Source organism: Hyunsoonleella flava (assembly GCF_004310325.1).
GTDB classification, from domain to species: Bacteria; Bacteroidota; Bacteroidia; order Flavobacteriales; family Flavobacteriaceae; genus Jejuia; species Jejuia flava.
The window spans coordinates 57,672-115,342 of record NZ_SIRT01000013.1 but is presented as its reverse complement, the minus strand read 5'-3'; the positions used below and the strand labels follow the sequence as shown (position 1 = coordinate 115,342).

The following is a 57,671-nucleotide window of genomic DNA, read 5'->3' as shown; positions in this document are numbered from 1 at the left end:
TTTGATACTAAATTCTTTTTCTAAAAATGTGTTCATTTATTTAAAAGTTTCGCTAGGATTAGAAAATGATTTAAATTCCAGAGGGTTACCACTAAAATCAAATACAAACATTGTAAGCTGTTCACCAACTTTTCCTTCGTATCGCTTTTGTGGTTTAACAACAAATTCAATTTTTTCGGATTCTAATTTCTTTTGTAATCTTTTGAATGTTTCTGTGTTTAATAAACATCCAAAATGAGGAATTGGAACGCTAATTCCATCCACTTTTCCACAGTAGTCTAATTCGGGAAAATTTTCACTGATGTTTGCAGAAAGTTGATTGTCAAAAAAATCAAAATCGATCCAAGTTTCTGCAGACCTGCCTTCTTTACACCCCAAAATATCTACGTAGAATTTTCTTGTTGATTCTATATCTTTTACTTTAAACGCATAGTGAAATGATGGCATACTATATATTTTTATTTGTTTTCAAATGCATTACAACGTGTTTGTGTATGGCTCGTTGCGGAAAATCAGTATGATTTTCCGATTAAGGAAACAAGATAGCAAATTGCGCAAGAATTTCCGAGTAGGAAATTCAGAAGCAATGAGCTATACACGTTGTTACCTACAGTTATTTTTTTCCAAATTTTACTAATTCAGGTTTTATTATTATTAATTCTCTTTTTTTCGGAAATTTTCCGTGTTCAAAAGTCAGTTCGACACTATTTTCTTTCTTTTCAAGCGTTTTTATGTCAACATCATAAAAGTCCGAAATCACGAACGTTTTATTTTCATAACCCAATTCAGTCGGTTGAATCAAAATATGAATATCAGTTTTAGAATTTTCGATTTCCAGAGGTAAACTTTGTCCATTATAAAATGTCATTACTCTCACAAAAAAGTCATTTCCATATTCCGATTTAACTTGGTCAAAATCACGAAGGATTGATTCAAATTCCGATTCAGACGTTTGAGTGATTTCAGAAGTATGTTTGTAAACGAAAAAATTGTCTGATATATCTAAAGTGTCTATAAAATCCTTTTTGTCAATTAATTTCCGTTCTCCGCTTTTTAATTTTTCCGCAACATTTATTTCAGAGTCCGAAGTTTCCACGAAGCGATAATAATCCGAAGTTTGTTTGTTTTCTAAATTCTCAATTTGTGTCTGTAAATCCGAAATCTGCTTTTCTTTTTCGGTCAGTTTTTCAGTCAGCTTTTCCAATTCCGATGAAGTTTGTTTTGAACTACAACTTGCAATTAAAATCAATGTTAAAATCAGTAGCGGAATGTTTTTCATAATTGTAGGTAACGGTATTGTATATGGTTTGTTGCGTGGTTTAAGTACATAATTTAGCAAATAAAAACCAAATAGAAAATCCGCGAGGATTTTCGTAAGTAGGCTAGAACAAGCAATAAATTATATACGGTGTTAGCAATAGTTATTTAATTATAGGGTAATCGAATATTTCATAAGATTCTTTTTTATTATTAAAGTTGATCATTCTAACAGAATATTTTAATGGAATAAAAAAATGTTTTTTAAGCTTCATTGTAATGTTAATTCTTTTAATGTATTCTTCTGATTTCAAAAGAGAAGTATATTCTGGATTTATAGTGTCGCCAACATGATTAAAATTAGAATCTAAATTCAATTCAAAATAATTCCCTTTTCTCTTATTATCCGATAAGGCTTCAAAAATGACCATAGACATTGCGCCAGGATTGAAACCTACAGAGGTGTTGCCATTAGATAAATTATAATTAAACCCAAAAGCTGGATAATTCCACCAATAATTATTCCCAGATCTGTTATGATAAGTATTCTTGTCTACATGGCCAATTTGAACTATGTAATCACCGTTAGTTGATTTGTTAACACCTAAATAAAGTTCTGCGTTATAAGTAGAACCAATGGCTTGAGGGAAAAAACTCTTAAAAAATTTTTTAGTGTTAAAAGAATTATTAGATACTTTACCATTTATTATAACTTTATTATATAATCCAAAAGAGTTAATGTCATACTTAAATTCCGAAACTAATTTTTCTGTTTTAACATCATGTATTAAAAGATAAGCAAGTTCTTTATTCATGTAAAAAGTAAATAAAAAGTTGTCCTTAATAAAAGAATTCATTTTTTTTATTTTTTTACTTTCTTCTATTGCTATTTTTTGATTTCTTATATCACCAGATTCATTGAAATAAACCAAATTTATTTCACCTACTTTCTTGTTATCTATCACAAAAACTAAATTTCCGTTACTATAAAATGCTTTATAGGTCTTAATAGAACCTTTCTCAACAAATTGTAAATCATTTACAAATTCCGTTTTATCAGTGCTAATAGCATTAAGTAGATTTAACTGAAAAAAATTTTTAGCTTTATATGAAGTGATTTTAATGTCCTCAACAGATTTAATCTGTATAATCTTACGAGTACGATCCTTAATCTCATCAATTAAGAACGTCCTGTTTTTATGAGAAAAAATATTTTCTGGTTTTAAATAGATAGGCTTTGAACTTGTAACTTCAGTTAGATAGTTAACATCTTGTATTATAGATAAATTTTGAGACTCCTTAATTAATGTTAAGTTATTATCATTTACATGAAATGTTACATAAATAGGTTTTTCAGGTCCTTTATAGAGTTTTATTAATTTGGTTTGTTCGCTCTTATTGTAAAAATAAATTTCAGATTTATATTCTTTTTTTACCTTATTAATAATAATATGAAAAGATATAGAATCGTTTAGCGCACCAGAAAGGTTAGATACATTTTTTTGTTTTTCTTCTATTTTAATTTCGCCAATTGACTTTTGTCCTTGCACGTTTAAATATGATAAAAGAATAATGAAAATTGATATTATTTTAGATAATTTGGTTTCTGTTCTCAATGGTATTTTGTTTTAATTATTGCTAACGGTCTCGTATAACCGTCAGTTACGGGATTAAAGTTAATAATTTTCGGTTAAGAACTGGCGTTAGCAATTCCGAGTGGATTCGGACGTAGTCGAATCCGCCGTAATTGCGGTTATACATTGTTGTGCGTAGGCTTTTATTGTTTCATTCATTACTTCTTTCGGATATTTCCATTTCAATATTTGGTTTGGTGAGCTGTTCAGTCCACTATTTATTTTTCTGAAAGGTAAGTTTTCAAAGCTTCCGTATTCCATTTTCCAGTGGTCAATATTAAACATACAATTATTTAATGAACCATTTGCACTTCTGTCATTATTCGTTTCGCAGAGCTTTATTTCTCCAATTAATTCACTCAATTTTTGGTAATCAATTAAAATTCCGTCGTTGTTGAGTTGAGAATGAAGGTTTTTTGTGAAAATCTCCGTTATATTTTTTAAATCAGATGTTTTTATGTCTGAAAGAATGAGTAAATATTTAGTCAGTTTATTTACTATTAACCAGCATTTTTTTCTGTCAACATAAAAAATAGTCGCAACCCATTCGCCTAAGATTTTATTTTCGGATTCACTTTTATCAACGATTGATTTTTTTATCGTTTTTTCAAGTTTGCGTGTTGTATAAATTTGGGTTTGATTCATTAAATTTCTCGTTATTCAGAGTTTTTTTTCAGCTTACGCACAACGGTCGAGGCTATGAGTAGTTGCGTGGTTTAGCACTAAACTTTGCAAGTACACACCAAGCTGAAAATCCGCTAGGATTTTCAGAAGTAGGCGAGAACAAGCAATTACTTATAGCCATTGTTGTAATGCGTTTTTATTATTCATCATCTTTCATTGAATCCCAAAAATCGGCATCCAATTTTTTAATTTCTATTGTTTGCTCAACTTGCATTCCAAGTCCATAGTCATAAATATATTCCGCAAGTTGTTTTCCGTCTATCAGCACTAAAGTTGTCGAGCCATTTAAATTGTTCGCATATTCAATTGCTCCTTTTGAATAATAAGAAGTCGTAATAAATACTCCTTTATTCGATTGAGCAACAGCTAAAGCTCCAACAAATTTTTGTATTTCTTCACGTCCGATTGAACTGTCTATTTTATAGCGTTTTGCTTGAATATGAATTCGTCCAAGTCCAAGAACGTCCTCTTTAATTATTCCATCAATTCCGCCATCATTCGAAACTTTTGTCACAAGTCCAGAATTTTCAATTTCTCCACCATAACCCATTTTTTGAAGAAGTAAAACCACTAATTTCTCAAAAGCAGTTGGTGTTTTGGTCAAAATTGTATTTAGAATTTCTGTATAAACAGATTTTCTTATGTTCGAAAATGAAGAGTAAAGTTTTTCTTGAGGCGTAAGTTCTGAAGAAGATTCGTCAATTGTTAATTGTTCTTCTGTTGTTTTTTTCTTTTGTCGTGTTGGCTCTCTTTTTTCAAGTTGTTCCTCAATGTATTTATCAACCTTTTCAGGTGTTTTTAATAATTGAATTCCTGAATCATTGATTTTATACATTCCTCGCTTTGGCTTGTCCAAAAGTCCTGCCATATTCAAATAACTCAATGCCCAAGAAACTCGGTCATAAAAAATGTGTCCATTTCCAGAAGGATACATTTCGTTAACTTCTTCATCTGTCAGTCCGAAATGTTCAGATAAAGGTTCAATGAAATCTCGAAGTTTCATTGTTCCGTTTTTATTCAACAATTCCATTACTGGAACTCTTATTTTATCGTGTTTTGGTATCGCCATTTAGTTTGGTCTTAAATGCATTACAACGGTCCGGGCTATGATTAGTAAGGGAGTAGAAGAGCGCTAACTTTCCAACTTGCACTAAGCCAAAACTTTTTATTTTGTTTTATTTTTCTATTTAAAAGCCAAATCCAAAAGATTTGGCGGACATTCTAAAATTACACAGACCTTTGCTAAAAGCCAAAATCCCTTATTAATTATAGCCGTTGTTAGCAAACGGTTTTTATTTTATTTGGGTCCACTGCCCAATAAAAATTAGAAATTCAGATAGCTCATAAAACGTTAGAACTGTCAAAATAGAAAGTCCATTTTCCGTATTCCATTTTGTTATTAGTGTCCAGATATAAAGTCCTATCGGAAGAAGCATCAAAAATCTCAATTCCCCGATAAAGGGATATTGAAACAGTCCCCAAATAAATGATAGAAATGCAAAAAGTCCAATCGCAAAATTTGTCCATTTTCGGTTTGCGGCTTGGTGAACGGAAAACCCTATGGTTAGAATTCCGAAGCTGAAAAATGACAAGTCTGTCAATAATTGGTTCTTAAAAAAAGTCAGCCCAAAACTGATGGAAAGTCCAATTAAGATTACTTTTAGAAAAGTCGGTTTGGTTTTAGCATAAAGCAAAAGTCCAGCCAAGATTCCAATTCCGATTATAACTTTTTGCTGCGTCATCGAACTGTTTGCTAACGGTCTTGTATATGGCTCGTAGCGTGCAAATTAGCGATAACTTTTCGGTTAAGCACGAGCCGAATTTTTTAATTTTCTTATTACTTTTTTTCTCAATAAGCCAAATTAAAAAATTTGGCGGACTTGCAAATATGCCATAACTTTGAATTAAGCAACTAACTAGCTATGAGCTATATACGTTGTTGTAAGTAGTGCTTTTTCACATTCACTTACTTAATTTTAATATCCGAAATGCACCTTGAATTACCAACGCAAAAACGATTGTTCCGATAATCAAATCAGGTTTACTCGAACTCAACCAATTTACCAAAATTCCTGCGATAATTACCCCTAAATTTATAATCACGTCATTCGAGGTGAAAATCATACTCGCTTTCATATGAGCCTCTTCTTTGCTTTTTGACTTTTGCAAAATATAAAGACAAATTCCGTTTGCGATAAGTGCAAAAATCGAAACGATAATCATTGTCGAAAAATCGGGAAGTTTCTCGTCTCCAAAAAATCTTCTTAAAACTTCCACAAATCCAATAATCGCAAGTGTTATTTGAAAATATCCAGCAAGTTTTGCAATCCGCTTTTTCTTAACTATAGTTCCTCCAACCGCAAACAAACTAATTCCGTACACGAAACTGTCGGCAAGCATATCCAAACTGTCTGCAACAAGTCCCATTGATTTTGAGACAATTCCTGTTGTCATTTCGATAATGAAAAAAGCAAAATTGATTGCAAGTACAGACCAAAGTAGCTTTTTTTGGTTTGTGTTTTCTTTAAATTCCGTTTGGTCGGTTTGTTCCGTTGAGATTTTTTTTCCGCCTAAATTCAGTTCGATAACTGACTTTTCGATTTGGTCAATTTCTCCGCTGTGAAAAACGGTCAGTTTTCGGTTCGGAATATCAAAGTCCAAATTCGCAATACTTGAAATTCCGTCCAATTTCATTCGGATTAGATTTTCCTCTGAAGGACAATCCATTTTGGTAATTTCAAATATTGTCTTTTTCACTCGGTTTGTTGGTTTTTTTGCATTACTTACAACGTCTCGGCTATGGCAAGTAGGGCAGGCAAGGAAACTTTTCGTTTCCGTCTGGTCTGCTAGCCAGAGCTTTTTGTTTTGTAATTATTTTTCTTTTTTAATTGCCAAATCCAAAAGATTTGGCGGACTTAGCAAATACGCCCAAGCCTTTAAATATAGTACTTTTCGCCCTATTTGCTATAGCCATTGTTGTGCGCAGGCTTATTTCAGAACGTTTTTACATTTCCATTTTCAATCCAGTCTGGAATTTCAATATCCTTTGCCAATGGATGTTGTTGGAATATATGTCTTAATCCTTTAATTGAATGGTAGGCTTTGTTAATTAACTGTTTTTGAAGTTCAATATATTTTTTATCATATTCATTTTCACTAATCTTATGAGCAGGATTTTGTCGTTCTCTTCTAATCTCTTTGAGTTGTTTAAATAACTTCTTTAATTCATTATTTTGCTCTGCTTTGAAAATGCCTCCAAGCCAATCTTCCATCAGTCGTAATGTCCCTTTCGATTTGCGTTCTACCATACCATTCTTTAATTCGACAATATCATAAAACTCAACTTTATCTTTAAAAAAATCTTTATTAATATTATCAGATATCATTTTGTCCAAAAGGAGTACAAAGTCTTCATAGTTTTTCAAAGTTGGAGTAAAGAAAAATGTAAATTCTTTTGGGCGATTATGTTCATCATAGTCTTTTCTAAAAAGTTGCTTAGAAAATATTGTTTGGGCTAAATTATTTAAACAAGTTAATTCTCCGATAAAAGCACTAAAAATGGAATAAGATGAAGTCCAATTACCTTTAATAGTATTCTCGTAATATTCCTCAAGAACCTTACATTCGCCAAATCGCTCTTTGTTTTTCCAATAAATTTGATGTTCAGGAGTGAGGTCGCTTAAATATCTTAGGTAAACTACGGCTAATCTATTCTCATTTTCGTCAAAACCTAATCCAAAAGTTTTTAAAAAAACATCATCTTCATCTCGAACAAGTGGTTTTTCATTTTCATCATATTTCGCCGAAATTCGTCCAGAGTAATCTTGAAATTTGAAGTTAAATCTTGGGTCATTTACATATCTTTCTAAGACTTCAATTTCAAAAAATCTAGGTGATAGTTGTGGCTCGGCAAGTGCTAAAGCTTTACTATATATTGCTTCTCCAAATTCGTCCAAATTTCTATCTGACGTAAGCATTTTAGGAGAAGGGTATAGGCAGATTGGAAAATCCGAGCTTTCAATTGAATACGATATTTCTCCAAACTTTTTGGTGGTAACTGTCCAACTTTTGGCATCTTCAAGGATTTTTAATTGAATGTCTATTGGATAAAGACGTGAATAAATAATGTGGGGATTAGAACTTGATTGAATGGTAATCCTATCATTTTGGACTAAGTTTTTAATCAAATCAATTGATTTCTCGTATTCAATATTTAAATCATCTGAGATTTGCCTTAATGGAATACCGTTAAAATCATTTGACTTTACAAAGAAGTCATATACTTTTTTCTCAATCTCTTTCTTCAAATGATTCTGTTTTTTTCAGCTTGCGCACAACGTTGTTGTATAAGATTAGTTGCGTGATTTAAGCACTAAAGTTAGCAAATAAATCACAGATAGAAAGTCCGCGAGGACTTTCGTAAACTGGCTAAAACCAGCAATTAATTTTATACGGTGTTACCTGCCGTATTTTTTCCATATTTTCTTAAATCGTTTTTCAGATGTCAATAGAAGTATAACTCCATTTATCGCTCTCGAACCATAAATACTTGCAGATTCTTCTTTGGTCAAATATTTAATTGCATTAGTTTCAGCCAATAATAATTCTTTTAAAGGTTCTCTGTTTTGTAAAGGTCTTCCATTCACAACAATAAGCGGTTCTGGATTTCCAATTCCGCCATCTCGTATTTTTATTTTCACATTTGGATTTGAATCCGAAATTTTTACTCCATAAGTATTTTCTGTTTTATCTGGATTGTATTTCAGAACTTTGAAAACTAAAGAGTCAACATATTTATATACTTTTTGTTCAGACAGTTTGTCAAAACGCATTAATTTTAATTCTTGAGAATCAGTTTTTTTCAGTTCTATTATTCTGAATTTATCACTAATAATTCCGTTTTGATAGTATTCAATTATTTGTCCGAAATCTCTTTTTCTCAATTTGATTTTTTCTTTTCCGACAATTCCGCTTATTCTAGGTGGTTCTGTGCAAATGTTTAATTCATTAGTCTTGAATTTTCTTTTTTCGATAGTCCATTTAATTTGATAACAATCTTTAATATTTGGATAAAATTTAATCGTGTCGGTTTTGGAATATAGTTCGCTATTTGTTTTCCAAATTCCATTCAATTCCTTTTTCTTAATTTGAGAGAAAGAGAAGTTAGTAAAAAGTAAAAAGCCTAATGTTAAAGCAGTAATTTTCATTTGTGGTTATATGGCAGGTAACGTTGTGTGTATGGTGCGTGCTTTGCATGCACTATAAACCTTGTTGTGTTGTCGTTTTTATTTTTAATTCAATTCCAATTTCAGGTTTTACTTTCTGTTTTTTGTTTTCAGGTTTAAGTAAATACCAATAAATTCCATTTTTTCGTTTTTCCAATTCTTTTTGAACCGCAACTTCTCTATCTTCTAATGTCTTAAATACACTGCTGACGTGCGTATATTCAGTTTCACAGTCAAAGTATATCTCAGAATCATTTGCGACTAATAACGTTCCTGAAAGGACTCTTTTTTTAACAATCCAAGATTCCTCCGTATTCAAATCAATAATTTGGGTTCCTGGCGGAATACCATTTTCAAAATGTTGTAGTTCCGTCATTAGACCTACTCTTGAAATATTAAAACACTCAATGATTTTTATGAAACCTGATTCCATTGATTTATAAATAAATTTTCACTTCTAAACCTTGCTCTATCGACTCTTTAAAGAAAGATATTAAATTATCTATATCATTGTTTATGTCCTTCAAATCATAATCATCCGTCGTCCAAAACTTTAAAATCTTTTCCGAGTCGACTTTAGTAACAAACTCTTCTTTATTCAGTATTCTGCGGACTCTTTCAATTTCGTTTCTTAGTTCAGATATTTTGTCGTGTTCATACGTTTGTAATTCGTCTATCCATTTGTCCGAATTGAGATCTAAACTCAAGAGTATTGGGAACTCATCTATTATGTGTTTAGGTAAATGTCTAGAACAATAAATTAGAAAATTAGGAGCCATCTCAGAAATAACTTCTTCTTTTTTATTTAAAGCTCTCATCCATCTTCCCATAATTTTTGTTTTAATGACACACAACGTCTCGGCTAAGCGTAGTGCGGAGGCAAGGAAACTTTTCGTTTCCGTCTGCGCACGAAGCTAAAGCTTATTGTTTTGCTTTTTCTTTTTTTGTCCAAAGCTAAATCCATAAGATTTAGCGACTTCATAAATATACACAGACCTTTCGGTTTTGCCCTAAAGTCCGCATTACGTTTAGGCATTGTTGTGCGTTCGTTTTTTTGCGTACTACTCCGAAATATTGGTCCATTTGTCAACTAAATCTGAGTAGCGGCTTGATTTCGGCTCATAATTTTCGTCTAAAGCACTAACCTCTAAATCTGAAAAGAAATCAATTATTTTTTCGATACTCTCACTATCCAAGTCAATCCGATATTGGTTTGTTTCGAGTTCATTTTTCTTGTTATGCAATTTGGGTTTTTCAATAGGAATGCCATTTAAAATCCGCTCAATTTTTTTTAGAAGTTCAACTTTGCCAAAATCCGCGAGCTTTTGTCTAGTGATGTTTAAAGTTGAATAGTCCAAAATGGGAAGTCCTTGAGGTTTTATTCTGTCGTGCTTGCAATCTTGTTCTGGATTTGGTATATCAGTCCATTTATCCGCTCCGATTCCGTATTCTATTTCGCAACTTTCGATTGCATCTTTTTCGGATTCATACCACTCGTCCCATTCAGAATTGCAATCTTCCAATTTTTTAAACCCAAAGAGATAAGTTCCAAATTCGTCATTGTAAATCATCAAGCGAATAATTCCATCTTTTGGTTCGTTAAGACTTACAATTTTTCTCAATTAGTTACTTTTTTCAAAATGACGCACAACGGTCTAGTATAAGAAAAGTAGGGCAGTTGTAAGCGATACTTTTCGGATTAAGCTAAAGCCGAATTTTTAAATTTTGTTAATTATCTTTTTTCTTTTTAATTATACCAAATTTAAAAATTTGGTGACTTGGCAAACACGCACAGACCTTTCGATTAAGCACTTTTTGCCCTATTTTTTTTATACATTGTTACCTGTAGTGCTTTTCCGCAAACTTGCTAGCGTTGGCAGAAGACATACTCTTTTACAGTTTTGGTGAAGCTTGGATGGTGCAACTGTAAATGTGTATGGCTTGCGCGTTGGCTTAAAAAGTCATATAATATTTCCCTTCTTCAAACTTGTAAAAAGTAAGTTTGTCATTCCCATATTCTTCTAAAGTTTCCAATGTAACAGGTTCATATTTTTTTAATACTCCGCTTCTTTCTAGTTTTCCTTTTAACCATATTCCAAAAATCTGTAAACTATTTTTTGAACGGATGTTTTTATAGTAATCTCCTTGAGTTCTCATTGGGATTATCAAACCATCGTCAGTATAGGCAAGAAAGTCGCCTTTAGGATAGAATGTTTGAGAGTTCAAATCATTACTAGCAATAAGTTCTATTTCGTACCAAGGTCTTGGTTTAACTTTGCCAGTTGACCGACTCCATCTACCTTTTCCAAAATAAACATTGAGGTTTGATTTTTCTTTTTCGGCAACTCGGTCTAATGGGAAAACAAATTTGGGTAGTTTTTCTAAAGAAATTGAAGATGAATCATAAGTTTTTAAACTTGTCCAAAGTCTTTCTACTTTGTCAAGAACAATTTTCTTTTTACCTGGAACAGTTATATCAGCTTGGTCTATTGATATCGAGTAGGAAGGCGAATAAAGGTCATTTAAAAATGCTATCAGATTTACTTTTTGATTGTCATCTAATATAGGTATTGTACATTCGATATTCCCTTTAGTTCCACTTGCAGAAAAATTTGATGAACCAACATAGATATTTGACGTTACATCTTTATCAAATTGATATACTTTACCGTGATATCTTCTGCCATTAGTTACAAACACACCTGAGTTTTTGTTGTAAGCTTTTAAAGAATCATTCAATTTTGTTACTGCTTTCAACTTTTTTTGACCTAATCCCTCATAAAATGCCATTCCTAAAAGCAGTCTTGATGTACCACCTTTTTTTGCAATTTCAATAAACGGTTTTTCAAAAGCATTAATTACGTCAAGTGAAGCGTAACCTGATGCAACTGTAATATTATTAGACGTCTTAAACTCTTTATCTAAAACATTCCTAAAGTCGCCTCCGTATTTTTGAATATTAGTGTGCATTAACCTTGATATTTTCTAAAAATGTTTTTATCTGTTTTGCAAAAGGATAAATACCTGATGGTGGAACAGAATTACCAATTTGTTTTCTCACTTCTGTAATAGTGCCCTCAAATACAAAATCGTCTGGATAACCAAATAATCTTGCTCTTTCTCTGTTGGTTAACGGTCTTGGTTCATCATAATGATATCCCCAAGTTCCACCACCACCAGCAGCAATGATAGTAGTTGACGGTTTGTTAGGATGAAGTCTGCGGTAAACGTGAGAAATCATTCCTTTTACATAGTGTGGTGAATCTTTTGGAATGTCAGTAAAATTACCTCCTGGTGGAATTAGCTTTAATTTTTCAATAGTACCAGCTTGGATGTTTTGATGCTCGTTGTTATGTTTTACTTTTTTCACTCCTTTCAAAGCTTCTTTAGCAGTTAAATAGTTGTCCGCGTCATTTGTTGGTGCTGGTATGTCAAAAAATGTATCTAAATCTTTTCTTACTCCAATAATTAAAACCCTTTGACGAAGCTGAGCTACTCCATATTCTGCAAAATTCACTAAATGTGCAGTTGTATTATAACCGTAATCTCCAGTCTCTGAAAAATCTTTAATTATAGTCTTTATTGCTTTTTTCTTATTAGCAGTTAAAATTCCTTTTACATTTTCTGCAACAAACATTAAGGGCTGCTTTTGAGAAACAATTTCAACAAAGTTTTGATATAAATTACCTCTGTCTGTCGTTATTCCTCCTCTTTTCCAAATCATAGAAAAATCTTGACAAGGAAATCCACCAAGTATTAAATCTGCATCTGGTATTTTTGAATAATCTAATTCAGTTATGTCTCCACAAACAATGTGGTCCCCAATATTTTTTGCGTATGTTTCACAAGCTCTTTTTTCAATATCATTAGCCCATTTTATATTAAAACCAGCTTTATCAAATCCTAAATCCATTCCACCACAACCAGAAAAAAGTGAAATAACATCAATTTTCTCTTTTTCTTTTGATTGCTTTTTTGAGATATCAATAGGTGGTGAATACATCCTTAATTGTGGTTCTTTGGCAATGCTCATATTTTCTAATTCTGTACTCATCTATGTTAGTTTTGGTATTGGATTTGATTTTAGATATTTTATTTTTTTTTCGGCAACTTTTAGCACTTTACTAGCACAATCTTCATCTACAATTTCATAAGCAATTTTGTCGCTAATGAACTGAATTAGAAGTTCATCTTTATCGAGTTTCAGAATTTCAGCTAATTTTTCCAACATTTCTTTTGTCGGTTTTCGCTCGTTTCTTTCGATTTTGCTCAATATTGCTTGGTCAATATCAACATAAGCTGAAACTTGTCTCAAAAGAAGTCCTAGATTTAGTCTTTTATTCCGTAAAATTTGTCCGATTGTTTCCATTTGAAAATTATTACTTGACAATAAGTGTCAAATATAGTTTGTCAAATTTAAGATAGCAAGAAATTCGGTTTGAATTTGTTCGAGCGTTGGAAAAAAATAGCTCTTTTATTTTTTTTAGCTTTGGATTTTCGCGTTGGGAAAAAATAAATGTGCTGTTTACGCGGTGGACTTTTTAGTTCAAATGTTGAATTTTAGCACTATTTCCGCATTACAGGTAACGGTTTAGTATAAGAATAGTAGCGGTTTTAAAGCACTAATTTTTCGGTTAAACAAAGACCTTTATTTATATTTACTTACTTTCGTTTTGGCGATTAAACCGCTATTATTTTTATACAGTGTTGGCAACAGTTTTTTGTTTTTATTAACAAGTTAAATGGTCAGAAATCGGAATTAGCTCTTTACTATTAAATTTTCGAGTGTTAATTACATCGTTTTTTATCTAACGATTTTATACAATTTAATCAATACCAACATCTTTAAACAGAGTTTTTAATTTGTCATCTGAGGGTCTAGGTGTATTATGGTCTACAATATTACCTTCTGGGTCGATTAAGATATATCTTGGTATACCATTTACAGCATACTCTTCAAAAAAGGAATTATCTTCTTTTGTTGCAAAAAGTTGTACCCCCGTTAATGATTCTTTTTTTATTATTTTCCTCCATTTGCTTTCATCATCTTTCCAAGCAATACTTAAAAAAACAACATCTTTATATTCTTGTTCTAACTTTTTTAAATAAGGCATTTCTCCATAACAATTGCCACACCAAGTTGCCCAAATATCAATAAACACATAAGCTCCTTTATAATCGTTTAGTGAATTTTCCCCTCCATTATTATTTTTAAAATTAGTGAATTTTGGAGAAGGGGTTCCTTTTTTTAGTTTAGCATATCGATAATATGAATCCAATATTTTAGATTTGATAATTGTGTCATTTCCAGTGTAATATTTTTTAAAGTCGCTATAGCAAGATTCAATGTCTTCTGAATTTAAAAGAAAAAATGAAGCATTATGAGCAATTAAATCGTTTTTTATATAATCATTCGGTATAATTAATGCTAACTCTTTTATTCCATTTTGATAAAGTGAATATGACGAATTTAATTTTTGGTTTACTTTTGCTTTTTGGTTTAATTGGTCATGGTAGTAATCATGTAACAAATATTTATATGATTGATATTTTTTATATTCTTCTTCGTTCAAGTAATCAATATCTAACTCGTTTTTAGACTCAATAGATGGGGTGTTAATTTCGTTTACTCTAAGGTATAATGAAAGATATCTCAGATATTCAAATTTAATAGAAGCTTCTTCATGTTCTTTTAATGAACTTGGCAATTTTGAAATATTTAGTCTATTAAGTTGTTTTTCTTTAACATTATTAAGGAAACTCCTAATTTCTTTCTCAGGCTTGCCCGATTCATTAAAATCGTAGAATACCATACCTCTTGTTTTATCTATATAATATTCATTAATATCAATATCATCTCCTTTTAAAGTAATGCCTTCGTTCTTAAATTTTTTTGTATCATACTCGATAATGTATTTCTTAGATGGGGTTAAATGAAATTCAAACATATTAGTTTTGTCTGAAACCACATATAATTCTTCTTTTTGAATATAGATAGTATCTTGAAAATCACCATTTTTATCTAAATGAATGATTTTTCTCTTAGTTTTATCGGTAGTGTCATAATGAGACCTTAATTCAATTGTTTTATTTCCATTTTTAATTGTTCCACTTAGAATAACGTAATCAGATTTTTGTTGATGACAAGAATAATTGAAAACAAGGATCAAAGTTATTAAGCTAATACATATGTGTTTTTTGTGCATTTTAAATTTATAGAATTATTGAGATTTAAAACTTAGACTAGATATTTTTCTAAAAATAATACCAATAATAATTAGAAACAAAGGAGGTATTAAATCCATATCGTATCCTATTTCTACTACTCCTGTTTCAATTGCTAGGTAAGCCCAAAGAAGAATTATTACAAAAGAATAGATGATTCCTGTAACAAAAAAACATGTTCCAGATTTCTTCAAGTGGTTAATAATGTCGGAGAAAGATTCATTGTCTAATAATATAGCCGTCCTTCGTAAATGATATAATGATTTCAAAAAGAATGAACAAGCAGTTAGACCAATAATAGCAATAAACCAATAAAATAAATTCCAATCTGCAATACAAATCTTTATCGGACTCATGATGCATTTTTTTAAAGGAATATTAATTGCGAGCCCTAGTAGTCCAATTATGGAAAATAAAATTAAAACATTAATTAATAATTTTAGTAAGACTGACTTTTTCATAATTTAAAATTTTGGTTAATTAGAGCAAATCAAAAGCTTTTTTATGTGTAAGAAATTATTTTAAAATAGTTTTAACTTTTTTAACCAATTTTAACAAAAGCATTTAATAACTAAAACAAGTAGTTTAAAAATTTGTTTATGAATATTGTCAGTTCAAATTGTTGCCAACGGTTGGGCTATGAGTAGTTGCGTGGTTTAGCACTTAACTTTGCAAGTACACACCAAACTGAAAATCCGTGAGGATTTTCAGAAGTAGGCGAGAACAAGCAATTACTTATAGCCTTTGTTGTGTGTAGTGCTTTCTTATAAATTATTTTCGATTTTCTTGATTAATTGTTCTTTATTTAGACTTGCACTATTATAAATTATTTTTCCATTTTTATCAATTAAGACAAATGTAGGAGCTGCATAAATTCCATATTCTTTAGCAACATCATTCCCCATATAGAGAGTTGGAAATTTAATTTTTTGTTTTTCAATGTAATCAATTAATATGTTTTCTGATTTTTTTGTGAACTCAATTCCAAATGTTAAAAGTCCTTTAGTTTTATACTTATCTTGAATTTCATTTAGTTCGGGAACTGCTTGAATACAACCTTTACAATATGGAAACCAAAATTCAAGTAAAACAAGGTTGTTTTTAAGCTCAGATAATTTGATTGAATCTCCTTGCACCATTGGTAATTTCCAGTCAGAAGCATTTAAACCAATCTTATCTTTATTTTTAGTTCTCATTCCCATAAAATAATCTGAATAACTAATTTTCATATACTCTTTTGGCATATTATTATAATCCCATACAGAAATGTTCTTAGTTGTTACCTCTTTCAAATTATTGAATGTAGACATTTGATAACCACCATTATTATGTAAGATTGTTCCAAATTGAATTGGTAAATAAGTTTTTTTAGAAATAAAAAGATGATAATTTAATGAATCAATTTTATTCGTGTCAAACTTTTTTAATTCTCCGCCCATACCAATTGACTTTTGTGTCATTAAAATTTTGAATTGATAGCATTCAATATTGTTTATGGTACTATCTTTTATCTTTGTGATAAATGCTGAAGAATCAATCACTAATTCTGGAAGTATTTTTCGAATTTCAAATATTGAAGGACTTAAGAATTTTGAGCTAATGATTTCGCTTTTAGTTGCATTCTCACTATACAATACTAATTCCTTTTTAGGTATACTTGTAAATTTTTGTTTTCCGTTAAAAACTTGTTCTCCCAATTTTGAAATAATCTGATATTTGGCTCCTATTATTTTGTCTTTACTTGTGAAATCAAAATAACAATAGGCGCTATCAATCTTATTTATATTATAATCCTTGACATAATCGTGAGTAACTAATTCGTATTCTATAGTTTTTAAAGAATTGAGTTTAACAATTGTTTTGTTTAAAATTTCTTTGTCATTTTCGATGTTTAAAAATGAAATGAAAGTGAGGATTAATAAATAAATTTTAGTCATAACGTAAATGTTATTTTAAATGTTATAGGTGTTTTTGCATTACACACAACGTATGGATAAACACAATTGTGTTTATCTACATTATATTTATTTCCCTAAATATAATGATTATTCTTACATATCGAGAGGGTTTTTTATAGATTTAAAACTAGATTTTGCCACATGAGTGTATATTTCGGTAGTTTTGGTAGAGTTATGCCCCAATAGTAGTTGAATATATCTTAAATCTGTTCCATCTTCTAATAAATGTGTAGCAAAGCTATGCCGTAAGGTATGTGGTGTAACGTGCTTTTTTAATTTCACCTTAATAGCAGCTGCAGAAAGTATGTTGGATATACTAGTAGCACTATATTTTTCTTTTTTCTGACCTTCAAATAGATATTTGTTAGGCTTGAACATAAGGTAGTACCGTCTTAAATCGGTTAACACAGATTTTGCCAGTAAGGTATATCTATCTTTGTTCCCTTTAGCGTCATTGACTTTAATCAGCATCCGGCTACTGTCTATATCCTCAATCTTTAGGTTAATAAGCTCATTTCGTCGTAAACCTGCGGAGTATAACAGGGACAAAATACATTTATGTTTTATGTTACCTGTAGCATCAATTAGTTGACGAACCTCTGATTTGGATAGTACCACAGGAAGCTTCTTTTGTTTTCTAGGACGCTCTATTTGGTAAAACCTATTAGGAAGCCCTAAAACTACTTCATAGTAAAACTTGATGCTATTGATACTTTGGTTAATATATGAGTTGGACCATTTGTTATGTCCTAAGTGCTTTAGGTAGTTTCTAACATCCAATTCATCCAGAAGATCAATGTCTTTATGTGCATAATAATTAATAAACCGTTCAAAGCAGGAGATATAAGTTTTAACCGTATTATTGGCATATTGCTTTAGTTCGAGTTTGTCAAGATAAGAATCTGGGCAGCACCTATAATTATCTGGTTTTTTCCTGTTTCTAAACCATTGTACATCAAAAACCTCATTCAATGCTTTGGAGTTAGATTTATCAAAAAAATAATTGGTGTTTACCCAGGCAACCCCTCGGAAAAGATTGAAAATGGCACTTAGGTTTACTTTATTGTTTGGTGTACAGTACATTCCAAACTCAGCGTTCCATGACACATCTTGAAGTTCTTTAATAAGGCTGTTTAAGATTTTATCCGATTGAAATTGTAGACCAATGTACTTTTTTTGGTTTATCAAAAGGTGTTTTAAAGTAATATTTCGTGCTGTTTTCATATGATATTTCTTAAATTTAATATAAACAGAGATAATAATCGTACATTAAACGTATATTAATCGTATAATGTACAGTTAAGTGTTAAAATGGAAGTAAAACTAAAAACATGTAAATTTTGTGGTAAAGAACTGGAAGGTAGATCAGATAAAGTTTATTGTGATGCTCACTGTAAAAGCTCTTACCATTATAAGCGTTCAATAGAAGAAACACCACGATTTTATAATAGGGTGGACAACCAGTTAAAACTAAATAGGCGTATTCTAAAATCCTTTAATAAAGCTGGAAAAACTACGGTTAGGGCAAATGTATTATTGGAGCAGGGCTTCAACCCAAAATATTTCACACATTATTGGAAGAATACCAAAGGCGACATTTACTTTTTTGTCTATGAATATGGATTCTTAAAAAAGGCAGAAAAGGGTAGAGACAAGTACGTTCTTGTACAATGGCAGGATTATATGGATAAATAGTAATTTATTTTCTAAAAATTACTTAATTTTAACACTAAATATTAATCACAAAAGTGAACACAAAACTGAACACGTTTTGGAACACGATTTTCAAAAATAATATCGGGCAAGCCCAGTAAATGCGTTTAAAAAATTTATGGCGCAGAGCTCATAACCCGAAGGTCACTGGTTCGAGTCCAGTTCCCGCTACTATATTAGACTCATATGCTTTTTGCATTTGAGTCTTTTCTTTTTTAAGGTTCGATGTTTTTGAAGACTTAATCTATAATTTTTTTCAACTTTACATCATCTTTCTCAAAACCTCATTATATGTTTCAAAATAGTGGTATATATATAATCTATATATTACCATATTGCTTTTAAAGCCTATTAATCCCGAGTTAGAAGTTTTTTATTTCCAATTCGTGATACTTCTTTTAATTCAGAATCTCCTTTATAAGTTTATGTGAGTTTTTAATTTATGCTAAATGCTACAAAAATGCTACAATTGTTTCATATTTTGAATCGAGAGTGATAATTATAACATTAATAAAGTATTAAGTTTGAATATTAAGTAAGGTGGATAAAAAAATAAATACAAAACCAGTACCTAAAATATTATTAATTGGGTTTTTAATGTTTTACTAATTATAGGTTTTGTAAGTGCTTGAACTTATTCTTAACCAAGAAGTATAAACGAATAATTAAAGAAATTAACAGATGCGAACAAAAAGTAAAATAAAAATATTTATAGTAGTTGCCGCAACACTAATATTTACTACGTTAATTATGTCTATTTCGAATTCAAAAGGAGATAAAAAAGAAAATTTTGAAGTAGTTAAGGGAACTAATGTAGCGCATTGGTTGTCGCAAAGTGATAGAAGAGGCATTGAGAGAGCATCCTTTTTTACTGAAAAAGACGTAAAACAAATTGCTAATATGGGCTTTGATCATATCCGATTGCCTATTGATGAAGAGCAAATGTGGGACGAAAACGGAAATAGACATAATGATGCATTTAGTTTAATGGAAAATTGTATTGAATGGTGTCAAAAACATAATCTTAGAGTAATTGTTGATTTACACATTTTAAGATCGCATCATTTTAATGCAAAAGAAAAACCACTGTGGACAGATGTAAATGAACAAAATAAGTTTTTTGATTTATGGAGAGATTTATCAAAAACCTTGAGTAAATTTCCAAATAGTTTAGTGGCATACGAACTTATGAATGAAGCTGTAGCAGATGATCATGAATCTTGGAATACTTTAGTAGCAAAAGCTGTCGCAGCCATTCGAGAATTAGAAAGTGATCGCACAATCGTAATAGGCTCCAACCGGTGGCAGGCAGTAGAAACTTTTGATGCTTTAAAAGTACCCGAAAATGATAAAAACATTTTATTAAGCTTTCATTTTTACGAGCCTTTTTTGTTAAGTCATTATGGAGCCAAATGGTTGCCTTTGAGAAATTATAAAGGACCTGTAAACTACCCTGGAACAATTTTAACTAAAGACGAGTTTGAAACCCTTCCAGACGATATGAAGATTGAAGTTGAGAAATGGGTTGATAAAGAGTTTGATAAAGATGTATTACTTGAAATGTTGCAAAAGCCTATACGTAAGGCTAAAGCATTAGGTTTACCATTGTATTGTGGTGAATTTGGTATTATATCACATGCGCCAAACAAAGAAAGTCTTATTTGGTATCAAGATATAGTTCAACTTTTTAATGAAACTGGTATTGGATATGCAAATTGGAATTATAAAAGCGATAATTTTGGATTGATATCTTCTGAAGGTAAAGAAAATGAAGACCTAATAAAGATAGTTTCTAATTAATATGTTATATAGTTTTTTTAATCCTCAAACATCCATTTAAATGAAATATTATTTAGTAAGTATAGCCTTAGTTTTAATGAGTTGTTCTCAAACTAAAGTTGCTAACACTGAGAATGGTTTAGAGGAAAAACGCATTGATAGTATATTGGCTCAAATGTCTATCGATGATAAAATAGGGCAAACCAATCTTAGAGGAACTTCAAGTAGGGCTAAAACATTATCCGAAGCGTTAAAAGAAGATGTGAGACAGGGAAAGGTTGGCGCATTGCTCAATGTAATGAACGTTGAATTTGTAGACGAGCTTCAAAAAATAGCAGTAGAAGAAAGCCCACATAAAATTCCTTTAATTTTTGGAAGAGATGTTATACACGGTTTTAAAACCATATTCCCTATACCACTGGGCTTAGCGGCTTCTTGGGACGCCAATGTAGCTAGAACGTCCTCTAGAGTTGCTGCAATAGAATCGAGTTCTGTTGGAATTCGCTGGACGTTTGCACCTATGCTAGACATAGCCAGAGACAGCCGATGGGGTAGAATAGCCGAATCACCTGGAGAAGATCCTTATTTAGCCTCTGTTTTAGGTACTGCCTATGTGGAAGGTTTTCAAGGCGATTCATTAAGCAATCCAACTAGTATTGCGGCATGTGCTAAACATTTTATTGGTTATGGTGCGGCTATGGGAGGAAGAGATTATAACACAGCTTTAATACCAAAACCTCTATTGCGTAATGTGTATTTACCGCCTTTTGAAGCAGCCCTTGATGCTGGAGCAGCAACCGTAATGACATCCTTTAATGAAATAAATGGTGTGCCTGCAACAGGAAATGAGTTCCTGTTAAAAGATGTCTTAAGAGATGAATTGAAATTTGATGGATTTGTAGTTAGTGATTGGGATTCAACAATTGAAATGATAGCACATGGTTATGCTAGAGATGAAAAACATGCAGGCGAACTAGCAGCAAATGCAGGAATGGATATGGAAATGACAAGTAAAGCCTATGAAAATAATCTAAAACAACTTATTGAAGAGGGTAAAGTCTCAGAAAAACAGTTAGATGAGTTCGTAAAAAACATATTAAGAATAAAGATAAGATTGGGGTTGTTTGACAAACCTTATAGAGATAAAACTAATGAAGCTAATTTTTATTCAAAAGCACATTTAGAACTTGCAAAAGAAGCTGCTATAAAAAATACTGTTTTGCTTAAAAATAGGGCTGTTTTACCATTATCTAAAAACAAAAAAGTAGCCTTAATAGGTCCTTTGGCAAATGCGCCTTTAGAGCAAATGGGAACTTGGACGTTTGATGGTGATAGAACACGAACTGTAACGCCACTAGATGCCTTTAAAAGTGCAAATGTGAATCATGTTTTTGTGCCTGGATTAACCCATAGTCGTGATTTAACGAAAACTCAATTTAAAAAAGCGCTGACTGCAGCAAAACTATCTGATGTAATAGTATTTGTATCAGGAGAAGAAGCTATTCTTTCTGGAGAAGCACATAGTAGAGCTAACATAGATCTACCAGGAGTGCAAGAAGACTTAATAAAAGAACTGTCTAAAATTGGAAAGCCTATTGTTTTAGTTATAATGGCAGGTAGGCCCATTACCATAACAAAAATTATTGATGATGTTGATGCAGTTTTAATGACTTGGCACCCTGGTACAATGGGAGGCGAAGCTTTGCAAGAAATACTTTTTGGATCGAGAGAACCAGAAGGAAGATTACCCGTATCATGGCCAAAAACAGCAGGACAACTACCTTATTTCTATAATCATAAGAATACGGGGCGACCTGCAAATAATGAAGATTATGTATCCATGTATGATATTCCAATAGAAGCATGGCAAAGTTCTTTAGGAAACGATTCTCATTACCTAGACATAGGGTTTACACCTCATTTTCCTTTTGGTTATGGTTTAAGCTATACAGCGTTTAAGTATGATACTATAAAAATTTCTAAAGATACCATTAACTTTAATGAAGATGTAATTGTAAAGGCAACTATATCCAATATTGGCAAAAGTGATGGAAAAGAAATTGTACAATTGTACACTCAAGATGTTGTTGGAAGCATTACTAGGCCTGTAAGAGAGTTAAAAGGCTTTCAGCATGTAAGTTTAAAAGCAGGAGAAACTAAAGAGATATCATTTAAAATCTCACCAGAGCAATTAAAGTTTTCGAATCATAAAGGAGTTGATGCTGCTGAGGAGGGTAACTTTAACGTGTGGGTTGGACCTAACTCATCTTCAGGTTTAAAAGAAAGATTTTATTTAAAAAAGTAGTTGTATGATTATTATAGTCATGGGTGTTAGTGGATGTGGTAAAACTACAATTAGTAGTCAATTATCTCAAAAAACAGGCATTCCTTATTATGATGCTGATGATTTTCATCCAAAATCTAACATTGATAAAATGGCTAGAGGAAGTGCTTTAAATGATGATGATCGATTGCCATGGCTAAAGTTACTAGCTGATACTATTTTAGAATGGTCATCTAAAAAAGGAGGTGTATTAGCGTGTTCTGCTCTTAAAGAAAAATACAGAGCTATTCTATCTTCTAAATACAAGGATATTATTTGGGTGTATTTGTCTGGTAGTAAAGATTTAATTAAGCAAAGAATTGAAGCAAGAAGTGGACACTATATGAATTCTGATTTATTAAACTCACAATTTCATGATTTGGAAGTTCCCAATTATGGTATTCACATAGATATTTCTGAGACCCCAGAAAAAATCATCAACACAATTGTTTCAAAATTAAAATAAAAGATATGAATACCTCACTTTTTGGTGTTATAGGTTTAGGCGTTATGGGAAGTAGTTTAGCCCTAAACATAGCAGAAAAAGGATACACTTTATCTGTTTACAATAGAATAAGTCCGGGAGAAGAACACATACTTTCTAATTTTATGGAAAGCGTAAATGCAGATATGAATGTTAAGGGGTTTGATGAGCTTGAAGCATTTGTTGCGTCATTGCAAAGGCCAAGAAAAATTCTTGTCATGATAAAAGCAGGGTCAGCTATTGATAATCTTATTGAGGCATTACTACCACTTTTATCAGAAGGCGATGTTATCATTGATGGCGGCAATTCCCACTATTTAGACACCAATAGAAGGAGCAAGTATTTAAATACAAAAAACTTGCATTTTGTAGGCTGTGGGGTGTCTGGTGGTGAAGAAGGAGCAAGAAAAGGGCCTTCAATAATGCCAGGGGGTAATAAAGAAAGTTATACTATTATAGCACCAGTTTTAGAGGCAATTGCTGCAAAAGACAAGAACAACAAACCCTGTAGTACTTATGTAGGGAAAGATGGTGCAGGACATTTTGTTAAAATGGTACACAATGGTATTGAATATGCCGAAATGCAATTGTTGGCAGAAGTTTATTCAGTACTCTCAACAACAAAAACTAACGCAGAAATTGCAGCGTTATTAGAAACATGGAATTCTACCGATTTATCGAGCTACTTGCTTGAAATTACCATCAATATACTCAAAGCAAAAGAAGGTGATAGCTATATATTAGATGCCATTTTAGATAAAGCTGGGAATAAAGGAACGGGATCGTGGTCTACAAAGGCTGCATTTGATTTAGGAGGCGTAAACACCATGATGTCCGCTGCGGTTTTTGCACGTTATATATCATCTTTTAAGTCGAAACGTGAGCAATTATCTAAGTCCATAGAAAAGTCTGCAAATAAAGCAGAATCAATTGATTTAATGGCTTTAGAGAAAGGATACCGATTTGCTAGAATCATGAATCATTTTCAAGGTTTTGAATTGATGAAATTGGCATCAGAAGAATTTGATTGGGAGTTAAACCTATCTGAAATTGCAAGAATATGGACTAATGGCTGTATTATTAGGTCAAAGTTTATGGAAAGAACCGTAGATATTTTTAAAAACAACAAAAGTTATTTAGACGATAAAAGTATTTTGGAGATTTTAATTTCTGATGAAAAAAATATTAAGGATTGTATTATCTATGGTGTATCACACCGAATAGCTTTTGATACCTTTTGGGCGGCTTATAACCATTGGATTGCACTAACAACCAAAAACCTACCTGCAAATTTAATACAGGCGCAGCGTGATTATTTTGGAGCACATACTTATGAGCGTGTTGGGGCACCAGAAGGACAATTTTTTCATACAAAATGGTATTAGTTATGATAGATTTTTCTCTTTTAACCTCTGTATTAGCAGGCGTAGCATTATTACTAGTACTTATTTTACGATTTAAAATACAAGCGTTTATTGCATTGCTTATAGCAAGTATCGTTGTTGGTGTATTAGCAGGTATGCCACCCTTAACAATTGTTAAAACTATGCAGGAGGGTATGGGTAATACCTTAGGTTTTGTAGCAGTTGTGGTTGGATTAGGGGCTATTTTTGGTGCTATTTTAGAACACTCTGGAGGCGCAGAATCATTGGCAACTTATTTGTTAGAAAAGTTTGGAGAAAAACGATCGTCTTGGGCACTAATGTTAACAGGTTTTGTTGTTGCTATCCCTGTGTTTTTTGATGTAGCCTTCATCATTTTAGTACCCATGATATATGCCTTACAAAGAAAAACAGGTAAATCATTATTGCTCTACGGTATCCCGTTATTGGCAGGTTTGGCAATAACACATGCATTTATCCCTCCAACACCCGGACCAGTTGCAGTGGCAGATATTTTAAAAGCAGATTTAGGGTGGGTAATTCTTTTTGGATGTATAGCAGGAATTCCTACTGCTGTAGTTTGTGGTCCCATTTTTGGAAAATATATTGCAAATAAAATACAGGTAGAAGCACCACAGTTAAATGAAGCTGTAGAAATAGAAAAAAGTACACCGCCGGTAAGTACTATAATTACCATCATAGCCATACCAATTTTTTTAATTGTTATAAATACAGTAATTCGAAGTCCATTTTTTGAAAGTTATAACCTCCCAAAAATCATGTTAGAATGGTTAGGAATGTTAGGACATCCGTTTTCGGCTTTAATAATAGCAAATCTTATTGCATGGTATGCGTTAGGAGTAAGAAGAGGATTTACAAAACAACAGCTTTTAAATATTAGTACACAATCTATGGGGCCAGCTGGAATCATTATCTTATTAACCGGAGCTGGTGGCGTTTTTAAACAAATGTTGGTAAATACTGGTACAGGTGAAATGTTGGCTAATTATTTTGCAGACAAAGGTGTTAGTATTTTATTATTTGCGTTTTTGGCAGCAGCTTTAGTTCGTATCTTACAAGGTTCTTCCACCGTTGCTATGATTACAGCTGCAGGACTTACAGCACCGCTTTTAACAGCAGCATCTATTTCAGAGCCTCAAAAAGCGTTACTGGTTATTGCTATAGCATCAGGCGCAAGTATTCTATCACATGTTAATGATAGCGGATTTTGGCTCGTTGGTAAATATCTTGGATTGTCTGAACAACAGACTTTTAAAAGTTGGACGGTAATGACAACACTGTTAGCTTTAATTGGTTTTGCGAGTGTCGTTACTTTGTCAATACTAGTTTAGTAATTTTGAATAGTAAAATTATTTTATCATAATAAAAAAGGCTTCAACATATTGAAGCCTTTTTTTGGTACCAGTTTATTTAAAACTAATAACCCAACTAAACTAAACAAACTAAACTTCATGCCTAAAATAAATAGGCATAAATATCATTATTCAACTGAGAAACCGAAGATTTGCGATTCTGAGTTGTTATTTTGATCATCATAAGTTATAACACGCCAATAATAAGTGCTACCAGAAGTTACATTCACACTAAAATTAGTATTGCTAGTTGTTGTAACTTTGTTAACTGGCGGACTTACTGTACCAAATAATATATCGTACTCATTGATATCATTATCTACATCACTGCCATTCCATTCTAGTGATACAGATGTAGTTGATGCGCCCAAAACTTGTGACAGATTAGGAGCTACGAGTTCTGCAGGAAATGGTGCATACGATGATGTAGCTTCGCCTGCATTGTAAAATTTCCAAGTAGGACTCTGTGCTGTTTCACTGCCAGAATTTTTAGAAACCACGTACCATGAATAGGGCGTACCTCTTAGAATAGTTACACTCCTTTCTGATACGTTGGATGTGTAATTCTGTGTATTTTGCGTATTCAAGTTTTTTACAAACAGTTGATACGATGTTGCATCGGTTGCATCATTCCAATTGAAAACAATAGTACTTTCGGTACTGGTTAGATTAGAACCTGTTGTACATTCAGAATTTTGCTCAGGAAAAACTAAAGTTGCTGCACTTGGAGGACTCACTTTATCTGGGTCTGGATCGGGATCTGGCGTATCATCGCCTCCACCGCCACTACTACAACCTAGAATAAAAAAGCAAAATGCTAAACTTCCGAGAATATATAATATTGACTTTTTCATTTTAATTCTTTATAATTTTAAAGCTTTTACTGGTCGATTCCGTAGCCATTCTCAAAACGTATATGCCTTTTGAAAAACTAGAGGTATCTATATTTAGACTAGGTGTGTTACTATTTGCATAGAAAACTCTATGTCCTAAAATCGAATAAATCTCTACTGATGTATTCGCATTTTTATTATTACCAAAATAAACATCAAGTTGATTGGTAAATGGGTTTGGAAAGGCCATGAGGCCATCACCATAAAAAATTGTTTTTTCGTATTTTCCTTGACAATCTTTATTGGTTTTCACGATTATTTTGTTTTCTCCAAATTGTAAGGGAAGCTCAATGCTGGAAGAGAAAGTTTCTGTTTCTATATCATTTATGGTAATATAATATGAGTCACTACCGTTAAGATTTAACGCGATAGCTTTTTTAGACTCTAGAATTTTTGAGGTTACAGATAAATCTTTTGGCTCTGTAATGGTAACATTAAAGCACTGTTCGAAATCGACCTGACCTTCAACAGTAATACAAACACGATAGTCTCCAGCTTCCAAATCTGATTTGATATAGGTAGTCGTGAAGTCGTCAGAGTTATTTAAACTATTTCCTGTAATTGTAGCAGTGTAGTTTAAATTCTTTTGAGCTGTAATGTCTATTACACCATTATTACTGTTTCTACAGGTTTCATTTGATACCTGTAATCTAAAATTATCCACTGGTAATACAAAAATTTCGCAACCATTCGCATCAACCGTTGCTCCCAAAGGTGTATTGGGACAGGAGTCTTCAGCGTTTATAACACCGTCACTATCTAAATCATTGGGGTCAATAACAGGTTGTGTCCCGTAAACACGATATTCTCCTGGAGAGAGCGATATAGATGTTGACACATTGTTGACTTCATGAGGTGCATTGTTATTTAGTATACGATACCAAGTACCGGTTTTAGAAAAATTTGGGTTAACAGATTTTTCAACCAAATCAAAATTAGCAATCACAACAACGTCAAAGTCTCCAACCTTATCATTCAAAGTGATGCGTTTTATCAAGCCATCAAGACTAAAAGAAAAATCATCGGTGTTGAAAGTAGACGGATAATCGGTTTTCAATTTGATCATTTTTGCTGTTACGTCGTATAAATCTAGACGATCTTCATCGTCATCATAATTTAAAGTCCATGCTACAGGTTTTCTATCCAATCTACAATTACCATTGGTAATATCATTTTCGCAATTAATACTTTTATCATAGCCCAATTCACCAAACTGCCACAGCATTTTAGGACCTGGAACGCTATAAAAAATTGCTGTTGCAGCTTCAATTCTATCTAAAGCCGTTTGAAAATCTTTAGTGTCATGCTCTGCATTGGAATTACCGTTGTTGATGTTTCTTACCATTAATCGTTCTTCGTCATGACTCTCCATATAACCAACTATATGTGGATTATTCCAGTTACGCTCAGTATACGCTAACCAAGATACATCAGCATTTGAAGCAAATCCCATAGTATTTTGGTTAAAATCATGGTTTAAGTTACCCCATAGCATAAATCCGTAGTTAGCTAGAGCAGTTTCTTCTGAATTAGTCGCAAAATGCTCTAAAATTAAATAAGCATCAGACGACACGTTGTTCCAAATATAATCGGCGTAGTCTTCCAGTATTGCTATTCTTGAAGCGTCAAAATTACCCCAAGCACCTACATTGTCAGGATTGTTGGTTTGTGTAAAGCCTTTTGATAAATCAAATCTAAATCCATCTACTTTAAATTCTTCTATCCAATACTTTAAAGTTTGTTTTACATAGGTTTTGGTATACTCACTCTCATGATTAAAATCGTAACCCACATTAAATGGATGTTTAGCATCTGGATTTAGCCAAGGGTTATCTGCTGAAGGTTTAAAGTTTGCACTATCCCAATACATCTGGGCTAACGGACTTTGACTAAACGCATGGTTGTAAACTACATCAAGTATTACAGCAATACCTCTTTCGTGGCAAGCATCCACGAACATTTTAAAATGATTTTGAGTACCGTAATATTTGTCAAGCGCACCATGAAATGATGGATTGTAGCCCCAGCTATCATTGCCTTCAAATTCGCTCACAGGCATTAACTCTATAGCGTTTATACCTAAGTTTTCAAGGTAATCTAAATGTGTCATGGCTGATAAAAAGGAATCCTCTTCTGTAAAATCCCGAATCAACATTTCATACACTACAAGATTTTCTTGATCTGGTTTGGAAAATGAATTGACTTGCCAATTATATGATATTTCATTGATTTGGAATGTAGATACAATTCCTGTTGTACCCTCAGGATAATCCATCAAGTTTGGATAGGTTGTATCTGAAATGAATTGATCGTTACTGGGATCTAATACTTTTTTTGAATAAGGGTCTGCAACACGCAAACTGTAATCTACGTAGTATTGATAAGCATATTCTGTGTCTGGGTCTAATCCGCTTAAAGTTAACCAAAACGTGTCCCCATCTTTTTTCATTTGATACATTGGGTTTAGCTCCCAACCGTTAAAAGTTCCTAACAGAAAAACATCATTTTTTAATGGTGCTTGCAATACAAAAGTTACCGATCCATCATTATTTTTATTTAGGCCATATTCTAATCCAGTAGGAACAGTTTCTGTTTGCGTGGGTGTTTTTACGTAAACTGAAATAGTTTCTTCTTTTGTTTCTGTGCCTTGAACTGCAGAAGCATTTATTGTGAATGCGCCTGTTGTAGTAAATGTATAAGCTGAAGATATACTTGTGTTTCCTGTTTCAGTAGCTATAGAACTATTGTTTACTTTTAGTTCTAAATCTGCCGAAGTGCTGGACTCAGCGGTTATGGTAATGTTATCGTTTAAATCAAAAACATCATCATTTGAAGGGTTTGTAATTGTAACATTTAAACCATCTTCAAAAATTTGAATAAAAAGGTCTGGTCTAGACTGTTGACTTCCATCTTCACTTCTAAAAACAATAGCAATATTAGTAACTGTTGCTCCAGCATCAACATTGTAAAACGAAGTGATATTTGGAGTTATTACAAGCTCGTAAGTATTTGCTGTTAATCTGGTTAATTGTGGTTGTGTTGTATTGTTTCCCCAAGAACCGATAACATGTTTCCAATCTGTATTACTGGTAGACTCTGACGTTAATACGCCTGTATGGGCATAAACATCTCCAGTATAGCCTTCTAATTCTGAGCCTGTAGCATCAAATGTTATGGTAATAGGATTTGCAGCCGTAGGAATAGCGGGAATGGTAGATACCGACTGTCCATATGCCAGGGAAGCAAATAATATTGAGAATAATAATAGTTTCTTTTTCATACCTTTTTAGTTTAATCAAAAAAGGCTGTACAATTATTGGCACAGCCTTTTTTAACACTTTTAATTAAACTTAATTTTTGGTATACGTCGGGTTTGCAGGATCTGAGAAATCCAATACAAACGAGTATGTTCCTGCCGTGGTAACTAAGTTAGCACCATTGAGTTCTAAGACGCCATCGCCACCATCATCACCGTAGTTAGTTCCCCAATCGTTATTAGCTCTAAACTTATATTCACCATCTAAGAGTGTAACATCGTTTAAAATCCAAATATCATCAAATGGACGAGACCAGTCTCTGGAGAATTGAGCATCAGGAGTTGCTCCCCATTCATTATAAGCACCACCTACAAGTCCCCAAACATAATCTATTGGTTCTAAGGTGTATGTTAAATCATTTAGGCTTACCGTGGCTATATAAATTCCAGCAGTTACAACAATATTTGCACCACCAGCTTCAAGAGTGCCATTTGCACCATCATCACCCCAATTAGTACCCCAATCGTTATTCATTCTGAATTTCATTTCACCATCAATAAGTGTAACGATACCTCTAAATACATCAGAATATTGATCGTATTCTAACATGAAATCAGGAGTAGCTCCCCATTCATTGTAAGCACCACCAACAATTCCTAAAGAGAATGGCTCAATGGTGTAAGTAAGATCATTTAAATTCATGGTAATTTTGTAAGAACCTGCAGTAACTGCAATATTAGCACCTCCTTGTTCTAGAGTGCCATCTGCACCATTATCACCGTAGTTGTTATCCCAAGCCATGTTTTCTCTAAACTTAATTTCACCATCAATTAAATTTACATACGCGGCCAATACACCATCGGTATCTGTTTGGAAGAATGGTAAATCTGGAGTAGCACCCCAATCATTTGCTGCAGAACCTACAACCCCCCAATTGGTAGATAAATCTAATGCAGTAGCATAAGTTGTTACTGAGATTGTTATTGGGTCTGAAATTCTTTCTAATACTGTGCCAGAAGCACTATCTGTAATAGTTGCCACCACACGAATATCAAGATCGCCCGCAGTGTCTGCTTCTATACCGCTTTGAATAGCCGCAGCATTTAATTGTGCATTAGTCCACGAAACAGAGTTCATGTTCATCACTTCGCCAGCTTCAACAGGCATTGCAAAGTCTGTACCTGCAAGTGCAGTTTCAACTTTGTAAGTGATGTCCATGTTTAACGAAGACTCTAAAATAGAATCACTCCATTCTAAAGTAGTAGCTGTCATATCGTTATTATCGATAGAAAGCGTAAAACTATCACCGCTGCTTGGGCTTGTTATTTCTGGTGCATTTACTGGATACGTAGTAGCAAGCATTAAAATACTATTACTTACTGCGCTACCTGCAAGAACCCTCATGTAAACAGGGATGTCTTTAAATTGCGTGTTCCCAGAGGATGTAAGTGCATTGTTGAATTCTGATACAGACATTGAAAAGTTGTTTGAATCTGATGTTCCTAATGTCATAGGAGACGTAAAATCAGCATCAGTAGCCATTTCAATTGTATAAGACGAACTTCCTGTAACTGGGTCATTCCATGAAATAGTAAATGCAGGATTGTCAGGTAAAGCAAAGTTTAAAAATACAGTGCTAATACCAGGAGTGTTTAATACAAACTCTGCATCTGGAGTTGTAATTTCTAAGGTTTCTTCTGTTTCACATGAGGTAAACACGAATGTTACCGCTAGTAACAGAACACCTATTTTATTTAAAATTGATTTCATTTGTCTTTAATTATTTCGTTAGTCTTATAAGTTTAATGGTATAAGGATATAACGACCAGTTAAGGTGTTAAACCAAACATCATAATCGTCTTCCACGATAACGGGAATTGCACTTCCCCCAGCTGTAGCTACCCCAGAGAAACTTATTGCAGCTCCCCAAGTAGCACCTGTATCTGTTAAGAAAGAAACTTCACCTGGTGTTAAGCGAATTCCTGCTGCATACCAAATATGCCCATCAAAACTCAATGGTGTCATTGCAGTCGTTGAAACACTAGATCCTTGAATACTCATTCCAGAAAACATAGTTGCTCCCGAAGCATTAAACGGCGTCATTGTATAAGTTTTTGTGGAGAAGTTTATTGTAAATTCATAATACCCTTCAGAAGGTACGCCAAAACGACCAGGGTCATTTGATTGAGTACCCGGGTTCCCAGCAATTTCTCCACCGGTTTTTATTTCATCTTCACCTTCATTATCTGTAACACCCCATTGTGGTTGCCAAAGCCCTCTAGTTTCAAGAACTTTAAATCTTCCATCGTTAAAATCACCACCTCCTTTAGTGAAAAAACCAGTGTAGTAATAAAGATTAGGATTATCTGCATCTCTAAATAATGGAGGGTTGTTATCATTATTATTCCAACCTGGAGCGGTACCATTTCCAACCAAGTAGTAATCATTGAATACATAGTTGAAATAAGGATACACCTCAAACTGCAGTGTATTAGAATTGATAGCTTTACTTTGCTGTGTTCCTAAAGATGCTACAACTCTGGTATATAATGTTGCCCATTCAAATGGGTTTAAGCCCGCATTACCTGCAGCGGAGTTTATTTCTCCTACTGATAGTGTAATATCATTTCTACCTGTTACACTTGTTGCAGTTACAGGAGAAGTAAAAGCTTCATCCATTGAAAATTGTACCGAATAATTTACTGCCGCTGGTTGTCCGTAATCGGATTCAGACCAATTTAGTGCAATTGCAGGGTTTCCTGTATTTGCGGCATCTAATTCAATTTGTGTTATTTGTAAATCGGCTAAAACTGGAGCGTTTGGTGCTGATACTGTGAATAATTCAGAATCATCATCGCAAGAACTAAGGAATAGTAGAACTAACCCAATTATGCTAAAAGCTGAAATTCGTTTTATTGTTTTCATCATTTTTGTAGTTATTTAGTTTTAGTATCCTGGGTTTTGCTTTAAATTAGGATTTGCGGCCATACTTCCTACAGGGATAGGATATAAGTCGAAATGTGAAGGTATTGCAATACCGTTACTTCCATTTCCTTTCCAAGCCCAATTGTAATTTCCACCTGTAAATCTGCCGTATCTAATTAGGTCTTGTCTTCTATGTGCTTCCCAGTGTAGCTCACGAGATCTTTCATCTAGGATGAAATCTAATGTTAAGTCTCCAGAAGAAATTGCGTTAGGGTTGTTTGCTCTGGTTCTTAAATCGTTGATATATCCAACAGCTGTCGCCAAATTACCTCCACCACCTCTTAGGTGAGCTTCAGCATACATTAAGTATACATCGGCAAGTCTAAACAATGGGAAATCAGTATCAACAAAAGTTTTATCTACACCGAAACCTCCTGTTGAAGTTGCGTTTGAATACTTTTGGATAACGTAGCCTGTATCTTTATCAGAGATATCTGGAATATCAATTGGCCTATCTGCTGTAATCAGAGTGTTTCTATCATCATCAGCGAAAGAACCATCCCAAAGATCAGCAAACTGTTTTCTTACTCTTAGGGCGCCTCCCCAGCCTTCTGTACCAACACCTACTTCATCTCCATTCTTTTCTAGGCTGCCAACAGAACCATTAATCATTACAGTTGTCGGACCAAAATTTTGCGTAGTTACACCGTCTGACACAATTGGGAAGATAATTTCCTTTGTTGCAGAGTTTGTGTTGTTATCCGCCATGAAATTGTGCAGATAATTATCAGCTAAATCGTAACCGCCAGCAATAATTTTTTCGCAGAACGTAATACACTCGGTATAATGAGGTTCGTTGATGTAAACTTCGGCATTTAAGTAAATTTTTGCCAATATCATTTGTGCTACAGCTCTATCAGCTCTACCATACTCATTTTGTCTGGCTGCTACCAAGTCATCTTCAATATCCAATAGTTCACTTTCAACAAAAGCAAATAATTGCGCTCTATTATAAACCTCAGGTTGTGCATTAATTGGTGTTGTTTCGTCTGCGAAATTTGCCTTTCCAAACAAATCCATCATATAGTAATACGCCATGGCTCTCATTAATCTTGCTTCAGCTCTATATTCAGCAATATCACTTCTTGTGGCTTCAGATACATTTCTTGAATCTAATTTCTCGTCTGTAGTTTCACGTAAAAAGTTATTTGCTAACGCTACGGATAGATGAGCCCTACTAAACATACCTAATAGTAATGGATTTTGAGCAGTCCAAATATTACGTTGAATTTCTCTTGTTCCTGGGTCGTTCTCATAAGACCAAATCATCTGGTCTGCTGCTAATGTTTGTGTATATAATAAAACACGACCGAATTGGCTGGTACCCGCATCAATGTTTTTTAAGTTAGAACTACCAGCGCCATCAGTTCCTGTTAGTGCTAGGTTTGCGTAAATACCGGCTAATACTTGCTTATAAGCTGTTTCATCTTTAAAAAGATCTTCGCTTAAAACAGTTTGATCATCATTAGGTGTAATATTCAAATCATCGGTACAAGATACTAGTGTCACGATAAAAAGACATATCACTCCAATTGTTTTGTGCATTTTAAATTTTGTCTTCATAGTTGTTTTTTTTAAAATTTAATGTTAGCCCCCACCAATACGGTTCTTGGTCTTGGGTATACTACATTATCTATACCTAAAGTAAGTGTAAGGTCTGAGTCGTTATCTGTAACTTCAGGATCTAATCCGCTATAGTTTGTAAGCACAAATACATTTTGTACACCACCCCAGATTCTAACACTTTTAAGCATTTTAGATATATCATTAAAAGTGTATCCTAAAGTTATGTTATCCATCCTTAAAAAAGAAGCATTTTCAACAAAAATATCTGAAATGATAACATCTGCAGTTCTTTGGAAACCAGTATCCAATACGGTTGTTGGAATATTTCCTAATACAGCATTATCTAATAATAATTCGTACTGCGCTCTTGAGGACTGTACGTTATTATAAACATAATTTCCAAGATTAGCCCTTAGGTTGAACGCAAAATCAAAATTCTTATAGAAAACATTTGATTGGAAACCAAAAATAGCATTTGCGCCTGGGTTTTCTTTTACATAACGGTCGTTATCGTTTATAACGTTGTCACCATTTAAATCAGCATAAGCACCTTCAACTGGTGTGCCGTTAGTATCATAAAGTTGTTTAAAAACGTAGAACGAGTTTGGTGCTTCACCTTCTCTGTGGATTTGTATGTTGTTACCAGTTCCACCGCTAATGCCTCCTGTTCTAACGTCTTGCCCAAGTGCTAATTCTTTTATTTCCCTGTCTAACAAGGTGGCATTGAGGTTAAAATCTACTTTCCAATCATCATTTTTAACCACATCAGTATTTACAGAAAATTCTAAACCTTGAATTTGTAATTCTCCGATGTTTTGAATAATACTATTAGAGAAGTTAGCACCATCAGGAACTGCAGCTGTAAATAACAGGTCTGTTGAGTTCTTTTGGAAGAAGTTTAACGAACCAGATACTTTGTTGCCAAATAAGCCATAGTCGATGCCTACTTCCATGGTAGTGGTTTCTTCCCATTTTAAATCTGGATTGATTTCCGAAGCAATTAAAGATTCAATCACTTCATTTCCAAACTGAAATTGAGAATCTCCTCTACCACCTCGGTAGCGATTTAAGAAAATATCTCTTTCAGTAACAGATTGCTGACCCGTGATACCATATCCCAAACGTAATTTTAAGTTTGAAATCGTATTAGAATCTTTCATGAAATCCTCGTCACTAATGGTCCATGCAAAAGCAGCTGCAGGGAAATCTCCCCATTGATTTTCTTTACTAAAACGCGAAGTACCGTCTCGTCTGTAAGTAAGTGTTAAAGCGTATTTGTCATTTAGTGAGAAATTTGCTCTACCAAAGAAACCTATCAAAACAACATCAGGATCTGCGTAAAAATCGTCAACACTTAATGGGTCGGTAATGTTTCTGCCATTTTTACCACTATTTGTAAATCTTTGGTAAGAGTAACCTGCAGTTAAATCTAGACCAATATTGTCTAAATCTTTCTTATAATTTAAATAACCATCAAATAACTCATTGGTTCTTTCTTGAGTGTTTTCTCTAAATTCTCCTTTAAAAAGAATATCTTGATCAGTAGTGGCTTGTAATCTGTCTCTTGTATCAAGACCTTTTGCCTCAGTTCTATCATAACCCAAATTAATTACCGCTTTTAGTTCAGGTAGAAAATGGAATTTATAATCAAAATTTAAATTCCCAAACAATCTATTGGCATCACCTAAATTGGTTCTTTGTAAAAGTTGTGCTACTGGATTGTTAGTTCCGTTAGCTACTTGGTTGCCATTTCTGTGTTGATAGAAGCCGCCAAATGGAGAACTTGGGTCGAATACTGGCTGTGTAGGATCATAGCGCATTGCAGCACCAATTTGTCCTGCATCAGCAAAACGGTTATCCTCAAATGCAAAATTAGCATTTAAACTCACTTTTAAGTGATTGTCAAAAAACGTTGGATTTAGTGCTAAGCTTAAGTTACGTCTCTCAAATTTAGATGTTTTTAATGCACCTTCTTGGTCAACAACACCAAACGTAAACCTCGCCGGCAACACTTTAAATAAAGCACCCTGCATCGTTATATTGTGCTGAGATGATACAGTATTTCTAAAAATTTCATTTTGCCAATTTGTACTAGCATCTCCTAAGAGGCTTGTATCTATCGTTGCACCGTTTATGGGTTGTGATGCTACAAGTTGTCTGTATGCATCAGCTGAAAACACATCAATAGTATTCATCACTTCTCCAAACATAAATTGTGTATCATAAGTCGCACTGAATTTAGACTTACCTTTTTTGGTTACAATAATGATTACACCATTTGAAGCTCGTGAACCATAAATAGCGGTAGCCGAAGCATCTTTTAAAACAGAAAACGAATCAATATCATTAGGGTTAATAGAAGCTAAAACACCTCTAGAACCTGTTACACCATCATTTGAAATTGGTAAACCGTCTATAATTATCAATGGATCGTTGGCGCCATTGATTGATGCGCCACCACGAATTCTAATCTGCGATCCAGAACCTGGAGCACCACTCGTGTTAACACTAACACCAGCAATACGACCATTAATTAAGTTCTCAGGAGTTACAATGTTACCTTTTGTAAAGCCCTCTGAAGTAATAGCCTCAACTGAACCGGTTGCATCTTTTCTGGTAGTAGTACCATAACCAATTACAACTACTTCGTCTAGTTGAGCAGCGTCTTCGGCTAATTGGATGTCTAAAGTTGATTGACCAGAATAAGTGATTTCTTGGGAAGCATACCCAACATAGGAGAACACGATAATGTCTCCATTATTTGCCTCAATCTGATAATTTCCATCAAAGTCTGTGGTGGTTCCAGTAGTTGTGCCTTTTATAATAACATTAACCCCTGGAAGCGGGATGGAAGTGGATTGTTCCGTTACTGTTCCTGTAACAACATTTTGCCCAAATATAAATACGGGCAAAAGCATCATAAAAAACAGTAATGTTTTAGTATTTGTTTTCATACAGTTTTGTTAATTTAAAATGTTTTAATTAGTCAGTTTATATTTTCACTCCTCTTCCTCAAAATTATGTAAAGAAATTGTTAAGGGATAATTTTAGATTACGAAATATTTAACGAAAACGTTTTCGTGTTGACAACTTTTTATTTTTTTTACCCAAAAATGAGAAAACCGTATATTTTGAGTGCAATAAAAAAATCTTTTTCTTTAAAAAATGATGCAATAATTCTTATTTTAGAGCTTGTAAAACGTTATGAAGAAAAAGATAACATTAAAGCAAATAGCAAGAGAGTTAGATGTCTCTGTGTCAACGGTTTCAAAAGCATTAAGCAATAGTAAGGAGATTAGTGAGGATACTACAAAAAAGATACAAGCTTTTGCAAAACTCTATAATTACAAACCCAATAACATTGCGCTTAGTTTAAAAAACAGAAAAACTAAGACCATTGGGATTTTAATTCCTGAAATTGTACATCATTTCTTTTCTACTGTAATTAGAGGGATCGAGCGTGTTGCAAACCGAAGAGGTTATAATGTTATCGTGGGGCTTTCGAACGAATCATTTACCAAAGAGATTATAAACATGGAAATGCTTGCCAATGGGAGTATCGACGGGTTTATTCTATCTATTTCAAAGGAGACGCTCCTTAAGCAAGATTACCATCATTTTAATGCTACAATCAACCAAGGGATGCCCATTGTAATGTTTGACCGCGTGGTTAACGAAGTGGAATGTGATAAGGTTATTGTTGATGATTTTAACGGCGCTGTAAAGGCTGTAAAAAAGCTGATAGAAAATGAATGTAAAAATATAGCTTTGATAACCACGATGGACTATGTAAGTGTTGGTAGACTAAGGACACAAGGCTATCTAGATGCCCTACAAGCGGGTGGTATTGAGGCAGACTCAAATCTTATTTTAAAGATTGACGATAGCTTAGATGTGGAAAATCATATTGAAGTTTTAGAAACCGAAATTGCACATTTTTTTAAATCGAACCCTAGCATAGACGGGGTTTTTGCCGTAAACGAACTTTACGCGGTTACCGCTATGAAAGTGGCCAGAAAATTAGGGCTAAGTATTCCAGATGATATGCAGGTTATTGGCTTTACCGATGGTGTGCTTTCAAAACATGCCACACCAAGTTTAACAACTGTAAGTCAGCACGGTCAAAAAATGGGAGAGCAGTCGGCTAATTTACTGATTGACAGGTTGGAAGCCGAAGAGTCTGAAACTGAGCAATACTTTACAAATAATGAGAAAAAGCGCGATTTTATAAAGATGGTGATTGAAACCGAAATCATAGAAAGAGAATCTACTAAATAGTTTCGTAGCTAAAATCGTGTATTAGGAAAAACAAAATTCTTTTATATCTTTGAATAGAAATCAAGACTTATATTTTCACTTCTCACATAAGTTTTGGTAAGATATACACAAGTATCGCTTATCAAATAGTATTAATTTAATATACTATTTAATGGAAAAGCGTAGATTAAGTTTCTGGCAAATCTGGAACATGAGTTTTGGGTTTTTGGGAATACAGATGGGTTTTGCCCTTCAAAATGCCAATGCCAGTAGAATTCTTCAAATTTTTGGAGCTGATGTTCACGAACTTTCCTGGTTCTGGATAATTGCGCCTTTGATGGGGTTAATTGTTCAACCAATCATAGGACATTATAGCGATAAAACTTGGGGACGATTCGGTAGGCGGAAACCGTATTTTCTAGTTGGAGCAATTCTAGCTTCTATAGGTTTGATATTAATGCCTCGTGCAGATATTTTTATCGCATTTTTGCCCGCTCTTTGGGTAGGTGCAGGTATGTTGATGATTATGGATGCCTCGTTTAATATTGCTATGGAACCATTTCGTGCTTTGGTTGGTGATAATCTAAGAACAGATCAACGTACGTTAGGTTTTAGTGTGCAAACGGCATTAATTGGTTTTGGCGCTGTAATAGGATCATGGTTGCCATATGCTTTGGCGAACTGGTTTGGGGTTTCAAATGAAGCCGAAGCAGGTAAGGTTCCTCTAAACTTGATTCTTTCATTTGCTATTGGAGCTATCATTTTAATAGTTTCTATTTTAATTACAGTAACTACTACCAAAGAATATAGCCCAGAGGAATTAGCAAGCTTTGAAAACGAGGAAGATAAAAACGATTCTATTGAAAAGGAAGCTGAAATAGAGAAATCAAGTTTGCTAGATATCTTTGAAGATTTCAAAAAAATGCCAACAACCATGCGCCAATTAAGTTGGGTGCAATTCTTTTCTTGGTTTGGTCTTTTTGGAATGTGGGTATTTGCTACTCCAGCTATAGCACAACATACTTACGGTTTATCTCATACTGATAGTAGCAGTGCTTTATATCAAGATGCTGGCGATTGGGTGGGTATTTTATTTGGTGTATACAATTTTGTTTCGGCATTTTATGCTTTCGCTTTACCATACATAGCTAAACAAATAGGGAGAAAGAAAACACATTCTGTTTCTTTAATTATTGGTGGTATTGGCTTATTGTCTATCTACATTATGCCAGATAAAAATTGGCTTATTCTTTCTATGGTAGCCGTGGGAATAGCTTGGGCAAGCATTCTGGCGATGCCTTATGCTATTTTGGCAGGTTCAATCTCGCCTAAGAAAATGGGAGTTTATATGGGGATTTTTAATTTCTTCATCGTAATTCCTCAAATTATTAATGCCTTAATTGGCGGTCCGCTTGTTAAATATGCTTATGGTAATCATGCCATTTTTGCTTTAGTAATGAGTGGAGTAAGTTTTTTAATTGCAGCGTCTTTAGTATATAAGGTTAAAGATGTTGACGATGTAATTCAATCATAATAATGAACAAAGTAGGAGTAATATTCGATTTAGACGGTGTTATTGTAGACACTGCTAAATATCATTTTTTAGCTTGGAAAGACCTTGCTGATGAATTGGGTTTTGAGTTTACCGAATCACACAACGAATTACTAAAAGGAGTAAGTCGCGTACGATCTTTGGAAATCTTGCTAGACATAGGTAAAGTTGAACTTTCTGAAGAAAAAAAGCAAGACTATCTAGTAAGTAAAAACGAACATTATCTAGAATATATTTATAAAATGGGACCTGAAGAAATTCTTCCCGGGGCAAGTCAACTTTTAGATGCCTTGGATGCTTTAGGGATACACTACGTTCTAGGTTCTGCAAGTAAAAATGCACCTTTAATTCTAAAGCAGGTAAATCTATTTAATCGATTTGCCGGAATAGTGGATGGCAATAGCGTTTCAAAAGCAAAACCAGATCCAGAAGTTTTTCTAATAGGTGCTCAAAAGCTAAATCTAAAGCCAGAACAATGTGTGGTTTTTGAAGATGCTATTGCAGGTGTTGAAGCTGCAAATAGAGCACATATGATATCGGTAGGTATTGGAGACGCAAAAACACTCCATGAAGCCGATTTTAATTTTAATAATTTAACTGAATTACCCCAGGATTTCTTCACTAAGGTAATTTCAGAAAAAATATCAAATAACAATGAACCAAGATTATATAAAACCAGATAGTTGGTCCATCATAGAAGAAGGGTTTGATGCAAATCGCATTAAATCTTCCGAGAGCTTATTTAGCATTGGTAATGGTGCTATGGGGCAACGTGCCAATTTTGAAGAACAGTACTCTGGTGCTACATTTCAAGGTAGTTATATCGCTGGTGTTTACTATCCCGATAAAACGCGTGTGGGCTGGTGGAAAAACGGATATCCTGAGTATTTTGCGAAAGTGCTAAATGCGCCAAATTGGATAGGCATTAACGTTTTGGTAAACGGTGAATCACTTGATTTAAACACTTGCAAATCAGTTGAGAATTTTAAAAGGGAACTAAACATGAAAGAAGGTTGGCTCTCGAGAAGTTTTAGCGCCACCTTACCAAATGGTATTCAGGTTGAAGTATTCACAAAGCGATTTTTGAGTTTGGATTTAGATGAGGTTGGCATCATAAATTATGAAGTAACACCTTTAAATGCTGATGCTGAAATTGTTTTTCAACCGTATTTAGATTCTGGTATTACTAATGAAGATACCAACTGGGATGATAAATTTTGGGACACCACCCATGTCAGTCATTTAAACAATCAGGCGTTTATTGAGGCAAAAACTATGAAAACGGATTTCCATACCTGTACGTTTATGGAATCGAAAGTTTATATTTCCAATAAGCCAATTATAGTTGAACATAATGTTACCGCAGACTCAAATCATGTATCGTTTAGTTATGCTTACCCTGTAAAGAAAGGGGAAATATATAGTATTCAAAAATTTGGTGGTTATACTGTAGATAGGTATCACGACAAATCTAAATTAGTCAAAGCCGCAAAACAAGCGTTGAAGACAGCTACTAAAAAAGGGTTTCATCAATTATTGGAAGGGCAAAAGAAAGCTTGGGCTAATATTTGGGAAATGGCAGATATTACCATTGATGGTGATGTAAAAGCACAACAAGGTATTCGCTTTAATATTTTTCAACTTAATCAAACTTATCTAGGTAAAGACTCTAGGTTAAACATTGGTCCAAAAGGGTTTACTGGCGAAAAGTATGGTGGCAGTACCTATTGGGATACCGAAGCCTATTGTATTCCTTTTTATATGGCCACTAAAAATCAAAATGTTGCACGAACGCTTTTAGAATATCGTTACAATCATTTAGAAAAAGCCATTGAAAATGCCGAAAAATTAGGTTTTAAAAATGGTGCGGCTTTGTATCCAATGGTAACGATGAATGGGGAGGAGTGCCATAATGAATGGGAAATTACATTTGAGGAAATTCATAGAAATGGGGCAATTGCATTTGCTATTTATAACTATCATCGTTTTACAGGAGACTACAGTTACATTCCAGAAAAAGGACTGGAAGTATTAATAGGTATCGCTCGCTTTTGGCAGCAACGTGCCACATACTCCAAAGACAAAAGCAAGTATGTTATCCTTGGGGTAACAGGTCCAAATGAGTATGAAAACAACGTGAATAACAATTGGTATACTAACTATTTAGCAAAATGGTGTATTGATTATACACTTGAGCAAATTGAAAATGTTGAAGAAGCATATGCTTCTGATTTTGCAAGAATTGCAAAAAAAGTAAAGCTTACCAAAAAGGAACTGGCACTTTGGAAAGCGGTTTCAGATAATATGTATTTTCCATATTCTGAAAAGCATCAAGTGTACTTACAGCAAGATGGATTTTTGGATAAAGAATTAATCTCAGTTGAAGATTTACCAAAATCGGAAAGACCAATAAACCAAAAATGGAGTTGGGACAGAATATTACGGTCACCATATATAAAACAGGCTGATGTATTGCAAGGGTTCTACTTTTTTGAGGATCAATTTACAGAAGAATCATTGGAACGTCATTTTGATTTTTATGAACCATTTACAGTTCATGAAAGCTCACTGTCACCCTGTGTACACAGTATTCAAGCTGCAAAATTGGGTAGAATGGAGCAAGCCTATACCTTCTACTTAAGAACCTCAAGATTAGATTTAGATGATTATAACCACGAGGTGCATGAAGGATTACATATTACATCTATGGCTGGCACATGGATGAGTATTGTAGAAGGCTTTGGTGGGATGCGGGTTAAGGATGGCAAGCTCTCTTTTTCTACAAAAATCCCAAAGCAATGGAAAGGCTATTCTTTTAAAGTGAATTTTAGAGATCATGTACTAAAAGTAAATGTTACCCAAGAACAGACTTATTTTGAAATGTTATGTGGTGAAGAATTAGAGATTTTATGTAATGATAAACCTTTGGTTCTGGAAAGTAATGTATTAAAAGCAGTGAGTTAAAAAATAAATTGTAAAAATAAAACTATTAGTATGAAATCATTTTTCATTATAAATATGATGTTGCTGTTGTCGCTATTCAATTGCAGTAACGCTCAAGAGTTCCAATCGCCAAATGGAGACTTTACTATGCGCTTTTCACTGGAAAATGATGGACAACCAACATACCAATTATCATATAAAAACCAAGAAGTGGTTAAACCAAGTCACTTAGGTTTAGAGTTGAAGGATGATAAGAAATCATTGTTAGATGGGTTTACAATCGTAGATACATCAACATCAACGTTTGATGAAACTTGGACGCCAGTTTGGGGTGAGGAAAGCCAAATTAGAAATCATTATAATGAATTAGCGATAAGCTTAAAGCAAAAAGAAACGGATAGACTAATGCTAATTCGATTCAGATTATTTGACGAAGGCTTAGGGTTCCGATATGAATTCCCTCAACAGGATAATCTCGTGTACTTCATGATCAAAGAAGAGAAATCTCAATTCGCTATGACAGGTGATCACACAACATTTTGGATTCCTGGAGATTACGACACCCAAGAATACGATTATACAAAGTCAAAATTATCAGAAATTAATGAGAAGTTTGATGATGCGGTTACTGGAAATGCATCGCAAGAACAGTTTTCAAAAACTGGGGTGCAAACGGCGCTGATGATGAAAACAGATTCAGGTTTATATATTAATCTACACGAAGCAGCATTGATAAATTACTCTTGTATGTCTCTTGATTTGGATGAAGAAACTATGGTTTTTGAGTCACACTTAACGCCAGATGCACAAGATAATAAAGCGTACATGCAAGCACCCTGTAATTCGCCTTGGCGTACTATTATGGTAAGTGATGATGCTCGGGATATTTTGGCTTCTAGAATGACATTGAATTTAAACGAACCTTGTGCCATAGAGGATACATCTTGGATAAAACCTGTAAAGTACATCGGTGTGTGGTGGGAAATGATTACTGGTAAAAGTTCTTGGGCTTATACAGATGAATTACCTGCGGTTCAGTTGGGTTTTACCGATTATTCAAAGGTGAAACCAAACGACACACATGCTGCCAACAATACCAAGGTAAAACGCTATATCGATTTTGCATCAGAACATGGATTTGATGGTGTTTTAGTTGAAGGTTGGAACGAGGGTTGGGAAGACTGGTTTGGGAAATCCAAAGATTACGTGTTCGATTTTGTGACGCCATACCCCGATTTTGATGTTGAAGAAATTCATAAATACGCAAAATCAAAAGGCGTAAAAATGATTATGCATCACGAAACGTCGGGTTCTACAAGAAACTACGAACGCCACATGGACAAAGCTTATAAATTTATGAAAGACAACGGTTATGATGCCGTAAAAAGTGGCTATGTTGGCAACATAATTCCTAGAGGCGAACACCATTACAGCCAGTACATCATCAATCACTACCAATATGCTATTGAAAAAGCAGCGGATTATGAAGTGATGGTAAATGCTCATGAAGCGGTGCGACCCACAGGAATTTGCAGAACTTATCCAAATTTAATAGGAAATGAATCTGCCAGAGGAACAGAGTTTCAAGCGTTCGGGGGTTCTAAACCCAATCATGTAACTATTCTACCTTTTACAAGATTAATAGGAGGTCCCATGGATTATACACCTGGTATTTTTGAAATGGACATCAGCAAGCTTAATCCAAATAACAATTCCCATGTAAATAGTACACTTGCAAATCAATTAGCACTGTATGTTACGATGTATTCTCCATTACAAATGGCAGCGGACTTACCAGAACATTATGAACAATTTATGGACGCATTTCAATTTATAAAAGATGTAGCTATAGATTGGGATAAGAGCATTTATCTAGAAGCAGAACCTGGGGATTACTTAACCATTGCCCGTAAAGAAAAAGGGGCAAGTAGTTGGTTTATTGGAAATGTTAATGGCACCACACCAAGAACATCAAATATCAAACTAGATTTCTTGGAAAAGGGCAAAACGTATAAAGCAACTATTTATGCTGACGCTAAAGATGCGCACTATAAAACTAATCCGCAGGCTTATACTATAAAAACCAAGAATGTTACGAGTAAATCTAAATTATCACTCTGGTCTGCTCCCGGAGGTGGTTTTGCTATTAGTTTAGAAGAAGTGAAATAAAAAGCCATTAATATGAAAGCTTACACAAAACATCAAACAACGACAAAACAGCTAATTTTTGTTGGGTTACTGTGCGTATTTACTATAACTTTATCATGTAAAAAGCAAACCAGTATGGCAACAGATGAAGATGGTGCAACAAATGCAATAGTTGAGAAAAATGATATTCAACGCATTGAGCCATTAAACTGGTGGGTAGGATTTAAAAACCCATCGTTACAGTTATTGGTACACCAACCAAATATTTCAGAATGGACTCCCAACATTTCATACCAAGGTGTTTCCATTGAAAAGGTGCACAAAGCCGATAGTCCAAATTATCTGTTTATAGATTTAAACATTGCAGAAACCACAAAACCAGGTCAATTTAACATTGTTTTCAAAAAAGAGAATAGTGAGGATTTAATTCATACTTATGAATTAAAACCAAGACAGAAGCCTGCCGATGATTTTATTGGTTTTGATAGCTCAGACGCTATTTATTTAATCACTCCCGATAGGTTTGCAAATTCAAATCCAGAAAATGATATTATGAAATCCATGAAGGATACTAGTTTAGATAGAACTGATGGCTACGCAAGACACGGTGGAGATATTAAGGGCATTACAAATAATTTGGATTATATTCAAGACTTAGGATTTACTGCAATTTGGCCATGTCCGTTGCTAACTAACGATATGCCACAAGGGTCTTATCATGGTTATGCGATTACAGATTATTATGAAATTGATCCTCGTTTTGGAACCATGGAGGATTATTTGGAATTATCATCCGAACTATCAGAAAAAGGCATGAAGTTAATTATGGATCAGGTGGCTAACCATTGTGGCGTAGAACATTGGTGGATGAAAGATTTTCCATTTAAAGATTGGATAAACCACCAGGAACATTATGAGAATAATTATGAGAATTGGGAGGGGAGCAAGGCGATTAAAACTAATCATAGGAGAACAACTAATCAAGATATCTATGCTTCCAAAAGTGATAAAAGAAACATGAATGAAGGCTGGTTTGTTTCTGCTATGCCAGATTTAAACCAGCGCAATCCATTTATGGCAAACTATACCATCCAAAATAGTATTTGGTGGATTGAAACTGCAAATCTTGGTGGTATTCGTCAAGATACTTATCCTTATCCTGATAAAGATTTTATGAGTCGTTGGGCGGGAGAAATCATGAATGAGTATCCAAATTTTAATATTGTTGGTGAGGAGTGGACGAGCAATCCACTACTGATTGCCTATTGGCAAGAGGGAAATGCTAATAAAGATGGCTATAATTCCAATTTGAAATCCCCAATGGATTTTGCGATGCAGGAAAAAATTGTAAAAGGTATAAATGAAGATGAAGCATGGAGTACAGGGCTTATTGAAATTTATAGGGCATTAGCCAACGATTTTATTTATGCGAGTCCAAAGGATATTATGGTGTTTCCTGATAACCATGATATGAGTCGGATTTTTACGCAATTGCATGGTAATATAACACATACGAAAATGGCATTAAGTTATATTTTGACATTACCTAGAATACCTCAAATATATTATGGTACTGAAATTTTAATGCACGATTTTGATAAACCTGGAGACCATGGTTTGATTAGAAGCGATTTTCCTGGAGGTTGGCAAGGTGATGCGATAAATGCATTTACAGGCGAAGGATTAAGTTACGAGCAAAAAGACATGCAGTCCTTTCTTAGAAAAATATTGAACTATAGAAAAGGAAGTAAGGCAATTCATGAAGGGAAAACAGTTCATTTTGCACCAGAGGATGCAGTATACGTACTTTTCAGAATTGAAGGAGATGAAACCGTAGTGCACATCATGAATAAAAATGATGCTCCTGTTGAGTTAGAATTAAGCAGATTTGAAGAAGTAGGATTAGAAGGAAAAACCTTGAAAAATATTACAACTGATGCTGAGGTGGTTTGGAAAGATAAATTTGTTTTAAAAGAAAAAGGTACAACCCTTTTAACAACAAAATTATAGACATTCATGGATGCTAAGCGCTATTGTCTTTTATTGTTGATCGCTTCTTTTTTGTCGTGTAAAAACACATCACAAAATGAACATAAAGAGAGTTTAGGAAGGGTTGATAAAAACTTTCAACCATATAGTAACGCTCAACTATCAAGTGGAAAACTAATGCGGTTGGATAGCTTTCCTTCAAAATATGTTACACCAAGACCTGTAGATGTTTGGTTACCAGAAAACTATTCTGAAGATAAAAAGTATGCAGTCTTGTATATGCATGATGGACAAATGCTGTTTGATGCTACGTCTACATGGAATAAACAAGAATGGAAAGTAGATGAATGGGCCTCAAAATTGATGAATGAAGGCAAAACAAAGAACTTTATTGTTGTGGCCATACATAATATTAAGGAAGAGCGTTGGCAAGATTTATTTCCAGAAAAGGCATTTGCCAATTTATCTGATGAGAATAAAACGCTTATAAATCAGCAAAAAAATCATATTAAACAAGGCAGTAAGCTTAATGGTGATAACTATTTAAAATTTCTGGTTGAAGAAATAAAACCAATAGTTGATTCTGAATTTTCAGTTTATAAAAACAAAGAAAACACCTTTGTAATGGGATCAAGTATGGGTGGTTTAATGAGCATGTATGCCATTTGCGAATACCCTAATGTGTTTGGTGGAGCATCCTGCATGTCTACACACTGGCCAGGAGCGCAACCTATTGAAGATAATTCATTACCGAAGGCAATATTAAGCTATTTAGAAAATAAGTTGCCCAATCCTTCAAACCATAAAATTTACTTTGACTACGGTACGGAAACGTTGGATGCTTTTTATCCACAATATGCGCCAATGGTTAACCGTATTTTAATATCGAATGGGTATTCTGAAGAAAATTATAAAAATGAAAAATTTGAAGGTGCAGATCATTCCGAAAACTCTTGGAACAAAAGATTAAATGTGCCTTTAACATTTTTACTAGGTCAACACTAAAATGAAAAAAAACATATACATTTTAATAGCATTGATGATGGTCGGATTAAGCTGTACAAAAGAAAAGAAGGAAGTTACAACAAAAGTAAGCGACATTAAAATAGCCAAAAAAAAACATGTAGTATATCAAGTCTTTACACGTCTATTTGGCAACACCAATGCCACCAACAAACCTTGGGGAACTATTGAAGAAAACGGCGTTGGTAAATTTAACGACTTTACTGAAAAGGCGTTAAGTGAAATTAAGGATTTAGGCGTGAGCCATATTTGGTATACCGGTGTGCCACACCATGCTTTAATTAACGATTACACAAAATACGGTATTACAAACGACGACTCAGATGTGGTGAAAGGTAGGGCAGGTTCACCTTATGCCGTAAAGGATTATTACAATGTGAATCCAGATTTGGCCGTAAACATTGAAAATAGATTACAGGAGTTTGAAGCTCTTATTAAACGCACACATAAGGTAGGAATGAAAGTCATTATTGATATTGTACCAAATCATGTGGCTAGAAATTACAGAAGTATTTCAAAACCTGAAGGCGTAAAGGATTTTGGGGAAGATGATGATGTTTCTGTCATGTATCATAAAAACAACAATTTTTATTACAATCCTGATGAAGCGTTCCAAGTGCCTGAATGGAAAAACGGGTATTCTCCTTTAGGTGAGGAAAAACATCCTCTTGAAGATAATGAATTTCCAGAGCAACCAGCAAAATGGACAGGTAATGGGTCACGCCTATCGCAACCAGATATGAACGATTGGTATGAAACCGTAAAGGTGAATTATGGAATATCACCTGACGGCAGGAAAGATTTTGATGAATTGCCTGAGGGATTTGAACATAAAGATTATAAACTTCATTTTGATTTTTGGAAGGATAAGGATGTGCCAGATTCATGGATTAAGTTCAAGGATATTGCATTGTATTGGCTAGAAAAAGGTGTGGATGGATTCAGATACGATATGGCGGAAATGGTACCTGTTGAGTTTTGGAGTTTTATGAATTCATCTATAAAAATGAAAAATCCAGAAGCCTTTTTACTGGCTGAGGTTTACAATCCATCGCTGTATAGAGACTATATCAAAAAAGGGAAAATGGATTATCTATATGACAAAGTTCAGCTGTATGATACTATTAAACACATAATGCAAGGTCATGGAAAAACTGATAACATTCCCCCAATTCTTGATGACTTAAAAGATATTGAACATCACATGTTACATTTTTTAGAAAATCATGACGAGCAGCGTATCTCAAGCGCTGATTTTGCAGGAAATGCTGAAAAAGGTAAGCCTGCTATGGTGGTTTCGGCAACTTCAACAACGTCGCCTACTATGATTTATTTTGGTCAGGAAGTAGGGGAAGATGGTTCTGAAAATGCAGGTTTTGGTACGCCAACGAGAACATCAATTTTCGATTATGTGGGCGTGCCTGCTCATCAACGTTGGGTAAATAATAAGCAATTTGATGGTGGACAATTATCGGAGCATGAGAGGCATTTAAGGGATTTCTATAAAAGGCTTTTAAACTTCACAATTAATAGTGAAGCCTTGGTAGGTGCATATCAAGATATCCATCAATTCAACAGGGGAAATACGGAGAATTATACAGATAAAGTATTGTCATTTGTACGTTGGAGCAATAATGAGAAATTAATTATTGTTTCAAATTTTGATGATGATAATAGTTACAAGTTTGATTTGAAACTTCCGAAAGCTGTTATTGAAAGCTGGGAATTGACTAACGGTGATTATCAAGTTGAAGACCAATTGTACAATACATTTAAGTCTACTTTAAAGGTTGAAAACGGATGGGGTAGTATTAAAATTAAAGTTAAACCGCTTGAGTCTTTTATCTTAAAATTGAAATAAAACCATGAAGAAATACATAGTCATTTCATTACTAGTTTTAGTTTTTTTTAGTTGTGAAAACAAAAAAGAAGTCCCGGTAGAAAAACCTGAAACACCGTTTGTTTGGGAAGGTGCAAATATTTATTTTTTATTAACGGATAGATTTAACAATGGAGATCCATCAAATGATGTAAACTTCAACAGGACTTTAGAAACTGGAAAGCTTCGAGGGTTTGAAGGCGGAGACATTAAAGGTGTTACCCAAAAAATTAAGGAAGGTTATTTTACCAATTTAGGCATAAATGCCATTTGGATGACCCCAATTGTAGAGCAAATACACGGCGGTACTGATGAGGGCACAGGATTGACTTATGGTTTTCATGGGTATTGGACAAGCGATTGGACGTCAATTGATCCTAATTTTGGTACACGAGAGGATTTAAAAGCTTTAGTTGAAACGGCACATAAAAATGGTATCCGCATTTTATTAGATGCTGTTATAAACCACACAGGGCCAGTTACAGAAAAAGATCCATTATGGCCTGAAACTTGGGTGCGAACTGAACCCCAATGCGATTATCAATCCTATGAAAATATGGTGACTTGTACCTTGGTTAAAAATCTTCCTGATATCCGTACTGAAAGCAATGATGCCGTAGAGTTGCCACAACAACTTACCGAAAAATGGAAAGCAGAAGGCAGATATGAACAAGAGGTTGCAGAATTAGATGCGTTTTTTAAAAGAACGGGACATCCAAGAGCACCACGGTTTTACATTATGAAATGGCTTAGCGATTACATTATCGATTTTGGAATTGATGGCTATCGCGTAGATACCGTAAAACATACCGAGCCTTATGTATGGCAAGAATTTAAGGAAGTTTGTGATAAAGCCTTTGCTGAATTTAAAACGAATAATCCAGATAAAGTTTTAGATGATAATGACTTCTATTTAGTTGGTGAAGTGTATAATTATGGTATTTCTGCTAAAACCGCGTTTGACTTTGGAGATAAAAAAGTCAATTATTTTGATAAGGCTTTTGATGGGCTTATCAATTTTGAAGCGAAATGGAACGCAGCGCAAATGCCAATTGATGAATTCTTCAAGAAATACTCAGATATTCTAAATACAGATTTAAAAAGCTATAGTGTTTTAAATTATTTAAGTTCCCATGACGATGGGCAGCCTTTTGATCCATCCCGAGAAAAACCTTATGAAACCGCAACGAAGTTGTTATTATGCCCTGGAGCGTCACAGGTGTATTATGGTGATGAATCTGCACGTTCGCTTGTTATTGAAGGTACGCAAGGAGATGCAACTTTACGTTCTTTTATGAACTGGACCGAATTAGAAAAAAATAAAGCTATCCTACAACATTGGCAGAAGTTAGGTCGATTCAGAGCAAGCCACCCAGCAGTTGGAGCTGGTATCCATAAAATGATATCTAAAGAGCCTTATGTGTTTGGTAGGACGTTTGTAAAAGACGATTTTAAAGATGAAGTTTTAATCGCTTTAGCTTTGCCTAAAGGCGAAAAAACGATTGACGTTACAGCTGTTTTTTCTGATGAAGATGAATTATTCGATGCGTATTCTAATAGAATAGTAAACGTTGTCGACGGTAAGGTTACACTGAATACTCCTTATGAGGTGATACTCTTAGAAAAAATTAATTAGTACTTTTATTTAGATTTTAATAAGACACTCGTTTTTAAGTTGCCATTATAAGTTATTACCATTTTGGCAGTATCATTCTTTGTATCGCCAAGATACTTTACTTTCAATTGTAAGTCTTGTTTGTTTTTAATCAGTTTTAAACTGTAATCATCAAGAAGTTGAAATGTATCAGCGTGTTCACCTTCAATGATTATTGAGTTGATAAAGCACCCTGAATTGCCTCCTTTGTTTTTAATTTTTATAGATGCTTCTTTACCAACAGGGACACATTCGGTTTCAGAATGTTTTAGTTCGCTAGGGATAATACTACTTCCCTTAGGCGCATCACTATTATAAACTTCCATGTTGTGTTGACGGCCACCGCCTCTTTTGGGAGAGCCTCCTGCGATATATATGCCATTTCCCGAAACAATAGCTTGCGTGCCATGTCTTGGATAATGCATATCAGCTTTTCTAGACCACGCTTCGGTTTTAAGATTGTAAGCTTCAACTAATTTGTAGGCTGGCCCTTTTTTAGCGCCTTCACCACCCATTACAAACAATTCATTACTAAAGAGCGCCACACTTGGTGCTGCCCTTGGTGTCGGTAAGGGATAGTTCAAATGAGTCCAACGATTTGTTTTAAAATCATAAACATCAACAGGAGCAATTAAAGGTTTAAATACACCACCCTCTCCTCCTGAATGTCGACCACCAAGTGCATAAATTTTGTTATCTGCCACAACACAACTAAAATGGTCTCTGGCATGTGGCGCATTTTCTAGAACCGTCCAACTATTGGTTTTAGGATTATATACATCAAACCAATTTACATAACCGCCATTATGTCCTTTGGTATTGCCTCCAACCAAATAAAATTTATCATTATATAAGGCTAAACCAGCACCACCGCGACGTCTGTCTTTTGGTATTTCAGGACCTTTAATCCACATTTTTGTAGGTGGAAAATAAAGCCAAATGTGGTCTGCTGGAATCTCATTGGGAAATGTATTGGTTTTAAAACTGCCAATTACCCAAATAAACCCCTCGTAAAATGTGGCTTGAAAATGATTAAATTCTTTTGGTGCATTGCCGCCTTGAGACCATGTGTCTGTTTCAAAATTATAAACATCAAGTCGTTGTGCTTGCTCTCGTCCTCCAAACATGATGAATCTGTCACCTGCCTGAACAAAAGAGCATTCATGTCTAGCTACGTAATTTTCACTTTCATTTTTATCAATCCATTGGTCGGTTTGCGCATTGATATGCGGGCTTAAGCAAATTAGTAAAGTTGTAAAAAAATAAAGAAAGGATGTTTTAAAATGCTCCATTGTAAAACCTAAAATATACAAGCTTAAATGTAGTGAATTGTTTAAAGCTAGAATTAAGAAAATGATTATTCATGATAAAAACTATATTGATGTCATTTTTTTATGAATTGTTTTTTAATTTGGACAAAATTCTAAACCAACTATTTAAACCATTCAAAGTAAAATTATTTAAAATGAAGTATTATTCCGTTTTTTTCTTTCTATTCTGTCTTAGTGTATTTGCCCAAAATGTTACCGTTGAAGGCGAATTAAAGCAGTGGCATAAAGTAACGCTTAGTTTTGAAGGTGAAGAACTGCATGAGTATGATGCGGATAATCCCTTTTTGAATTATCGGTTGAATGTTATTTTTAAAAATAACGGAAGAATATTTACAGTTCCAGGGTTTTTTGCTGCCGATGGTAATGCTGCTGAAACCAGCGCTTCATCTGGAAAAATCTGGAAAGTAAGATTTGTGCCTGATGCTATTGGAGAATGGGAATACGAAGTGTTTTTTAGATACGGAAAAAATATAGCATTAAGTGACGATATTTACGAAGGTGAAGCTGTTGGTTTTCATGGTATGAAAGGTAGTTTTAGCATTGAAGAATCAACAGGAGAGACATCAATATTTAGGCAAAAAGGTAGATTAATTTATGATGGCACAACTTACGCTGCACATGCTGATACCAAAGCCCCTTTTTTAAAGGGAGGTGCTGGTAGTCCAGAGAATTTTTTAGCATACCATGAGTTTGACCAAACACCAGCGTCTCATAAATATGAAGCGCATACTAAGGATTGGAATACTGGCGACCCAACATGGCAAAACGGTAAAGGAAAATCGATTATTGGGGCTCTAAATTATCTGGCTTCTAAGGGTATGAATTCTGTATATTTTTTAACAATGAATGTTCAAGGTGATGGTGACGACGTTTGGCCTTGGACGGATATGAATGAGCGCTATCGTTTTGATTGCAGCAAATTGGATCAATGGGAAAAGGTTTTTGATCACATGGATGATTTGGGAATAGTGTTGCACATTATTACCCAAGAAACAGAAAATGAACTGCTGCTAGATATTGGTGAGTTAAAAACACAACGTAAGCTTTATTATAGAGAAATGATTGCAAGGTTTTCTCATCACTTAGGCGTGATTTGGAATTTAGGTGAAGAAAATGGTTATCAAACCTGGTCGCCAAAAGCACAAAACGATGCTGATAGAAAGGCAATGGCGCGCTACATTAAAACTAACGATCCTTATAAAAATTTGGTAGTAATACATACGCATGCAGTGGCTTATGCACAAGATCATATTTTAAATCCGTTGTTGGGAGATCAATACATAGACGGTATTTCGATGCAAATACAAAAGCCCGAAGATGTAAATTATACGACCAAAAAATGGATTAAAAAGTCCAAAGATTTTAATAAACCATGGGTGGCGTTTTTAGATGAAATTGGGCCAGCACATACTGGATCAAAACCTGATGCCGATGACCCTAATCATGATAGTATGAGGTCTAATGTGCTTTGGGGTAACCTAATGGCTGGTGGCGCTGGTGTAGAGTGGTATTTTGGTTATAAATATGATCATAATGATTTAAAATGTGAAGATTGGCGTTCTAGAGACATCCTCTGGAATCAAACAAGACATGCGTTAGATTTTTTTAAAACTTATTTGCCATACGAGGATATGGTGGCTGCAGATGATTTAACAGAAAACAAATCAGATTATATTCTCGCTAAAAAAGGAGAGGTTTATGCCATTTACCAACCTAATGCGGAACCATTAAAATTGAATCTAACAGGAGTTTCGGGTAAATTTAATGTGCGATGGTACAACCCAAGATTAGGAGGGGATTTAAAGAAAGGTAAAGTGAAATCTGTTACAGCTGGCAAGCTAGTTTCATTAGGTATGCCACCAGAAAAAACGGGGGATTGGGTAGCCTTGGTTACAAACAAATCAAAAGAAACTAGAATTAATGAGGTCTCAGAAGCATCTGTAGTTTTAAACGCTCTATCGGATTTTCAAATCATTGAAGGGGATGTTAGTTATTATAAGGACAAAAGAAATAAAGCTTTAGCGATAAATGCTTCCAAAGAAGAACAAAGAAAAGGATTTGCTAGTGCAAAAACCACATTTAATGGTGAAACGGGCATGTATAAGTTACTGCTAAATGCGATGGCAGAACAAGATGGAGAATCAAGCTATACCATTAGTATCAATAAAACATTGGCAAAAACCGTCACAAATCCTCAGGTTAGTGAATCATTCAAAAGGGTAGAACTCAATTTTGGAACACTGTATCTTAAAACAGGAGATGTAATTACCATAACATCCAATGCGCATTCAAACGGTAGACTTCCAGAAAAAGGAGGAACCGCATGGTCTAGAGGTAGATGGAATGCGCTATCATTTTTTGAATCTGACATTCTGAAACATGAGGATTTACAAAACGCTACTGCATTTGAAGCACATGAAAACAATATTGAGGTAGAAGCGGAAGACTTTCATTTCAACACAAATAATAATAGTCCAAGAAAATGGTACGTTAGAAAAGCAAATGAACATGCACCATTGCTCAATATTGATGACCATACTGCAAATGCTAGTGGGGAAGCTTACATTGAAGCCTTGCCGGATACAAGAGTAGTTCATAAAGATAAACTGGTTAGAGGCGAAAATTTTTATCCTATACCTGGAGCCGGAGGAGTTGTAGCCTATAAAGTCAGCATTAAAACTCCTGGAAAATATTATGTTTGGGTAAAAGCGTTTTCTAGTGGGGCAGAAGATAACGGAATTCATGTTGGATTAGATGGACACTGGCCAGAAAGCGGACAAAGAATTCAATTATGTAAGGGAAAGCATAATTGGACTTGGTCCTCCGCTCAACGTGTACCAGAGAATCACTGTGGCACACCAAATACCAATTATCTTGACATCAAAGAAGCAGGTGAGCATATTATAATGTTTTCAATGCGCGAAGATGGTTTTGAGTTGGATAAATTCCTTTTAACAACAGACGCCCAATATAAACCTGAATAGATGCTTTTCTACTAACAAATATCTTCAAAATAGAACGTTAATACGTTTTTTTTCTGTTCTTAATTTCGTTACATTTGGCGACAATTAAAAACAAGAATAGACTATGAGATTAATTAAATTATCAATTTTAGCAATTGTTGTAAGTATTGCTTCGTGTCAGAGTAAACCAGGTAAAATAACTAAAGCCGATTTAAAAACTGAGAAAGATTCAGTAAGTTATGCTGCTGGACTTCAAATAGGAGAAATGGTTAATGCTAACTTTATCGAAATAGATAACGATAAATTCTTAGCAGGATATATGCAAATTCTTGATTCTGCAGAGGTTTATTTGGATGATGAAACTCGCCAATCGATTATACAAAGTTATATGCAGAAAAATAGGACTGCAATAATGGCAAAGCAACAGGCGATGAATGCAAAAAAAGAGGAAAAAAGAAAGAAAGAGTTAGAAGTAAAGTTTGCTGCTAATAAGGAAGAAGGTGAGAAATTCTTAAAAGAAAACGTTGCTAATGAAGGTGTAATGACAACCGATAGTGGATTACAGTATATTGTACTGAAAGAAGGTGATGGAGATAAACCAACCACTGCAGACAGAGTTAAAGTACATTACCATGGTACTTTAATTGACGGTACTGTGTTCGATAGTTCTGTTGATAGAGGAGAGCCAACAGAATTTGGTATTACACAAGTGATTCCTGGATGGACAGAAGGGCTACAGTTAATGAGTGAAGGTGCAAAATATAAGTTTTTTATTCCGCAGGAATTAGCTTATGGTGCTAACCCAAGACCAGGTGGGGAGATTAAGCCTTTTTCAATGTTAATTTTTGAAGTGGAATTATTAGAGATCTTAAACAAATAAAATTTTTTCTAAATTTTTAATAAATAAAAAACAGGAGGCTATATGCTTCCTGTTTTTTTTGTTTATATTGAATTAAATACGTTTAAAATATGACGCACAAAGCAGGTTTTGTAAACATTATTGGTAACCCAAATGTGGGTAAATCCACATTGATGAATGCGTTTGTTGGCGAAAAACTTTCGATTATTACTTCAAAAGCGCAAACCACACGCCATAGAATTTTAGGGATAGTTAATGGTGATGATTTTCAAGTAGTGTTAAGTGATACTCCAGGAATAATTAAACCAGCTTATGAGTTACAGGCCTCTATGATG

General features: G+C 34.1%; 45 protein-coding genes (2 of these 45 cut by a window edge). 18 read left to right on the top strand and 27 right to left on the bottom strand.

What is annotated here, in order from left to right:
- The 20 genes from EYD45_RS13990 to xerA all read right to left on the bottom strand — a co-directional run.
- Positions 1-36, bottom strand: partial view of an aminotransferase class III-fold pyridoxal phosphate-dependent enzyme gene (locus EYD45_RS13990; RefSeq protein ID WP_130965180.1) — the 5' end (the start) only. Its footprint begins 2,238 nt before the window's first position; the window shows 36 of its 2,274 coding nt (coding positions 1-36); it begins with the start codon at positions 34-36; the stop codon falls past the left edge of the window.
- On the bottom strand, positions 37-447 hold the full coding sequence (locus EYD45_RS13985) for a VOC family protein (protein ID WP_130965179.1): 411 nt from the start codon (positions 445-447) through the stop codon (positions 37-39).
- Between the two features lie 166 nt (positions 448-613).
- Entirely contained in the window at positions 614-1,279 is a 666-nt protein-coding gene (locus EYD45_RS13980; RefSeq protein ID WP_130965178.1) for a hypothetical protein, read from the bottom strand.
- Positions 1,280-1,421: 142 nt separating this feature from the next.
- Entirely contained in the window at positions 1,422-2,873 is a 1,452-nt protein-coding gene (locus tag EYD45_RS13975) for a hypothetical protein (RefSeq protein ID WP_130965177.1), read from the bottom strand.
- Positions 2,874-2,960: 87 nt separating this feature from the next.
- Positions 2,961-3,536 carry a DUF6933 domain-containing protein gene (locus EYD45_RS13970; RefSeq protein WP_130965176.1) on the bottom strand — a complete coding sequence of 192 codons (576 nt, stop codon included), beginning with the start codon at positions 3,534-3,536 and terminating at the stop codon, positions 2,961-2,963.
- A gap of 178 nt (positions 3,537-3,714) precedes the next feature.
- The gene (locus tag EYD45_RS13960; protein ID WP_130965174.1) at positions 3,715-4,644 is read right to left on the bottom strand and encodes a restriction endonuclease; all 930 of its coding nucleotides are present in this window, start codon (positions 4,642-4,644) and stop codon (positions 3,715-3,717) included.
- Positions 4,645-4,867: 223 nt separating this feature from the next.
- On the bottom strand, positions 4,868-5,317 hold the full coding sequence (locus EYD45_RS13955) for a hypothetical protein (protein WP_130965173.1): 450 nt from the start codon (positions 5,315-5,317) through the stop codon (positions 4,868-4,870).
- A 220-nt stretch (positions 5,318-5,537) separates the two neighbouring features.
- The gene (locus EYD45_RS13950; RefSeq protein ID WP_165453941.1) at positions 5,538-6,332 is read right to left on the bottom strand and encodes a cation transporter; all 795 of its coding nucleotides are present in this window, start codon (positions 6,330-6,332) and stop codon (positions 5,538-5,540) included.
- 236 nt (positions 6,333-6,568) lie between these two features.
- Positions 6,569-7,882, bottom strand: coding sequence for a hypothetical protein (locus EYD45_RS13945; RefSeq protein ID WP_130965172.1), 1,314 nt, complete (start codon positions 7,880-7,882; stop codon positions 6,569-6,571).
- Positions 7,883-8,032: 150 nt separating this feature from the next.
- Positions 8,033-8,782, bottom strand: coding sequence for a SusC/RagA family TonB-linked outer membrane protein (locus EYD45_RS13940; RefSeq protein WP_130965171.1), 750 nt, complete (start codon positions 8,780-8,782; stop codon positions 8,033-8,035).
- Positions 8,783-8,834: 52 nt separating this feature from the next.
- Positions 8,835-9,233 (bottom strand): hypothetical protein, encoded by a 399-nt coding sequence (locus EYD45_RS13935; RefSeq protein ID WP_130965170.1) that lies wholly within the window; start codon positions 9,231-9,233, stop codon positions 8,835-8,837.
- Positions 9,234-9,237: 4 nt separating this feature from the next.
- Complete coding sequence (locus EYD45_RS13930) at positions 9,238-9,630, bottom strand: hypothetical protein (RefSeq protein WP_130965169.1); 393 nt, start codon at positions 9,628-9,630, stop codon at positions 9,238-9,240.
- A 231-nt stretch (positions 9,631-9,861) separates the two neighbouring features.
- Positions 9,862-10,422 carry a hypothetical protein gene (locus tag EYD45_RS13925; RefSeq protein WP_130965168.1) on the bottom strand — a complete coding sequence of 187 codons (561 nt, stop codon included), beginning with the start codon at positions 10,420-10,422 and terminating at the stop codon, positions 9,862-9,864.
- A 331-nt stretch (positions 10,423-10,753) separates the two neighbouring features.
- Positions 10,754-11,770, bottom strand: coding sequence for a restriction endonuclease PLD domain-containing protein (locus EYD45_RS13920; protein ID WP_130965167.1), 1,017 nt, complete (start codon positions 11,768-11,770; stop codon positions 10,754-10,756).
- Positions 11,760-12,854, bottom strand: coding sequence for a DNA cytosine methyltransferase (locus EYD45_RS13915; protein WP_207303315.1), 1,095 nt, complete (start codon positions 12,852-12,854; stop codon positions 11,760-11,762). Before EYD45_RS13915 ends, EYD45_RS13920 begins: the two co-directional genes overlap by 11 nt.
- A complete protein-coding gene (locus EYD45_RS13910) occupies positions 12,855-13,169 on the bottom strand; it encodes a helix-turn-helix domain-containing protein (RefSeq protein WP_130965166.1) in 315 nt (104 codons plus the stop codon). It abuts the gene before it with no gap.
- A gap of 457 nt (positions 13,170-13,626) precedes the next feature.
- Complete coding sequence (locus tag EYD45_RS13905) at positions 13,627-15,006, bottom strand: TlpA family protein disulfide reductase (protein WP_130965165.1); 1,380 nt, start codon at positions 15,004-15,006, stop codon at positions 13,627-13,629.
- Between the two features lie 15 nt (positions 15,007-15,021).
- A complete protein-coding gene (locus EYD45_RS13900) occupies positions 15,022-15,486 on the bottom strand; it encodes a hypothetical protein (RefSeq protein WP_130965164.1) in 465 nt (154 codons plus the stop codon).
- Between the two features lie 303 nt (positions 15,487-15,789).
- A complete protein-coding gene (locus EYD45_RS13895; RefSeq protein WP_130965163.1) occupies positions 15,790-16,962 on the bottom strand; it encodes a TlpA family protein disulfide reductase in 1,173 nt (390 codons plus the stop codon).
- Between the two features lie 114 nt (positions 16,963-17,076).
- On the bottom strand, positions 17,077-18,207 hold the full coding sequence (gene xerA / locus EYD45_RS13890) for a site-specific tyrosine recombinase/integron integrase (protein WP_130965162.1): 1,131 nt from the start codon (positions 18,205-18,207) through the stop codon (positions 17,077-17,079).
- An 87-nt stretch (positions 18,208-18,294) separates the two neighbouring features.
- Between xerA and EYD45_RS13885 the strand changes: the two genes are divergently transcribed.
- From EYD45_RS13885 to EYD45_RS13860, 6 genes are all read left to right on the top strand, one after another.
- Positions 18,295-18,678, top strand: a complete 384-nt coding sequence (locus EYD45_RS13885) for a hypothetical protein (RefSeq protein ID WP_130965161.1) — start codon at positions 18,295-18,297, stop codon at positions 18,676-18,678.
- 699 nt (positions 18,679-19,377) lie between these two features.
- A complete protein-coding gene (locus EYD45_RS13880) occupies positions 19,378-20,496 on the top strand; it encodes a glycoside hydrolase family 5 protein (protein WP_233702660.1) in 1,119 nt (372 codons plus the stop codon).
- Positions 20,497-20,536: 40 nt separating this feature from the next.
- On the top strand, positions 20,537-22,780 hold the full coding sequence (locus EYD45_RS13875; RefSeq protein ID WP_130965160.1) for a glycoside hydrolase family 3 N-terminal domain-containing protein: 2,244 nt from the start codon (positions 20,537-20,539) through the stop codon (positions 22,778-22,780).
- A 4-nt stretch (positions 22,781-22,784) separates the two neighbouring features.
- A complete protein-coding gene (locus EYD45_RS13870; RefSeq protein ID WP_130965159.1) occupies positions 22,785-23,264 on the top strand; it encodes a gluconokinase in 480 nt (159 codons plus the stop codon).
- A 5-nt stretch (positions 23,265-23,269) separates the two neighbouring features.
- The gene (gndA, locus tag EYD45_RS13865) at positions 23,270-24,667 is read left to right on the top strand and encodes an NADP-dependent phosphogluconate dehydrogenase (RefSeq protein ID WP_130965158.1); all 1,398 of its coding nucleotides are present in this window, start codon (positions 23,270-23,272) and stop codon (positions 24,665-24,667) included.
- A gap of 2 nt (positions 24,668-24,669) precedes the next feature.
- Entirely contained in the window at positions 24,670-26,016 is a 1,347-nt protein-coding gene (locus EYD45_RS13860) for a GntP family permease (protein WP_130965157.1), read from the top strand.
- Between the two features lie 149 nt (positions 26,017-26,165).
- Here the strand turns inward: EYD45_RS13860 and EYD45_RS13855 are convergent, their stop codons facing one another.
- The 6 genes from EYD45_RS13855 to EYD45_RS13830 all read right to left on the bottom strand — a co-directional run bounded on the left by EYD45_RS13855 (position 26,166) and on the right by EYD45_RS13830 (position 37,692).
- A complete protein-coding gene (locus EYD45_RS13855) occupies positions 26,166-26,891 on the bottom strand; it encodes a hypothetical protein (protein WP_130965156.1) in 726 nt (241 codons plus the stop codon).
- A gap of 1 nt (position 26,892) precedes the next feature.
- Positions 26,893-30,210, bottom strand: coding sequence for an alpha-amylase family glycosyl hydrolase (locus EYD45_RS13850; protein WP_130965155.1), 3,318 nt, complete (start codon positions 30,208-30,210; stop codon positions 26,893-26,895).
- Between the two features lie 70 nt (positions 30,211-30,280).
- Positions 30,281-31,957, bottom strand: coding sequence for a SusE domain-containing protein (locus EYD45_RS13845; protein ID WP_130965154.1), 1,677 nt, complete (start codon positions 31,955-31,957; stop codon positions 30,281-30,283).
- 24 nt (positions 31,958-31,981) lie between these two features.
- Entirely contained in the window at positions 31,982-33,115 is a 1,134-nt protein-coding gene (locus EYD45_RS13840) for a SusE domain-containing protein (RefSeq protein ID WP_130965153.1), read from the bottom strand.
- Between the two features lie 18 nt (positions 33,116-33,133).
- Positions 33,134-34,735, bottom strand: a complete 1,602-nt coding sequence (locus tag EYD45_RS13835) for a RagB/SusD family nutrient uptake outer membrane protein (protein ID WP_130965152.1) — start codon at positions 34,733-34,735, stop codon at positions 33,134-33,136.
- Positions 34,736-34,746: 11 nt separating this feature from the next.
- Entirely contained in the window at positions 34,747-37,692 is a 2,946-nt protein-coding gene (locus EYD45_RS13830) for a SusC/RagA family TonB-linked outer membrane protein (RefSeq protein ID WP_130965151.1), read from the bottom strand.
- Between the two features lie 250 nt (positions 37,693-37,942).
- On the opposite strand from EYD45_RS13830, the gene EYD45_RS13825 reads away from it, so the two are divergent.
- The 9 genes from EYD45_RS13825 (at position 37,943) to EYD45_RS13785 (ending at position 52,165) form a co-directional block, all read left to right on the top strand.
- Positions 37,943-39,016 carry a LacI family DNA-binding transcriptional regulator gene (locus EYD45_RS13825; RefSeq protein WP_130965150.1) on the top strand — a complete coding sequence of 358 codons (1,074 nt, stop codon included), beginning with the start codon at positions 37,943-37,945 and terminating at the stop codon, positions 39,014-39,016.
- Positions 39,017-39,167: 151 nt separating this feature from the next.
- Complete coding sequence (locus EYD45_RS13820) at positions 39,168-40,529, top strand: MFS transporter (protein WP_130965149.1); 1,362 nt, start codon at positions 39,168-39,170, stop codon at positions 40,527-40,529.
- A 2-nt stretch (positions 40,530-40,531) separates the two neighbouring features.
- Positions 40,532-41,230 carry a beta-phosphoglucomutase gene (pgmB, locus tag EYD45_RS13815; RefSeq protein WP_130965148.1) on the top strand — a complete coding sequence of 233 codons (699 nt, stop codon included), beginning with the start codon at positions 40,532-40,534 and terminating at the stop codon, positions 41,228-41,230.
- Positions 41,202-43,511: a glycoside hydrolase family 65 protein gene (locus EYD45_RS13810; RefSeq protein ID WP_130965147.1), complete on the top strand. Its 2,310-nt coding sequence runs from the start codon at positions 41,202-41,204 to the stop codon at positions 43,509-43,511. The genes pgmB and EYD45_RS13810 overlap by 29 nt, the downstream gene beginning before the upstream one ends.
- 30 nt (positions 43,512-43,541) lie before the next feature.
- A complete protein-coding gene (locus tag EYD45_RS13805) occupies positions 43,542-45,659 on the top strand; it encodes a glycoside hydrolase family 97 protein (protein WP_130965146.1) in 2,118 nt (705 codons plus the stop codon).
- A gap of 114 nt (positions 45,660-45,773) precedes the next feature.
- Positions 45,774-47,648 (top strand): glycoside hydrolase family 13 protein, encoded by a 1,875-nt coding sequence (locus tag EYD45_RS13800; protein WP_233702659.1) that lies wholly within the window; start codon positions 45,774-45,776, stop codon positions 47,646-47,648.
- Positions 47,649-47,654: 6 nt separating this feature from the next.
- A complete protein-coding gene (locus tag EYD45_RS13795) occupies positions 47,655-48,632 on the top strand; it encodes an alpha/beta hydrolase (RefSeq protein WP_130965144.1) in 978 nt (325 codons plus the stop codon).
- Between the two features lies 1 nt (position 48,633).
- Positions 48,634-50,511: an alpha-amylase family glycosyl hydrolase gene (locus EYD45_RS13790; protein WP_130965143.1), complete on the top strand. Its 1,878-nt coding sequence runs from the start codon at positions 48,634-48,636 to the stop codon at positions 50,509-50,511.
- A gap of 4 nt (positions 50,512-50,515) precedes the next feature.
- Positions 50,516-52,165 carry an alpha-amylase family glycosyl hydrolase gene (locus EYD45_RS13785; protein WP_130965142.1) on the top strand — a complete coding sequence of 550 codons (1,650 nt, stop codon included), beginning with the start codon at positions 50,516-50,518 and terminating at the stop codon, positions 52,163-52,165.
- 5 nt (positions 52,166-52,170) lie between these two features.
- Here the strand turns inward: EYD45_RS13785 and EYD45_RS13780 are convergent, their stop codons facing one another.
- Positions 52,171-53,475, bottom strand: coding sequence for a Kelch repeat-containing protein (locus EYD45_RS13780; RefSeq protein WP_130965141.1), 1,305 nt, complete (start codon positions 53,473-53,475; stop codon positions 52,171-52,173).
- Positions 53,476-53,648: 173 nt separating this feature from the next.
- On the opposite strand from EYD45_RS13780, the gene EYD45_RS13775 reads away from it, so the two are divergent.
- The 3 genes from EYD45_RS13775 to era form a co-directional block, all read left to right on the top strand.
- Positions 53,649-56,498, top strand: a complete 2,850-nt coding sequence (locus EYD45_RS13775) for a DUF5060 domain-containing protein (protein WP_165453940.1) — start codon at positions 53,649-53,651, stop codon at positions 56,496-56,498.
- Positions 56,499-56,601: 103 nt separating this feature from the next.
- Positions 56,602-57,357 carry an FKBP-type peptidyl-prolyl cis-trans isomerase gene (locus EYD45_RS17025; protein ID WP_130965139.1) on the top strand — a complete coding sequence of 252 codons (756 nt, stop codon included), beginning with the start codon at positions 56,602-56,604 and terminating at the stop codon, positions 57,355-57,357.
- Between the two features lie 89 nt (positions 57,358-57,446).
- A protein-coding gene (era, locus tag EYD45_RS13765) for a GTPase Era (protein ID WP_130965138.1) crosses the window boundary here: on the top strand, positions 57,447-57,671 show its beginning. The gene runs 663 nt beyond the window's last position; 225 of the gene's 888 nt are visible here — the first part of the coding sequence; it begins with the start codon at positions 57,447-57,449; its stop codon lies beyond the right edge, outside the window.

Coding starts and splice junctions, on each gene's coding strand:
- EYD45_RS13835 (WP_130965152.1), bottom strand. CDS start 34,735: ATGAAGACAAAATTTAAAATGCACAAAACAATTGGAGTGATATGTCTT.
- EYD45_RS13905 (WP_130965165.1), bottom strand. CDS start 15,006: ATGCACAAAAAACACATATGTATTAGCTTAATAACTTTGATCCTTGTT.
- EYD45_RS13940 (WP_130965171.1), bottom strand. CDS start 8,782: ATGAAAATTACTGCTTTAACATTAGGCTTTTTACTTTTTACTAACTTC.
- EYD45_RS13960 (WP_130965174.1), bottom strand. CDS start 4,644: ATGGCGATACCAAAACACGATAAAATAAGAGTTCCAGTAATGGAATTG.
- EYD45_RS13900 (WP_130965164.1), bottom strand. CDS start 15,486: ATGAAAAAGTCAGTCTTACTAAAATTATTAATTAATGTTTTAATTTTA.
- gndA (WP_130965158.1), top strand. CDS start 23,270: ATGAATACCTCACTTTTTGGTGTTATAGGTTTAGGCGTTATGGGAAGT.
- EYD45_RS13800 (WP_233702659.1), top strand. CDS start 45,774: ATGGCAACAGATGAAGATGGTGCAACAAATGCAATAGTTGAGAAAAAT.
- EYD45_RS13875 (WP_130965160.1), top strand. CDS start 20,537: ATGAAATATTATTTAGTAAGTATAGCCTTAGTTTTAATGAGTTGTTCT.
- EYD45_RS13780 (WP_130965141.1), bottom strand. CDS start 53,475: ATGGAGCATTTTAAAACATCCTTTCTTTATTTTTTTACAACTTTACTA.
- EYD45_RS13870 (WP_130965159.1), top strand. CDS start 22,785: ATGATTATTATAGTCATGGGTGTTAGTGGATGTGGTAAAACTACAATT.
- EYD45_RS13915 (WP_207303315.1), bottom strand. CDS start 12,854: ATGAGTACAGAATTAGAAAATATGAGCATTGCCAAAGAACCACAATTA.
- EYD45_RS13885 (WP_130965161.1), top strand. CDS start 18,295: ATGGAAGTAAAACTAAAAACATGTAAATTTTGTGGTAAAGAACTGGAA.
- xerA (WP_130965162.1), bottom strand. CDS start 18,207: ATGAAAACAGCACGAAATATTACTTTAAAACACCTTTTGATAAACCAA.
- EYD45_RS13930 (WP_130965169.1), bottom strand. CDS start 9,630: ATGGGAAGATGGATGAGAGCTTTAAATAAAAAAGAAGAAGTTATTTCT.
- pgmB (WP_130965148.1), top strand. CDS start 40,532: ATGAACAAAGTAGGAGTAATATTCGATTTAGACGGTGTTATTGTAGAC.
- EYD45_RS13970 (WP_130965176.1), bottom strand. CDS start 3,536: ATGAATCAAACCCAAATTTATACAACACGCAAACTTGAAAAAACGATA.
- EYD45_RS13860 (WP_130965157.1), top strand. CDS start 24,670: ATGATAGATTTTTCTCTTTTAACCTCTGTATTAGCAGGCGTAGCATTA.
- EYD45_RS13795 (WP_130965144.1), top strand. CDS start 47,655: ATGGATGCTAAGCGCTATTGTCTTTTATTGTTGATCGCTTCTTTTTTG.
- EYD45_RS13820 (WP_130965149.1), top strand. CDS start 39,168: ATGGAAAAGCGTAGATTAAGTTTCTGGCAAATCTGGAACATGAGTTTT.
- EYD45_RS13830 (WP_130965151.1), bottom strand. CDS start 37,692: ATGAAAACAAATACTAAAACATTACTGTTTTTTATGATGCTTTTGCCC.
- EYD45_RS13985 (WP_130965179.1), bottom strand. CDS start 447: ATGCCATCATTTCACTATGCGTTTAAAGTAAAAGATATAGAATCAACA.
- EYD45_RS13825 (WP_130965150.1), top strand. CDS start 37,943: ATGAAGAAAAAGATAACATTAAAGCAAATAGCAAGAGAGTTAGATGTC.
- EYD45_RS17025 (WP_130965139.1), top strand. CDS start 56,602: ATGAGATTAATTAAATTATCAATTTTAGCAATTGTTGTAAGTATTGCT.
- EYD45_RS13785 (WP_130965142.1), top strand. CDS start 50,516: ATGAAGAAATACATAGTCATTTCATTACTAGTTTTAGTTTTTTTTAGT.
- EYD45_RS13935 (WP_130965170.1), bottom strand. CDS start 9,233: ATGGAATCAGGTTTCATAAAAATCATTGAGTGTTTTAATATTTCAAGA.
- EYD45_RS13895 (WP_130965163.1), bottom strand. CDS start 16,962: ATGACTAAAATTTATTTATTAATCCTCACTTTCATTTCATTTTTAAAC.
- EYD45_RS13880 (WP_233702660.1), top strand. CDS start 19,378: ATGCGAACAAAAAGTAAAATAAAAATATTTATAGTAGTTGCCGCAACA.
- EYD45_RS13790 (WP_130965143.1), top strand. CDS start 48,634: ATGAAAAAAAACATATACATTTTAATAGCATTGATGATGGTCGGATTA.
- EYD45_RS13920 (WP_130965167.1), bottom strand. CDS start 11,770: ATGCACACTAATATTCAAAAATACGGAGGCGACTTTAGGAATGTTTTA.
- EYD45_RS13810 (WP_130965147.1), top strand. CDS start 41,202: ATGAACCAAGATTATATAAAACCAGATAGTTGGTCCATCATAGAAGAA.
- EYD45_RS13855 (WP_130965156.1), bottom strand. CDS start 26,891: ATGAAAAAGTCAATATTATATATTCTCGGAAGTTTAGCATTTTGCTTT.
- EYD45_RS13955 (WP_130965173.1), bottom strand. CDS start 5,317: ATGACGCAGCAAAAAGTTATAATCGGAATTGGAATCTTGGCTGGACTT.
- EYD45_RS13775 (WP_165453940.1), top strand. CDS start 53,649: ATGAAGTATTATTCCGTTTTTTTCTTTCTATTCTGTCTTAGTGTATTT.
- EYD45_RS13980 (WP_130965178.1), bottom strand. CDS start 1,279: ATGAAAAACATTCCGCTACTGATTTTAACATTGATTTTAATTGCAAGT.
- EYD45_RS13910 (WP_130965166.1), bottom strand. CDS start 13,169: ATGGAAACAATCGGACAAATTTTACGGAATAAAAGACTAAATCTAGGA.
- EYD45_RS13805 (WP_130965146.1), top strand. CDS start 43,542: ATGAAATCATTTTTCATTATAAATATGATGTTGCTGTTGTCGCTATTC.
- EYD45_RS13845 (WP_130965154.1), bottom strand. CDS start 31,957: ATGAAATCAATTTTAAATAAAATAGGTGTTCTGTTACTAGCGGTAACA.
- EYD45_RS13850 (WP_130965155.1), bottom strand. CDS start 30,210: ATGAAAAAGAAACTATTATTATTCTCAATATTATTTGCTTCCCTGGCA.
- EYD45_RS13840 (WP_130965153.1), bottom strand. CDS start 33,115: ATGATGAAAACAATAAAACGAATTTCAGCTTTTAGCATAATTGGGTTA.